52 protein-coding genes and 1 tRNA gene (1 of these 53 running past the window's edge) are annotated in these 57,191 nt (G+C 63.5%); 28 read left to right on the forward strand and 25 right to left on the reverse strand.

Annotated elements, in window-relative coordinates:
- Both B7L68_RS00460 and B7L68_RS00465 read right to left on the reverse strand, forming a co-directional pair.
- A partial coding sequence (locus tag B7L68_RS00460) for an ABC transporter permease (protein ID WP_081245716.1) occupies positions 1-1,144 on the reverse strand: 1,144 nt, incomplete at its 3' end.
- Between the two features lie 33 nt (positions 1,145-1,177).
- Positions 1,178-2,128 (reverse strand): FAD-dependent oxidoreductase, encoded by a 951-nt coding sequence (locus B7L68_RS00465; RefSeq protein WP_081245717.1) that lies wholly within the window; start codon positions 2,126-2,128, stop codon positions 1,178-1,180.
- A gap of 73 nt (positions 2,129-2,201) precedes the next feature.
- Between B7L68_RS00465 and B7L68_RS00470 the strand changes: the two genes are divergently transcribed.
- Together B7L68_RS00470 and B7L68_RS00475 are read left to right on the forward strand one after the other, a co-directional pair.
- A complete protein-coding gene (locus tag B7L68_RS00470; protein WP_081245718.1) occupies positions 2,202-2,783 on the forward strand; it encodes a disulfide bond formation protein DsbA in 582 nt (193 codons plus the stop codon).
- A 106-nt stretch (positions 2,784-2,889) separates the two neighbouring features.
- Positions 2,890-3,270, forward strand: a complete 381-nt coding sequence (locus B7L68_RS00475) for a PaREP1 family protein (protein ID WP_081245785.1) — start codon at positions 2,890-2,892, stop codon at positions 3,268-3,270.
- Positions 3,271-3,736: 466 nt separating this feature from the next.
- Here the strand turns inward: B7L68_RS00475 and B7L68_RS00480 are convergent, their stop codons facing one another.
- From B7L68_RS00480 to B7L68_RS00525, 10 genes are all read right to left on the reverse strand, one after another.
- Entirely contained in the window at positions 3,737-4,657 is a 921-nt protein-coding gene (locus B7L68_RS00480) for a hypothetical protein (RefSeq protein ID WP_143615268.1), read from the reverse strand.
- Positions 4,658-4,989: 332 nt separating this feature from the next.
- Complete coding sequence (locus B7L68_RS09005; RefSeq protein WP_255408286.1) at positions 4,990-5,118, reverse strand: hypothetical protein; 129 nt, start codon at positions 5,116-5,118, stop codon at positions 4,990-4,992.
- 36 nt (positions 5,119-5,154) lie between these two features.
- Positions 5,155-5,973 carry a carbohydrate ABC transporter permease gene (locus B7L68_RS00485; RefSeq protein ID WP_081245786.1) on the reverse strand — a complete coding sequence of 273 codons (819 nt, stop codon included), beginning with the start codon at positions 5,971-5,973 and terminating at the stop codon, positions 5,155-5,157.
- The gene (locus B7L68_RS00490; protein WP_238136250.1) at positions 5,970-6,782 is read right to left on the reverse strand and encodes a carbohydrate ABC transporter permease; all 813 of its coding nucleotides are present in this window, start codon (positions 6,780-6,782) and stop codon (positions 5,970-5,972) included. Before B7L68_RS00490 ends, B7L68_RS00485 begins: the two co-directional genes overlap by 4 nt.
- 22 nt (positions 6,783-6,804) lie before the next feature.
- Entirely contained in the window at positions 6,805-8,289 is a 1,485-nt protein-coding gene (locus tag B7L68_RS00495) for an ABC transporter substrate-binding protein (protein ID WP_081245721.1), read from the reverse strand.
- 395 nt (positions 8,290-8,684) lie between these two features.
- Positions 8,685-9,647, reverse strand: coding sequence for a galactose-1-phosphate uridylyltransferase (gene galT, locus B7L68_RS00505; RefSeq protein WP_081245723.1), 963 nt, complete (start codon positions 9,645-9,647; stop codon positions 8,685-8,687).
- Positions 9,644-10,780 carry a galactokinase family protein gene (locus B7L68_RS00510; protein ID WP_081245724.1) on the reverse strand — a complete coding sequence of 379 codons (1,137 nt, stop codon included), beginning with the start codon at positions 10,778-10,780 and terminating at the stop codon, positions 9,644-9,646. The genes galT and B7L68_RS00510 overlap by 4 nt, the downstream gene beginning before the upstream one ends.
- The gene (glcV, locus tag B7L68_RS00515; protein WP_081245725.1) at positions 10,777-11,886 is read right to left on the reverse strand and encodes a glucose ABC transporter ATP-binding protein GlcV; all 1,110 of its coding nucleotides are present in this window, start codon (positions 11,884-11,886) and stop codon (positions 10,777-10,779) included. Before glcV ends, B7L68_RS00510 begins: the two co-directional genes overlap by 4 nt.
- A gap of 28 nt (positions 11,887-11,914) precedes the next feature.
- Entirely contained in the window at positions 11,915-14,998 is a 3,084-nt protein-coding gene (locus B7L68_RS00520) for a S41 family peptidase (RefSeq protein ID WP_081245726.1), read from the reverse strand.
- A 179-nt stretch (positions 14,999-15,177) separates the two neighbouring features.
- Positions 15,178-15,408 carry a hypothetical protein gene (locus B7L68_RS00525; protein ID WP_081245727.1) on the reverse strand — a complete coding sequence of 77 codons (231 nt, stop codon included), beginning with the start codon at positions 15,406-15,408 and terminating at the stop codon, positions 15,178-15,180.
- Positions 15,409-15,450: 42 nt separating this feature from the next.
- On the opposite strand from B7L68_RS00525, the gene B7L68_RS00530 reads away from it, so the two are divergent.
- Genes B7L68_RS00530 through B7L68_RS00545 form a run of 4 tightly spaced genes read left to right on the forward strand, consistent with a single transcriptional unit; the run spans position 15,451 to position 18,788 of the window.
- A complete protein-coding gene (locus B7L68_RS00530) occupies positions 15,451-16,014 on the forward strand; it encodes a class I SAM-dependent methyltransferase (RefSeq protein ID WP_081245728.1) in 564 nt (187 codons plus the stop codon).
- Between the two features lie 12 nt (positions 16,015-16,026).
- A complete protein-coding gene (locus B7L68_RS00535; protein ID WP_081245729.1) occupies positions 16,027-16,497 on the forward strand; it encodes a DUF2299 domain-containing protein in 471 nt (156 codons plus the stop codon).
- Positions 16,494-17,441, forward strand: coding sequence for an alcohol dehydrogenase catalytic domain-containing protein (locus B7L68_RS00540; RefSeq protein ID WP_081245730.1), 948 nt, complete (start codon positions 16,494-16,496; stop codon positions 17,439-17,441). Before B7L68_RS00535 ends, B7L68_RS00540 begins: the two co-directional genes overlap by 4 nt.
- Before the next feature lie 36 nt (positions 17,442-17,477).
- The gene (locus B7L68_RS00545) at positions 17,478-18,788 is read left to right on the forward strand and encodes a hypothetical protein (RefSeq protein ID WP_081245731.1); all 1,311 of its coding nucleotides are present in this window, start codon (positions 17,478-17,480) and stop codon (positions 18,786-18,788) included.
- On the opposite strand, the gene B7L68_RS00550 is transcribed toward B7L68_RS00545, so the two are convergent.
- Complete coding sequence (locus B7L68_RS00550) at positions 18,738-19,625, reverse strand: NAD(P)/FAD-dependent oxidoreductase (RefSeq protein WP_238136251.1); 888 nt, start codon at positions 19,623-19,625, stop codon at positions 18,738-18,740. The two genes, B7L68_RS00545 and B7L68_RS00550, sit on opposite strands and share 51 nt — an antisense overlap.
- 44 nt (positions 19,626-19,669) lie before the next feature.
- Here B7L68_RS00550 and B7L68_RS00555 point away from each other — a divergent pair, with 44 nt between their 5' ends.
- On the forward strand, positions 19,670-20,278 hold the full coding sequence (locus B7L68_RS00555; protein WP_238136252.1) for an EamA family transporter: 609 nt from the start codon (positions 19,670-19,672) through the stop codon (positions 20,276-20,278).
- Positions 20,279-20,294: 16 nt separating this feature from the next.
- Positions 20,295-21,128 carry a hypothetical protein gene (locus tag B7L68_RS00560; RefSeq protein WP_081245733.1) on the forward strand — a complete coding sequence of 278 codons (834 nt, stop codon included), beginning with the start codon at positions 20,295-20,297 and terminating at the stop codon, positions 21,126-21,128.
- A gap of 112 nt (positions 21,129-21,240) precedes the next feature.
- Here the strand turns inward: B7L68_RS00560 and B7L68_RS00565 are convergent, their stop codons facing one another.
- Entirely contained in the window at positions 21,241-22,386 is a 1,146-nt protein-coding gene (locus B7L68_RS00565; RefSeq protein WP_081245734.1) for an MFS transporter, read from the reverse strand.
- 148 nt (positions 22,387-22,534) lie between these two features.
- Between B7L68_RS00565 and B7L68_RS00570 the strand changes: the two genes are divergently transcribed.
- From B7L68_RS00570 to B7L68_RS00585, 4 genes are read left to right on the forward strand one after another with little or no spacing between them, the layout of a single operon-like run.
- Positions 22,535-23,524 (forward strand): THUMP domain-containing class I SAM-dependent methyltransferase, encoded by a 990-nt coding sequence (locus B7L68_RS00570; RefSeq protein ID WP_081245735.1) that lies wholly within the window; start codon positions 22,535-22,537, stop codon positions 23,522-23,524.
- Positions 23,525-23,542: 18 nt separating this feature from the next.
- On the forward strand, positions 23,543-24,688 hold the full coding sequence (locus B7L68_RS00575; RefSeq protein WP_193432445.1) for a DUF401 family protein: 1,146 nt from the start codon (positions 23,543-23,545) through the stop codon (positions 24,686-24,688).
- 34 nt (positions 24,689-24,722) lie between these two features.
- Positions 24,723-26,279: a PINc/VapC family ATPase gene (locus B7L68_RS00580; RefSeq protein ID WP_081245736.1), complete on the forward strand. Its 1,557-nt coding sequence runs from the start codon at positions 24,723-24,725 to the stop codon at positions 26,277-26,279.
- A gap of 50 nt (positions 26,280-26,329) precedes the next feature.
- Positions 26,330-27,169: an ATPase domain-containing protein gene (locus B7L68_RS00585; RefSeq protein WP_081245737.1), complete on the forward strand. Its 840-nt coding sequence runs from the start codon at positions 26,330-26,332 to the stop codon at positions 27,167-27,169.
- A gap of 138 nt (positions 27,170-27,307) precedes the next feature.
- On the opposite strand, the gene B7L68_RS00590 is transcribed toward B7L68_RS00585, so the two are convergent.
- Positions 27,308-27,424: transfer RNA gene (locus B7L68_RS00590), tRNA-Ser, on the reverse strand.
- Between the two features lie 234 nt (positions 27,425-27,658).
- Between B7L68_RS00590 and B7L68_RS00595 the strand changes: the two genes are divergently transcribed.
- The 4 genes from B7L68_RS00595 to prf1 all read left to right on the forward strand — a co-directional run bounded on the left by B7L68_RS00595 (position 27,659) and on the right by prf1 (position 34,477).
- On the forward strand, positions 27,659-29,491 hold the full coding sequence (locus B7L68_RS00595) for an ATP-binding protein (protein ID WP_081245738.1): 1,833 nt from the start codon (positions 27,659-27,661) through the stop codon (positions 29,489-29,491).
- The gene (locus B7L68_RS00600) at positions 29,488-30,624 is read left to right on the forward strand and encodes a DNA repair exonuclease (RefSeq protein ID WP_081245739.1); all 1,137 of its coding nucleotides are present in this window, start codon (positions 29,488-29,490) and stop codon (positions 30,622-30,624) included. Before B7L68_RS00595 ends, B7L68_RS00600 begins: the two co-directional genes overlap by 4 nt.
- Positions 30,602-32,722: an AAA family ATPase gene (locus tag B7L68_RS00605; protein WP_081245740.1), complete on the forward strand. Its 2,121-nt coding sequence runs from the start codon at positions 30,602-30,604 to the stop codon at positions 32,720-32,722. The genes B7L68_RS00600 and B7L68_RS00605 overlap by 23 nt, the downstream gene beginning before the upstream one ends.
- 600 nt (positions 32,723-33,322) lie before the next feature.
- Positions 33,323-34,477, forward strand: a complete 1,155-nt coding sequence (gene prf1 / locus B7L68_RS00610; RefSeq protein ID WP_081245741.1) for a peptide chain release factor aRF-1 — start codon at positions 33,323-33,325, stop codon at positions 34,475-34,477.
- On the opposite strand, the gene B7L68_RS00615 is transcribed toward prf1, so the two are convergent.
- On the reverse strand, positions 34,394-35,125 hold the full coding sequence (locus B7L68_RS00615) for a hypothetical protein (protein WP_101957990.1): 732 nt from the start codon (positions 35,123-35,125) through the stop codon (positions 34,394-34,396). The genes prf1 and B7L68_RS00615 overlap by 84 nt on opposite strands.
- A 46-nt stretch (positions 35,126-35,171) precedes the next feature.
- On the opposite strand from B7L68_RS00615, the gene B7L68_RS00620 reads away from it, so the two are divergent.
- On the forward strand, positions 35,172-35,624 hold the full coding sequence (locus tag B7L68_RS00620) for a DUF1122 family protein (protein ID WP_101957991.1): 453 nt from the start codon (positions 35,172-35,174) through the stop codon (positions 35,622-35,624).
- Between the two features lie 114 nt (positions 35,625-35,738).
- Here the strand turns inward: B7L68_RS00620 and B7L68_RS00625 are convergent, their stop codons facing one another.
- Positions 35,739-36,548, reverse strand: a complete 810-nt coding sequence (locus B7L68_RS00625) for an aldo/keto reductase (RefSeq protein WP_369907385.1) — start codon at positions 36,546-36,548, stop codon at positions 35,739-35,741.
- A gap of 123 nt (positions 36,549-36,671) precedes the next feature.
- Between B7L68_RS00625 and B7L68_RS00630 the strand changes: the two genes are divergently transcribed.
- Positions 36,672-36,950, forward strand: a complete 279-nt coding sequence (locus B7L68_RS00630; RefSeq protein WP_081245745.1) for an ATP cone domain-containing protein — start codon at positions 36,672-36,674, stop codon at positions 36,948-36,950.
- Positions 36,951-37,020: 70 nt separating this feature from the next.
- On the opposite strand, the gene acnA is transcribed toward B7L68_RS00630, so the two are convergent.
- The 4 genes from acnA to nadA form a co-directional block, all read right to left on the reverse strand.
- Positions 37,021-39,657: an aconitate hydratase AcnA gene (gene acnA / locus B7L68_RS00635; RefSeq protein ID WP_081245746.1), complete on the reverse strand. Its 2,637-nt coding sequence runs from the start codon at positions 39,655-39,657 to the stop codon at positions 37,021-37,023.
- Between the two features lie 203 nt (positions 39,658-39,860).
- The gene (nadC, locus tag B7L68_RS00640; protein WP_081245747.1) at positions 39,861-40,703 is read right to left on the reverse strand and encodes a carboxylating nicotinate-nucleotide diphosphorylase; all 843 of its coding nucleotides are present in this window, start codon (positions 40,701-40,703) and stop codon (positions 39,861-39,863) included.
- Entirely contained in the window at positions 40,700-42,130 is a 1,431-nt protein-coding gene (locus tag B7L68_RS00645) for an L-aspartate oxidase (RefSeq protein WP_255408289.1), read from the reverse strand. Before B7L68_RS00645 ends, nadC begins: the two co-directional genes overlap by 4 nt.
- On the reverse strand, positions 42,130-43,062 hold the full coding sequence (nadA, locus tag B7L68_RS00650) for a quinolinate synthase NadA (protein ID WP_081245749.1): 933 nt from the start codon (positions 43,060-43,062) through the stop codon (positions 42,130-42,132). The genes B7L68_RS00645 and nadA overlap by 1 nt, the downstream gene beginning before the upstream one ends.
- A gap of 359 nt (positions 43,063-43,421) precedes the next feature.
- On the opposite strand from nadA, the gene B7L68_RS00655 reads away from it, so the two are divergent.
- The 4 genes from B7L68_RS00655 to B7L68_RS00670 all read left to right on the forward strand — a co-directional run bounded on the left by B7L68_RS00655 (position 43,422) and on the right by B7L68_RS00670 (position 47,008).
- Positions 43,422-44,303 carry a S1C family serine protease gene (locus tag B7L68_RS00655; protein WP_081245750.1) on the forward strand — a complete coding sequence of 294 codons (882 nt, stop codon included), beginning with the start codon at positions 43,422-43,424 and terminating at the stop codon, positions 44,301-44,303.
- A 93-nt stretch (positions 44,304-44,396) separates the two neighbouring features.
- Positions 44,397-44,708 carry a divalent-cation tolerance protein CutA gene (gene cutA / locus B7L68_RS00660; protein WP_081245751.1) on the forward strand — a complete coding sequence of 104 codons (312 nt, stop codon included), beginning with the start codon at positions 44,397-44,399 and terminating at the stop codon, positions 44,706-44,708.
- A 346-nt stretch (positions 44,709-45,054) separates the two neighbouring features.
- Positions 45,055-45,828, forward strand: a complete 774-nt coding sequence (locus tag B7L68_RS00665) for an XdhC family protein (RefSeq protein WP_238136253.1) — start codon at positions 45,055-45,057, stop codon at positions 45,826-45,828.
- Positions 45,829-46,354: 526 nt separating this feature from the next.
- Positions 46,355-47,008 (forward strand): 7-carboxy-7-deazaguanine synthase QueE, encoded by a 654-nt coding sequence (locus tag B7L68_RS00670; RefSeq protein ID WP_081245752.1) that lies wholly within the window; start codon positions 46,355-46,357, stop codon positions 47,006-47,008.
- 81 nt (positions 47,009-47,089) lie between these two features.
- Here B7L68_RS00670 and pdxT read toward each other — a convergent pair whose 3' ends face one another.
- Positions 47,090-47,698: a pyridoxal 5'-phosphate synthase glutaminase subunit PdxT gene (pdxT, locus tag B7L68_RS00675; protein ID WP_081245753.1), complete on the reverse strand. Its 609-nt coding sequence runs from the start codon at positions 47,696-47,698 to the stop codon at positions 47,090-47,092.
- The gene (gene pdxS / locus B7L68_RS00680) at positions 47,695-48,720 is read right to left on the reverse strand and encodes a pyridoxal 5'-phosphate synthase lyase subunit PdxS (protein ID WP_081245754.1); all 1,026 of its coding nucleotides are present in this window, start codon (positions 48,718-48,720) and stop codon (positions 47,695-47,697) included. Before pdxS ends, pdxT begins: the two co-directional genes overlap by 4 nt.
- An 87-nt stretch (positions 48,721-48,807) precedes the next feature.
- Here pdxS and thiC point away from each other — a divergent pair, with 87 nt between their 5' ends.
- Together thiC and B7L68_RS00690 are read left to right on the forward strand one after the other, a co-directional pair.
- Complete coding sequence (gene thiC, locus B7L68_RS00685; protein WP_081245755.1) at positions 48,808-50,100, forward strand: phosphomethylpyrimidine synthase ThiC; 1,293 nt, start codon at positions 48,808-48,810, stop codon at positions 50,098-50,100.
- A 1-nt stretch (position 50,101) separates the two neighbouring features.
- Entirely contained in the window at positions 50,102-50,623 is a 522-nt protein-coding gene (locus tag B7L68_RS00690; RefSeq protein ID WP_081245756.1) for a 4Fe-4S ferredoxin, read from the forward strand.
- 212 nt (positions 50,624-50,835) lie between these two features.
- Here the strand turns inward: B7L68_RS00690 and glp are convergent, their stop codons facing one another.
- Both glp and B7L68_RS00700 read right to left on the reverse strand, forming a co-directional pair.
- Positions 50,836-52,089 carry a gephyrin-like molybdotransferase Glp gene (gene glp / locus B7L68_RS00695; protein ID WP_081245757.1) on the reverse strand — a complete coding sequence of 418 codons (1,254 nt, stop codon included), beginning with the start codon at positions 52,087-52,089 and terminating at the stop codon, positions 50,836-50,838.
- Between the two features lie 19 nt (positions 52,090-52,108).
- Positions 52,109-52,954: a hypothetical protein gene (locus B7L68_RS00700; RefSeq protein ID WP_081245758.1), complete on the reverse strand. Its 846-nt coding sequence runs from the start codon at positions 52,952-52,954 to the stop codon at positions 52,109-52,111.
- Between the two features lie 389 nt (positions 52,955-53,343).
- On the opposite strand from B7L68_RS00700, the gene B7L68_RS00705 reads away from it, so the two are divergent.
- The 4 genes from B7L68_RS00705 to B7L68_RS00720 all read left to right on the forward strand — a co-directional run.
- Positions 53,344-53,877, forward strand: a complete 534-nt coding sequence (locus B7L68_RS00705; protein WP_081245759.1) for a nicotinamide-nucleotide adenylyltransferase — start codon at positions 53,344-53,346, stop codon at positions 53,875-53,877.
- Entirely contained in the window at positions 53,877-55,427 is a 1,551-nt protein-coding gene (locus B7L68_RS00710) for an alkaline phosphatase family protein (RefSeq protein ID WP_081245760.1), read from the forward strand. Before B7L68_RS00705 ends, B7L68_RS00710 begins: the two co-directional genes overlap by 1 nt.
- A 23-nt stretch (positions 55,428-55,450) precedes the next feature.
- Positions 55,451-56,191 (forward strand): hypothetical protein, encoded by a 741-nt coding sequence (locus tag B7L68_RS00715; RefSeq protein WP_081245761.1) that lies wholly within the window; start codon positions 55,451-55,453, stop codon positions 56,189-56,191.
- Positions 56,192-56,406: 215 nt separating this feature from the next.
- On the forward strand, positions 56,407-57,191 hold the 5' portion of the coding sequence (locus B7L68_RS00720; protein ID WP_081245762.1) for a glucose 1-dehydrogenase. Its footprint extends 256 nt past the window's final position; only the first 785 of its 1,041 coding nucleotides appear in the window; it begins with the start codon at positions 56,407-56,409; the stop codon falls past the right edge of the window.

A 57,191-nucleotide genomic window follows, 5' to 3' on the forward strand; every position in this document is an offset into this window, starting at 1 on the left:
TGAGCCGTCCGGCCCTGATGGCGGGCGCCAGAGCGCCCAGCATGTTGACTGTGACGACGAGCGCGGCGGTCGCCAGCCCTATATTCCAGGGCACGCTCAGAGAGGGGCTCGCTCGAGAGAAGGCGCCGCGGGGGGCGGCCGTCTGCGGGAAGAAGCTTATCGGGATGAAGCTCAGCAGTATCAGCGCCACGACGCCCGCCGCTATGCCTATAGCCGCTATTATTAGGGCCTCGTAGAGCATCATGGCGGTTATCTGCCTTCTCTTGAAGCCAACGGCCCTCAGTATGCCGAACTCCTTGGTTCTCTGCAGCACCGATATCGTCATCGTGTCGTAGAGCCAAAGCGCCGTTATGACGGTAGAGACGCCCGACACTATGCCCAGGAACAGCTCCAGCCCTGTGAAGAACTGGTTGACCGTCTGAACTAGGGACTGGAGGTTGAGTACCTCGGCGTTGGGGTACACCGCCTTGAGCAGATTCTGCACCTCGTCGAGGTATTGGGCGCTCTTCAGCGACACGACGATCACTCGGTATGTCGAATCTCCCGTGATGGCCCGGAACTGGGACTCGTCTAGGATCACGGAGGTGGTCGTGTCGATGGGGCCTGGATGCTGGGCGGACAGTATGCCGGATATCGCCAAGGTGTAGGATCTCCCGCGGTAGTTCAACGGCAACGGGTCTCCCACGTTGAGCAGCTGGGCTCCGGTGTTTTCATCGAAGGCGACGAAATAGCCGACCAGGGCCAGGCCGCCTCCGACGTTGTTGGACCCGTCGTACACGGCCGACTCCGGCACGATGACCCCTATGCCGTCGCTCGGTATGCCGTAGAGCGTGACCCCTTCGACGACGCCGCTGGGGAGCCTGACCGACGCTATAGCTGATGAGATGGGCACCACGGCGGTGGCGTACGGGGCCACGTAGGTCTTCACCAGCGCGACGTCGGCGTCGGTGAAGCTCCCCAGGACGAACACGTTGTTGACGCCCAGCCCCTCGAAGAGGTTCAACGCGGAGGATCTGAAGGCGTTGCCCAGGGCCAGGGCTTCGGTGAGCGCCACGAAGGCTATAAACACGCCGACGATCGCGCCGATGGTTCTGCCCTTCCTCTCCCTCAAGGAGCCCCAGGCCAGCCTCGCCTCGACCAGCACGAGGCCGGTTGCGGCCCACCTTAAATTCTTTGCTCACAACGAGGATACGACGTCGCGGGCCCAGATATGGTAGAGGCCCTTCAGGTGCACGAGCGGCGTGCCGGTGACCATCCTGTAGGTCAGCCACCTCTTGAAGGAGTCGGCGTCGGTCTGGGAGCTCCACTCGTCGGGAGATATGTCGATATACCCCCTGCTGATCTCCGACGCTATGGCCTGCGCCACGATCGAGGCCTGCCAGAGGGATCCCCAGCCGATGGGCGGAAGGCCCAGCTTCAGCAGGGCCGAGTCGCCTATTAGGTACACGCGGTCGTACTGCGTCTCCAAGGTCTCCGGCCTTAAGTCGAGGCCTGCGGCGAGGGGGTGGGGCCTGACCGCCGGCACGGAGATGTGCAGCTCGTCGACGGCCTTATGGGACGGCGGGTCGTCGGTCACCTCGACGCCCGCCTCCTTGGCCTTGGCCTTCCAGGGCTCCAGCAGGAATTGATAGTCGTCGGAGACGTAGACCAGGTGGATCGACACCTCCTTGTCGGGGAATCTGGTCTTTACGGCGTAGGCCATCTCCTGGAACCCTATCACCGGCGTGAACTCGCTCACCACGAACCGCACCGCCTTGGCCTTCTTCATGAGCCCGTACAGCTTCTCGGAGCCCTCGACGCTCCAGTACTCAGCCGTCCCCAGCTTGTAGGAGCCGGGAGCCAGCACCACGTAGTCGCCGCACGCCGACTGCGAGCTGGACAGCCTGACGCACCCCCCGTCCAGAGCCACCGCGTGGTCCCAGACGTGCTTAACCCTCCTCATCTGCGTCAAGGGAAATATCAAGTCCTTGAAGTCCACCAGGCCGCCGTACGCCATAGGTATGCCTATGACGAATTCGTGCACTGGCTTGGGCTCCACGAGCAGCACCTCGGCCTCAGTCGCCTGGAGGAGCCTATACGCGAAGTAGATCCCGGCTATCCCTCCGCCCACCACGACAACCCTCCGCATTCAATGTTAAGACCCTAGAGGATATAAAACTTGTGTAGGGAAAGGCTCAAATAGCGCCTCCATCTCCCGACACATGGAGGCTCTGGTCACCCGCGTGGGCGAGAAGGAGAATCCCTACCTGGTGGAGTTCTACGACGTGAACTGCCCGTTCTGCGCCAGGGCCGCTCTGGATGTCTGGGGCGACCTCATGTCCTCCGGGGCCTACTTCGAGCTGGTGTATCTGCCGGTCCACTACGCCATCTGGAAGGACGCCGGCTCTCCGAGGACCGCCGAGGGGTCCTATCTGGCGAACCTCTCCGCGTTCTGCGTGGACGACCCCGTCCAGCGGGTTAAATACATCCTGGAGCTGTTCAAGATAACAGCCTCGGTCCGAAACGAGCCCAAGGCCATAGAGGAGCAGCTGGAGTACGCCGGAGGCAGATTCGGCGAGTTGAGAAGCTGCGTGAGGGAGAAGGTCGGACGCCTCGCAGACGACCCGGAGCTGGCCTACGAGCTCGCCCACGAGTACGCCCTCTCCATAGACGCAGTGGTGACCGGCGTCCCCACCGCCGCCGTGGTGGACCGCGGCAGGGCCGTGGAGGTGAGGGACGGCTTGGGCGAAGTGGAGGAGCTAATCAAGAAGTATCTCTCCGGCAGGAGGCGAGCGCCTTCCTGAGCCTCTCGGCGGCGTCCTCCGGCGCGGCGTCCAGAGCGTATGCCCCCGCCCGCCTCGCCGTTGCGCGTCCCGCATTTTTATACGCGGATGAAATGTCATGGAGGCCATGGGCTTCGGCCTTGCCAGGGAGATCCTCAAATACGCCGAGGAGGAGCTCGGAAAGGCCTTGAGGCTCAACGACGCCTTTCTGTACAGAAACGCCGCCGATAAGGCCTTCCTAGCCCTCGTGGTGGCGGTCAACGCCTACATAGGCGTCGTCGAGGGCGTCGAGCCGGTCAGCCACGGCGAGAGGAGGAAGATCTTGAGGAAGATCGGCAGGGAGGATCTGAGGGCCCTCTACAGCGACCTCATGAAGACCCTACACGAGGAGGCCTTCTACCAAGGCGTCTACCAGCCGGACGAAGTGGAGTACGCCGTGAGGAAAGTCGAAGAGGTCGTGGCGCAGCTCGAGGAGGAGGCCAAGAGGAAAGCCGCCGGACAGCGCTAGGCTCGCCCGCCGCGTCGTGGATGCGAAGGCCGTCTGACGGACGCCCCCCGCCAGCTGAGCGGTCACGTCGATGGACTCCTGCGCCATCCGCCAACGCGCGCCGCCGTACTCCGGGGCTCGGCGGCATCTTAACGCGGGGGGCAGTAGCCGTAGACCCGCTCTGGCTGGCGTATGCGGCGACTGCTTTTATCCCTCAAGACGCGGGGATCTTCTGCGGTATAGGCGGAGCGACTCGTATCGGCCCCATGTCGAGAGGCCCTCGCCGACTCGGGCTCGGCTGAACGCATAGCCGAGGGGGATATGGCGACATACGTGATTCCTTCGATCGACTATAGCCGTCTGTCCGTACCGAGCCGCTCCATAGGGAGGTCCTTGAAGGGGCCGAGGGATGTCTGCGACGTGTTGGCTGGTCGCCGTCAAAGACGGCGGCCGTCTGCGTCGGTGGCCGGCGCCATCGGCGGCTCGGCTAGAGCGGCGCCTCGGCCACAGCGCCGCGCCTCCAGGGCCTGTCTATGACGAGCCTCGCCTTGTAGTTGCCGAGGCCCAGGCCCCATATCTGGCCCTGCTCTATGCCTATCTTTCTAGCCGCCGAGGGACTGACGGCGCCCCTGAGCACGTAGACGCCGGGTCTGCCGGCCACGGGGACGGCCCCTGTGGACAGCCCGCCTCTGCTCTCGGCCAATCTGGTCTTGAGCTTCTTCGGGCCCAGATCGGCGGCCATCTCCACGCGGGCCGACCTGGCCCTCACGGGCCGGAACTCGAGCGCGGCCTCGACCGCGCCGCCTCTCACCCGCACCTCCGCCTTGGCGTAGTCTCCCTCCTCAGTATGGAGGCTGAGCTCCGCCGGCCCTCTGTCGCGGACCAGGCTGGGCGTTACGGCGGCGATGTGGTAGCCCGGGCAACAGCCGTCCCGTATCTCGTAGGCCGGAAGCCAGAGGAGGAGCCAGTCGTGCCCCGCGGCGGCGAGATACCCCGAGGCGTGGCCCCAGTCGAACGCCTCGAACATCCGCGCGTCGCCGCTAGGCTCGAATCGGTAGTCTTGTCTGCTGTATTCCCCAGCCAAGTCGAAGTAGGAGTACACGTAGCCAGGCGCGGCGAGGAGAGGCCTCCTCAGCACCCCGTCGCATCCAACCGAGTCGAGCAACGCCGTCAACCGCCTCCTGTCTCTGTCGTAGAGCAGGGCGCTGGCCGCCGCGGCTGCCGCGACCGCGGCGAAGCCGGCCGGGATAGACAGCGCGGAGATCATCAGACCGACGATGGCCGAGACCGGCAGTATGGACGCCGGCAGGCTGGCGGGGTGGGTCAGCAGCTTGATGCACGTCGCGCCTCCTGCCTCCGACACGCCGTTGCCATCGGCGCCAGGGGCATCGGCCTGGAGGGCCTCCATAAAGGGCCCGAGCCCGGCCAGGCGCGGCCGACCTGCGGCAGAGGCGGCGCGCCCCTCGGCGTCTAGACGAGGCCGGGATGCATAACGCCGATCCGTCCGCGCCGAAGCGTCGGACGTAGGCTCGCCGGTCCCGACTCTACGATGCGGGCTGGACAGCGCGATGGGGCCCGCGATGTCCAGGCGACCCGGCCTCACGGACGCTCCGATCCGGCTGTTTAAGACATTGACGCCAGCGGCAGAGAACCGCTGGGCCTTGCGATTGCTCCTCTTCATCAGATCTGACTTCCTCAACACGGAGGTCTTCCCAACTCTCCTCACGCCGAGGCGCGGAATTAACGGCGGCATCCCCTCACATAGCGGCCTACCGCCTCCAGCCCGGCGGATCCATCGAACAGCTCGGCCCACCTCTCCCTAAGCCTCGGGTCGAAAAACGCGCGCCCACATGCGTTGCCCACGTCCATATGCGTCGGCGGATAATAAATTCAGCGGTCCGCCTTCTAGGCCTTGCCGCCTGTGCCGAGCGCCAATAGGCCTCTTATGAAGTAGCGGCCCAACGCCACGAAGACGAGGAGGGGCGGTAGCGACGCTATAAGCGCCGCGGCGTACATCTGGTTGTAGACGTTGCCCGTCTGGCCCGTGAAGCTGAAGAGGGTCAACATGACGTGTTTCCCGTAGCCTCTGGTGAGCACCAGAGGTATGAACAGGTTGTTCCAGCCCTGTATCGTCAGGAATATGGCTGTGGAGACGTAGCCGGGGCCCATAAGGGGCAGAACCACGCTTCTGAATAGCGTGAAGTCCGAGGCGCCGTCTATCTCGGCGGCCTCCACCACTTGTCTGGGGAGGGCCGTCATGAAGATAAACATCATCAATGTGGCGAATGGGATGTAGAAGATCGAGAACGCCAGGGCTAGGCCCGGCAACGTGTTGTATAGGCCTAATGTCTTCATGAAGTCGACGAGGGGGACCAAGGCCACTTGGTAGGGCAGATAGGTCGCCACGGCGATCCCGGTGATCAGCCCATCGCGGATGGACCCCGCAAGCCGCATCAACGCGTAGGCCCCCATGGCCCCTACGAACGCCGCCGCCAACGCCACCGGGATCACCACGATCGCGGTGTTCAACAGGGGCACGGCCAGGCGACCCGCCGCCGACGCTAGGTTGCTGGGGTCGATGGCGGTGGGCGGGGACAGGACTGAGGACGTCATCACCTCGGACAAGTTCTTGAGGGAGCCGACCACCATGGCGTAGAGCGGAATCGCCCAGACGGCCCCCATGGCTATTATGATTAGATACGAGACGACTACGCGGGCCTTCATATCCTCAGCCACTTCCTGAAGCCGAACATGGAATACGGTATGACTATGGCCGCCGATAGGGCCAGGATCACGACGGCCGTGGCGCTGGCCGTGGCGAAATACAGCGTCGCGAACTTAAAGAAGGTATATATCACTAGGGTGGACACGAAGGGGTTGAGGAAGAGCATGGTGTAGGGCAGGTCGAACATCTGCAGGGCGAAGAGCGTGTAGAACACGGTGGCTATTATCAGAGCTTGTCTCGACTGGGGCAGCACGACCCGCAGCATCACGGAGAGGGTGCCGGCCCCGTCTATATAGGCGCTCTCTATCTGGGACCTATCCACGTTGTAGAACATGGCGAGGTAGAAGAGGACGCCCAATCCGGCGTACACCCAGACGGAGACCAGCGCCGCGCTCCAAAACGCGTTGTCGCCCTGTAGCCAGAGTATCTTGGCCCCCAGCGCCGCGTCTATACCCCTATCGGGGTCGAAGAGCCAACGCCAGATTATGCCGGACGCCGCGAGCGAGACCGCGAGGGGGTATATGAAGAAGGCCGTGGCCGCGTTTCTGGCCCGCAGGCTCTCGATGTTGTATATGGCCGACGCCACCAATATAGCGATGAGGTTCCCGGCCGCGACCAGCACGACCACCCACAACAGAGTCCTCGCCAACGCCGACACGAAGTCCGGGTCCGAGAACAGGGAGGCGAAGGTCTCCAGGCCCACGAGCTGGGGGCGAGGATGCAGTATGGAGTAGTTGGTTATGGAGATATAGACGTTCCAGAGCATGAAATAGTAAAGGACGCCCGCGAAGAAAAGGGCTGGGATCAAGAAAAAAAGTTGTGTTTTCATGCTAGGAGGTGGCGTTGCCCCAGAACTTGTTGTTGGGGAAGCCCATGTACCAGCCGCTCCACTCCTGCCTCTCGGTGGAGAGCGCTTTCGCCACGGTCGAGTACCACAGATCCGCCCTCCCTGTCTGCGTCAACACGACCACCTGCTGCAGTAGGTTCTGCCATACGTCGGAGAACAAGCCGCCGTGGGTCAACGAGAAGACGTAGAACCTCGCGTCGCGGTACTGCTGGGCCTCCCACTGCTGCACAGTGGTCGGGTAGATAGATGCGCTGATGTTCTTGTAGGTGGCTATGGAGCCCTTTATTGGGTTGAATATGGCCTGTCCTCTAGGCCCGGCGAAGAACGTGGCGAACTCTATGCCGTACTGAGCCTCGGGCCCTACGGGCACGGCCACCGAGTCTATGACGAGGCTGTAGACGCCCTGCGTGCCGGGGAACGGGGCGAACACTATGTCGCAGTTGGGCGTTATGTTGTCGACCGGACACATGGTGACGTTAGGATACACGTTGTGTATCAAGCCGACCGCCCAGTCGCCGTCGACATGGGCGATGGCCTTGCCCTGCACCACGTCGGCGACGGCGCCCGTCCAGTCGACGCCGGCCCAGTCAGGCGAGAGGTACTTGGTCAGGTTGAGGTAGAGCTGGGTGGCTTGGACTATGGAGGGGTCGTTCGGCGGCAACGTGCCGTATAGGAATTGCATGAACTTGTAGGGGCCTGCCACGGCGAGGAATACGTTCTCCCATGTCTGCAACAGAGTGAACTGGTCGGCGCCGCCCAAGACTAGGCAAGGTATGCCGGCGGCGGCCGCCTTCTGACACATCGCTATGAGGTCCTGGACCGTCGTAGGCACGGATGCGCCGATTTTGTCGAGTAGATGTTTGTTGTACATTATCAAGTTGGCCCTATGTACATCCACGGGAAGGGAGTACATGGCCCCGTTGAGGGAGCAGGACCAGGCTACGCCGGGGCCCTGCTGTATCAGCCCTATCTGTTGGGCGTAGGAGGTCATGTTGACGAAGCTATTGGCGCCGTTGGGGGCGGCGTATATGTAGCTTATCATCTCGGGGCCGCAGTGCACTTGGAAAGCGGCCGGCGGCTTGCCCGCCTGTATCAACGTGAGTATCGCTATCTTCGCGTTGACGCCGGCCCCGCCCGGCACAGCAGTCTTCTCGACGTTTATGCCGTAGAGTTTGGTGAAGTTGCCTATGACCGCGTCTATGGCGAACCTCTCCAAGCCAGCCCACCAGGTATAGAAAGTTATCGTAGCAGGGGCGGTAGTCGTAGCGGTGGTGGCAGTCGCCGGCTGGGTAACTGTGACCGTCACCGTCGTGGGTTGGCCGCTTACGGTCACCACCGAGGTCGTGATGAGGGATGTGGTCACCGTGGTCGCCGGCGGGGCGGGGGCTGGTGGCCTCGCCAGGAGGGCGGCGATTATGGCCACAATTATTACTACCACCACAATGCCTACAACTAGACCTGTGCGCATAGGGTTTATAACCAAAATGACTTATTAAGATTGTTGTCGACGCTAGCCTAGTTTAGACCCCATAGGATCGTTCTGTATACAGACGGAAGTTGGGACAACCGGCGAATATAAAAGTGTTTTCAGAGACTAATCGGTTCTTATACATTTTGAAGTGGTGGGAAAAAGACTACTATGTCTGGGTCCTTGTTGGGGGTCTTCATGATGAGGAGTCTATGCCCGCTACGGCCATCAGTATGAGGCTGACGCCCCGGCGCTTTGTACCTCAATATACTTTTCCCATACATGGACTTGAGAAAATTAAATAAAAATTATAAAGATCTACTTCTCTCGGCGTGTGGCCCAGGGCGGCACGAGGCGGTGACGGCGAGGAGGGCTCTCGAGGTTGCTGTCCCCGATCAAGAAGTATCTCTCCGGCAGGAGGCGAGCGCCTTCCTGAGCCTCTCGGCGGTGTCCTCCGGCGTGGTGTCCAGAGTGTATATCCCCGCCCCCGTCTCGGCGCTGGCGGCATATTTCAGCCTCCCGTCCGGTCTATACATGCCGTAGATCTCGAAGTGCAGGTGGTAGTACCGATGGTCGCCCCTCAGGGGGGCCTGGTGCAGGACCATCATGTAGGGCATCGGCCTCCCCACCGCCCTCTTCAAGGCGCAGAGGACCGCCTTGAGGACGCGGGCGAGCTCCGCGAGCTCCTCGTCGTCCAACTGGGTCAAGAGCTGGACGTGGCGTAGGGGATAGACGTGGACTTCATGCGGCCATCTGGCGTAGTACGGCACGAAGGCGGTCCAGCGGGTTCCCCTCAGCAGGGACCTGCCTGAGGGGGACTCCCTGGCCACCACGTCGCAGTGGAGACAACGCCCGCGGCTGCGCCAGTACTCCTCAGCCCTCTCGAGCTCTCTCGCTATGCGCTCCGGCACTACGGGCAGCTCGTATATCTGGCTGTGCGGATGGGTGAGCGACACGCCTATCTCCCTCCCCTTGTTCCTGAAGTAGAGCAGGTACAGGACGCCGGGATCTGACGCGGCCCTGGCGGCCTCGTCCCTCACCATCCGCAGGACCTTCTCTATCTGCTCCACGGGCAGATCGCTGAGGTCGTCCAGGTCGTGGCTCGGCGTCTCGACGACGACCAAGGCCCTGCCGTAGGCCCTCGCCGTCTCGTAGAATCCGTCGGGCCGGGGCGGCAGCGTGTCGGCGGAGACGACGGGATATCTGTTGGGCAGGATCAAGACGTCCCACCCATGGCCTGTCTCGGGCGCGCCTGGGTCGAACGGGCAGAAGGACTCGGGCTGCCAAGGCCGCTCCAGCCTCCTCGGCGCGACCACTATCCAGTCGCCGGTGGTGGGATCCCGCCTTATCTCGCTCATAGATACTCCACGCGGAGGCCGTCGTCGACCTTCAAGACCCAGCTCCGAGCCTCGCCGATTCCCCTCACGGCGTCTGCCGCCGGCTCGGGCGCCAGAGCCATGACGATGCCGCCTAGGCCTGCGCCCGACAGCTTGGCGCCGTACGCGCCTCTGGCCAAGGCGCCCTCGACCAATCTGTCCAGCTGAGGAATGCTGACATCGTACAGATCGCGCAGAAGGCCGTGTTGATACGTCATGACGGCCCCCACCCCCCTCGCCCTCCAGTCCTCGCCGTCCAGCGGCGGCAGATACGGCGCCTCGGCCCTCCTGCCCCTCAATATCTCCAGGGCGACCATGGTCGATCTGTGCATCCTGATCGTGAAGAGGATGCGGTTGGCGTACACGCGCGGGATCCTCCCGAGATATGGCTCTAGCTCATCTTCGTCCAACTCCTCCCATTTGACTTCCCAATGCCGCTCCGACAGCTTCTCCCTTATGCCGGGCGGCGCCACGGCGAGCAGCGCCCTCAGCCCCTCGTCGAGCTCCCTCTGCCTCTGGGGATGCACCTCGGCCGTCGAGTGGCGCACCCCGCTGTCCAGCGCCACGAAGACGCCCTCGCCCAGCTCAAGCCGCTCCACGTCGTAGGGAGGCCTCGTGTTGATCAGGGAGATCCTTCCGAAGGCGGATCCGTACTGGTCCAGCCTGCCGCACGGTATGCCCATCACCTCCCTCTCCGCGCGATAGGCCGCCTCGGCCACGAAGGCGGGATCCGTGGGCCCTCCCCATAGGGCCGATAGGGCGCCGACGGTCGCCACGAGGAGCGCGGCGCTTGAGGCCATGCCGGAGGCTATGGGGATCTCGCTGACAACCTCCAGCTCGCATCCGCCCACATCGACGCCGGAGCTACGCAGCGAGGCGACAGCGGCCTTCACGTAGTCCGCAAAGCCCCTCCCCGCCGGCGGCTCGCCAGGCCTAAACTCCGCGGGCTCGCCCGTGTTGAGGGACCTGGCCCTACACGTCCCGCGCAGGCGCCGGGCCTTGACGCGCGTCCGTAGGTTGACCGCTACGGACACGACCGGCAGTCCCTTGTAGTCTTGGTGCGTGTTCAGAAAGTCGAGACGGCCCGGCGCGGAGGCCAGTACCTCGTAGCTCACAGCACGGCCCTCTCGTCTTCGCCGAATACCTTGATCTTCTGGGGCCTCACGTACACCGCGGTCTCGGCCCCCTCGGGCGGAGGCCTGCCCACCACCTCGACCCTGGCCTCCAGACCGTCCCACTCGATCAAGGCCGTCGTGACGAAACCCGTCACCTCCACTATCTTCACTCTGCCCTTGGGTATCGCGACGTCGTCTTCGCTCTGCGGGGCCTCGGCCACGTACATGTCGGCGGGTCTAATACCCACGTACACCTTCTTCCCCACGTTCTCGGCCAACGCGGGGGAGCTCGGCAGAGGTATCTTCAACGGGCCGGCGTCGGCCAGATAGCCGCCGGCCTCCTTCACGAGCTTGGCCTCGAAGACGTTCATGGGCGGATCGCCGAGGAAGGTCGCCACGAAGAGGTTTGCGGGCCTGTCCAGAAGGTCCTCAACGTTGCCCACCTGCTGTATCACGCCCCGCCTCAAGACCGCGAGCCTATCGGCGACCGAATAGGCGTCTTGCTGGTCGTGGGTCACCAATATGGTGGTTATCTTCAACTCCCTCTGCAGCCTCTTCACGAAGGCCCTGGCGCTTATGCGTATTCTGGCGTCCAGGTTCGAGAAGGGCTCGTCCAGGAGCAGGAGACGCGGGCGTTTGACGAGGGCGCGCGCTATGGCCACCCTCTGCTGCTGGCCGCCCGAGAGCTGGCGGGGGTAGCGGTCCAAGAGCTCCCCTATGCCCAATATCTCGGCGACATCCTTCACCCTGGCCTCTATCTCCTTCTTGGGCATCTTCTTTATCTTTAGGGGAAACGCGATGTTGTCGAAGACCTTCATGTGGGGGTAGAGGGCCCAGTTCTGGAACACCATGCCGACGTTTCTCTTGGGCGGCTCCACGAATATCTTCCTCTCGGTGTCCACTATCACGTCGTCGTCGAAGAGAATCCTGCCCCTCGTCGGCACCTCCAAGCCGGCGAGCACCCTCAGGAAGGTCGTCTTCCCGTGGCCGGAGGGGCCCAATACTACGAAGAACTCGCCGTCGTTTATCTTGAGGTTGACGTCCTTAAGGGCTACGACGTTCGGCGGAAATATCTTGTCCACGCGCTCCAAGGCGACCACTACCATGGTCTTACGTACTATTCGGATTTTAAATTTAGGTGTTGATCGATTCAAGGTGGAGCGAGCCGCCCAGCCGCCTGAGGGCCTCCTCCACCGCCCTCTCCAGCTGCGGGTCAACGCCCTCTCTGTAGTGGTGGGGGGCTATCTCCACATATATGTCGGGCTCCACGCCGTATCCCTCTATCCCCGTCCCTACGCCCTCGGCCCAGAATGCGTATTTGGGCTGCGTAATTATGGTGCCGTCGGCCAGCTTATACCTGGTGTCTATCCCCACGGTGCCGCCCCAGGTCCTAGTCCCGACGACGGGCCCCAGCCCCAGCGACTTGAAGTCGTAGGTGAATATATCGCCGTCGGAGCCGGCGTATTCGTTGGCTATGAGGACGAGGGCTCTGGGCATCACCAGCTCGGGATACGGCATGGGCTTGAAATATCTGGTTAGAAACGCCCCGAAGACCCTGGCGGCTAGGCGTTGTATCAGCATGCCCGACGTATGTCCGCCTCTGTTGAACCTGACGTCCACCACGAACGCCTCTCTGTAGCCCTCCGCTATGAGCGACTTGAAGAACTCCGAATAGCCGTAGGGACCCATGTCGGGTATGTGCACGTAGCCGACCCTCCCGCCCGTCCTCTCGTGGACGTAGCGCCGGTTCCGCTCGACCCAAGCCCTATATATCAAGTGCCTCTCGTCCCTCAGCGTCTTGACCAAGAAGCGCCTGGCCTCCCCGCCTCTACCCGCCTCTATCCACACCAGATCGCCGGCTCTGTTCAGCAAGGCGGCCTCCGGCGGGGTCTCCGGCCCCAGCTCGACGCCCCCTATCGACAGCAGACAGTCGCCCTCCTTGACGTCAACTCCGGGCGCCGCCAGCGGGCTGCGCTCGCCCTCGTTGGCCGGATCTCCGACGAATATCCTCTCGACGCGCCAGCACCTGCCGTCCCAGCGGAACTCCGCGCCGAGGCCGCCCACCGGATACGGCTTGTCTACCTCGAAGTCGGGCACTATCTCGTAGGCGTGGCTGTTGCCGAGCTCGCCCTGCATCTCGTTGATCAAGTCGCTCAGCTCGTAGCGGGTGCCGATCCTGTCCAGAAGCCGCTCGTACCTCCCATAGACGGCGTCCCAGTCGACCCCGCTCATGTCGGCCCTCCAGAAGTTCTCCCGCATCAAGAGCCAAGCCTCTCTGAACATCTGCCTCCACTCCTTGGCCGGCTCCACGTAGATCTTGACGCGGCTTAGGTCCAACACGCCGCTCTTCCTGCCCGGATCTCTCGACTGGAGGTCTGGCTTCCTCTCCACGTCGATCAGCCTCAATCTCCCCTCCTCCTTCACCAAGAGGTACCTCCCGTCCTGCGAGGCCCTAACGGCGGAGACGCCGCCCGCGAGCTGGTCCTTGGTCTTGGTCTCGAGGTCGTATATCTCGACGACGCCCCTCCTCTCCTGGGCGAACCAGAGGTAGTACTTCAAGGCGCCCTCCACCTCGTATCTAAGCCACGCCACCTTGCCGCCCCTCAGCCCCACGACGGCGGCGTGGATCCCCTCCTCGACTGGGAACGGCTCGGCCCTGGTCTGTATCCCCTCTACGTCTATATCCTGGACAGGCCCCTCGCGCCTTCTGTACTCGATGAAGGGGGACACGTCGTCTTTGCTCAGCGGGATCAGATAGGGCCGCGAATGCCTGGCGAAGACGTAGTAGAACTGGACGGGGTCCATGGCCGGGTTGAACGCCCTCCTCGACAGGAAGTAGAGATACCTCCCCTCGGGGTCGAAGGCGGGGCTGTAGTCGAAATTCGTCGGAGGTGTTGCGTCGTAGACTCTGCCGGACCTCGCGTCGAGAAGCCTTATGTTCTGGGTGTAGGGGCCCGACGGCCGGGAGTACGCCAGCCAGAGGCCCGAGGGATGCCAGGCGAGCTCGAGTATGAGCCCGTAGTCGCTTCTATCCACAAGGCTCTTGGCGCCCGTCTCCACGTCCACGAGCCAGAGCTCGCCCCTGTGGTTGGACACGGCCAGCCTCGCGCCGCTCAGCGCCAGGGCCTCTATCAAGCCTATGCCGAGCTCGAGCCGCCTCTGCCTAACGCCGTCCCTTCCGTAGATCTCCACCACGCCGTCGTACGTCGCGACGGCCACCCTGTTGCCGTCGGCGGACGCGCGCCTGTACCTAACCGAGCCGCCCCTCTCGCCCAGCTGGACCACGGCCCCCTCCCACGCCGGCATGTAGAAGGCCTGTCCCCTGGAGATCAGGAGGACGGCTTCGCCGGAGTATGTGGAGAAGTCCTCGAGGTACTTGAACGGCTCCACGAACTTGGGCGCCCTCTGCTTCCGCGAGAGGGGGATGTCTATCTCGAGGAGCGCCGTCGAGCCGCTGGCCGGGTCGAACACATATATGTCGCCCCCCGCCTGGAAGACGACCCTGCGCCCGTCCGAGCTTGCGTTCCTCACGTGGTACTCCCTGAAGTCCGTATGCCTCCTGAGGCCTCCGCCCGAGGGGTCGACGGAGTAGATGTTGCCGACCCCCTCGTGGTCCGACACGAAGAATATGCGGCCCCCCACCACCATGGGGGAGGTCACGTTGCCGGGGAGATCCACGAGCTTCTCGAACGTCCTCCCGCCGTCCCTGCTTATCCAGAGGACTCCCCTCATCCCCCCTCTATACCTCTTCCAGTAGGGCAGGTCGTAGTTGTTTCTGCCCAAGACGATGAACCCTTCGCCGTAGAGCAGAGCCGTCGCGGGGCCTAGGCCCAGCCTCTCGTACCTACCGTCGAGAGAGACGGCGTATAGCTCCCTCCACTGGGTGAAGGGCATCTTGAAGTCGCTGTACACCAACACCCTCCCGTCCGGCGTCCAACCCGCGACGCGCGTGAAGGGAGAGCCGAAGTAGGTCAGCCTCCTGGGCTCTCCGCCCTCCGCCGGGATCACGTAGGCCTCGGCCAAGGTGCCCTGGTCCGTCTGTTGCAGCCTCGTGAACGCTATGTAGCGGCCGTCGGGGGAGTATCTGGGCCTTAAAACCACGCCGAAGTCCGAGGTCAGCCTCGCCGCGGAGCTGCCCGAGTATCTCCAGAGGTCGTCCTCGGTCACGAACACGACCTCGTCGCCGTATATGTCGGGATGCATGTAGTAGCCCCTCACGGAGCCGAGCAAGGGCCGGTTTTTTATGTTATGACGGGCGGCCGCGAGGTCGGGCCGGCCTCTGGGCTCAGCCCGAGGGCCCTCGATAGAGGGGCGGCGTCTGCGCGGCCTCGGGGAGGGCCCAGCTCGGCGGCGCGGCCGCCCCGCGCCGAATCGCGGCGGCCGCGGATGGGAGGGGGCTAGGCCGTATCTGGAGCCGGCTGGGGGCCGGAGTCCAGCAGTTGGGCTACGCCGTAGTCGTCCACGATGACTACTCTGTGCCTGAGGGCCTCGCGCCACCAGGGCTTGCGCAGCGCCTTGGCGGCCTCCTCGGGCGTCCAGCATATCGGCTCGAGCCTCGGCGGCGCGTCGTGCGTGGAGAGCATCGACGTGACGCGCGAGGAATACCGCGGCGAGTTCGACGACTTCAAGATACTGCCGACGCCCAAAAATATTTAGGGCATATACGACACATGGAGGATTTCTACTTCGAACGTTTCGACGAGAGGGGGGCCGCGTTCTACGAACTCCTGGTGAAGCTGCACGTATTCGACTGGGCCTATTCGGCGACGGCGAAGCTGGTGGAGGCCGCCGTAGATAGGGGGTCCCGCCTCCTCGAGGTGGGTCCCGGCGTAGGGAAGCTGGCCGGCTTGTTGGAGCGGAGAGGCTACAGGGTGGTCGGCGTAGACGTCTCGCCGGCTATGTTGCGCAGAGCGCGTAGGAGGACGTCGGCGGATCTAGTGGCCGGCGCCAGCTGGGCGCTGCCGGTGCGGCCCGGCGCGTTTGACGGGGCGGTGGCCCTCTTCACGCTCCACCACTGGGGCCCCCACAGGGAGTCGGCCGAGGGGGTTGCGAGGGCCTTAAGCCCCGGCGGGCGGTTCGTGGCGGTCGAGGTGGACAAGGACCGCCTTCCGCTGGTGGGCGACCACAGCTGCTCGGAGAGATGTCTGAGGGACGTCCTGGGCGCTCTGTTCGACGTAAAGATAATACGTAGGTATCCCCTCATAGCGGCCGTCGCGGAACGGAAAAATAGGTGACGTTGTCGCTTCATGGACCTAGATAGGGATATAGAGCGTTGGGTCAAGAAGCTGGGCCTCAACGTGGTGGTTCCGCCGAACGCCCCGGAGCCCTTCCATATATCCACGGCGCCTCCGACGGGCATGCCGGTCGTCGACGTTGTGAGGCCCAAGGACGCCGAGTTCTACGTAATAGCCATGGGCATAGCAGTCCATCCGGACCACAGATCCGCGTTGGCGTCCATGAAGGAGCAGGACAGGAGGAGATTCCTCCTGGAGCTCAAGAGGGCCGTGGCCTCCATGGGGGTGGACTTCGCCTTCCTTCCGCCTGACGCCGAGATCCCCGACGCCGTCCAGGTCTCGCGGCCCGTCCTCGCGGAGGGGCTCGACGCGCAGAGATTCGTCGACGAGTACTACAGGGTCAGGAACGCCGGCCTCCTCGTCATAATCTCCTTCGCCGAGACGTTCAGAAGAGCCGCCGGCCAGACGTCCCTCTACGCATGAAGGCGCTCCTTCTCAGAGGCCCGCGCGAGGTCGAGGTGGCGGATCTGCCGGAGCCGGAGCCGCCGGCCGGCTGGAGCCTCGTGAGGACCGAGCTGGCCGGCATATGCGGCACGGACAAGGCCTTCTATCGGGGGACCTACCCCCTCTTCAAGAGGCCGTTGGTGCCCGGCCACGAGGTGGTGGGCGTCGTAGAGGAGGGGCCCCTAAAGGGGCTGAGGGTTGTGTCGGAGATAAACTTCGCCGACCTGACCTGCGACTACTGCAGATCCGGCCTCTACACGCACTGCCCCTACAAGAAGACGCTGGGCATAGACTTCGACGGGGGGATGGCCGAGTACTTCGCTGCGCCCAACTACGCGCTCCATCCGTTCGACGGGCCGCCCGAGCTGGGCGTCTTCGTGGAGCCGTTGGCGGCTGTGCTGAACGCGTTCGCCATACGCCCTCTGAGGCCCGGCGAAAGGGTCGCCGTGATAGGCGTCGGCAACATGGCCCTCCTCGCGGTCCAGGTGTTGAGGCTTCTCGGCGCCTCGGAGGTGGCCGTGGTCGCGAGGCGGGAGAGCAGAAGGCTTAAAGCCCTCGAGAGGCTCGCCGACGCGACGTACATAGGCGAGGCGCCCGCATCCCGCTTCGACCTGGTCTTCGAGGCGTCCGGCGACCCCAGGGCCCTCGACGTTGCGGTGTCCGCCGCGAGGCCCCGCGGAGCGGTGCATCTTAAGTCCACGCCTGGCTCGCCTGCCGCCTTCAACTCCACTCTGGCGGTCGTCAAAGAGGTGGCGATAGTGGGCAGCCGCTGCGGCACCTTCAGGGAGTTCAGGGAGGCGATGGCCCCCCTCCTCTCGGGCAAAGTCAAGCCGGCGCTGGACGCCGTATATCCCCTGGAGGAGGGGCGGAGGGCCTTCGAGGAGTCGCAGGGCGACGTCTTCAAGATCGCCGTGAGGCCTTGAGGCGAAACCTAGATAAATCCGGACCCAGATCGCAGAATGCGCCCCTGGCTTCCGCTCCTGTTGCTGTCGGCGTTGGCGCTTGCGGCCTCCGTACAGATCCAGGTGGTTGACGGCTCCACGGGCCGCCTGTTGAACGGCTCCATGGTGATGGTCTGGCAAGGCGGCGAGCTGGTCTACGTCGGCTACGGAAGCCCCACCCTGGATCTAGCCCCCGGCACCTACCTGGTGGAGATATACGCCTTCAACGCCTGGTTTAACCAGACCATATCGGTGCCCGGCGCGAACCCCATACGGATAGTGATCCCCACGGCGCTCCTCTACGCGAGGGCTTGGGACATGGCGGCTGGGAAATACGCCGACAGCTGGACCGTGGAGATCCTGGGCCCCGACAACGCGACGCTGGCCGCAGGCCGCGGTGTCGCCGAGGCCGAGGTCGTGGCGACCGGAGCTCAGTACAGAGCGGCCGCCGTCACGCCCTACGGAGTCCTCTACGGCGATTGGACGACGCCGCAGCCGGGACAGAACTTGACGCTGGTGGTGCAGGTGCCCACGGCCTTCCTGCAGCTGGAGGCCTACGACGTAGCCCTGGGGAAGCCGGCCAACTTCACCGTACGGATCAGCGGAAACGGCGTGGAGGCCTACGGCGTCGGCGCCGTCCGGCGGGAGCTCCTGGCGGGCCGATACGACGTCTCGGTGGTCGCGAATCTGAGCGGAGGCGTCTTCAGCTACGACACGACCGTGTCGCTGGAGCCCGGCGAGAACCGCTCTGAAGTCCTGCGGGTGCCCACGGCGGTCCTCTACCTGTACGCGCAGACGCCGACGGGCTCGCCGATCCCGAACGCCACGATACTTCTCTACGGAGGCGGGCGGTTGCTGGTCAACGCCACCGGCCCCTCGGTCGCGGCCGAGGTGTTGGGCGGGCAGACGTACACCGCCGTCGCCCGCTACCGCAACATGACCGCGACGGTCGACGTGGCCGTCGAGCCCGGCGCCAGATTGCCCGTATATCTCAACCTATCCGCCGCGGTCGGGGCTACGATCAGAGTGACGCCGCAGCCCGCCACGTCGACGTCCGCATCCAGCGCGGCGACAAGCACGGCGAGCGCGACAGCAGGGCCGCGGACGGCGGCCGCAAAGGCTACCACAGCGGCGCCCGCCGCAACGACCACCGCCGCGGCGCCTCGGCCCCCTCCCGCCGCGTCGTCGCTCTGGGCCTTGTTCATGGCGGCCGCGGGGGCCTTGGCGTTGGCTCTGGCGCTGGCCCTGCTCGCCTTGGTCGCGATGGCGGGGAGGAGGTTAAAGGCTTCCGAAGATCTTGGTCCTCCAGAGGTCGTAGAGGCCGCGTAGATGCACTAGAGGCACGCCTTTGGTCATCCTGTAGGTTAGATACTGCTTGAACTTATCGGGGTCCTTCATGTAGGTCCATTCGTCTATCTCCACCTCGGCCGCGCCCTCCTTTATGTCGCTCACTATGGCCTGGGCCAGCACCGACGCCTGCCATATGGCGCCCCAGCCCAGGGGCGGGAGCCCCAGCTTCATGAGGGAGGTGTCGCCTATGAGGTAGGTGCGGTCGTACTGTGTCTCGAACAGCGGGCCGACCTTGAGGCCTTTCGTCAGCGGATGGGGGTTGAGCTCGGGCACCACCACGTGTATCTCCGCCTTGTCTTCGGTGGGCGGCGGCTCCTCGCTCAATGATATGCCCAGTTTAGCCATCTGGGCGCTGAAGGTCTCGAACAGCCACTTGTAGTCGGGGTGGACGTAGACCAGATGTATCGACACCTCCTTCTGGGGCCAGAGGGATTTCACGGCCATCGCGACCTCGCCGAACCCCATGACCGGGTAGAGCTCGTCGATTACGAACCTCACGGCGGGCGCCGTCTCGGCGGCTCTGTAGAGGGCCTCGGCGCCCTCCACCGAGTAGAAATCGTCGCCTATCTTGAACGCGCCGACAGCCAGCACGTTGTAGTCGCCTCTGATCACCTCGCCGCTGGCCAGCTTCAGCCCGCTTTCCCTGACGTCGGCGACCTCGTCCCTTACGTGCTCCACGCGCTTTAAGGAGTCCAGCGACATGCGTAGATCGTCGAACTTGACCAAGCCCGCGAAGGCCATGGGTATGCCCATCACGAACTCGTGATAGGGCTTGGGGTCGACGAGATAGACCTTGACGTCGTCTAGAGCCGTCACTATCTTGTGTATATGCCGCGCTCAGCGGCGTCCTCTCGCTCGCGTTGGGCGACTCGCTCTACCTCAAGGCGCTCAGGACGGCGGGCGTCTCGCTGGCGGTTCCCGCCGCCTACAGCTACGTGATCTTGGAGCAGTTTGTCGCCGTGTTGCTGGGCGAGCCCCTGAAGGCCGCATACCTGGCGGCGGCCGGCCTGACGGTCGCCGGCGTCTACCTCCTCGTGGCTGGGCACGACAGGGGGAGCCTCGGCGGCGTCCTCTACGCTCTGGGCGCCGCGGCGGCCTGGTCGGCGGGATACGCGGCGGTGAAGGTGGCGGGGGTGGGGGGCCTGAGCCCCATATCCATAGCCTTCGTCCGCGTGGCGGCCGCGCTCCCCGTCCTGGCGTCCCTCGCCGGATCTGGGGTCGTCAGGGGGATGAGGTCCACCTGGAGGACCGCCCTGCCCGCGATAGCGGTGCTGGACCTCGGGGGCGGCTCCGCCCTATTCGCCTACTCGGCCGTCGAGGCGGGCCTCGACCTTACGGTCATAGTGCTGGGCGTGACGCCCACAGCGTCTCAGCTCATGTCGAGGGCTCTGGGCAGAGAGAGGCCGGCGGCGAGGGAGTACTCGGCCGCCGCGTTGATCCTTCTGGCCATAGCCATATCGTTTATATAGCCTGGACGGCCCGCCCGTGTTGATCGAGAGGCTTTATAGGGACCTGCCCCGCAACCTCCGCCTGTTCGAGCGGGCTCTCTCCCTGGAGAAGGAGATCTACGGAGATACGTACGTATCATCTAGGGCGGTGGCCGAGGCCCTCCTGTGCCCCAGAGCCGCCGCATTTCGAGCCGCCGAGGAGGAGGTGGAGGTCTTCGCAAGGGCCCTGAGGGACAGGGTCAAATACGCCGCCATGCTGGGCGTGGCCGACGCGGGCTACGTCGACGCTCTGGCCAGGAGGGCGATGCGCGGCGACCGGAACGCCGTTAAGGCTCTGCTGCGCGTGGGCAGGGATCTCGGGCCCGGCGACATATCGGCTGTCCTGCCTAAGCTCAAGGAGGAGTTCGAGGCGGCGAGGAGAGCCGCCGGGAAGGTGATAGTCTCTGCCGCCAGAGGGCCCGTGAGGAGGGCGGCGGCCTACGTGAAATATGCCGAGGTCTACCCGTACGCCGGGATGGGCCATAGATATGGAGACCACGTGTTCTACGCGGTGGCCGGCGTGGGTCCGGACCACGTCTACCTCTTCAGGCTTGCGAGAAGCCGAGATAGAGGCAGGAGGCTCGCGTTGGCAGAAGGCGACGTGGCCGCAGCGGCCTTTAGGAAAAACAACATAAAGCTTCATATATATGTGCCGGAGGAGGCTATATACTCCTTCTCCGAGAGGCCGTCGGACCCCACGCCTAGGTATAGGGCCTTGATCGAAGGCGTATGTAGACCCGGCGCAACCTGCGCGTTCTGCAGATATAGGGAGGTGTGCGAATGCGTCGGAGATATCCCGCGGCGTCGTCACGCCGGCTCACAGAAGCCGTGACGGCCCCTCCCGGCGCGTCGCTGTAAGTCCGGCGGCGGGGCTATTTATCTATTTCCGGCGGCAGGCCGCCGTCCGTGTTGCGGACGAAAAACCTAGCCCCTCAGGGCGGGCGTCAGTCTACCTCCCTTAGGTACTTGAGGAATATATAGCCTGCGGCGGCGACGAATGCGCCGGCTATCGGCATCAGTAGAGCAGGCCCCGCCTCTATCAAGTAGCCGGCCGCGGCGGCGCTGGGCGTGGCGGCCATGCGCATAGATATGCTTGCGAGCGCGGGCGTCGTCGCCTCGCCCCCCTCGGCAGCGGCCCCCGATATGTAGGAGGATCGGGCCGTGCCCCCTATGCCGACCATGGCGTTATAAAGGGCGTAGATCGCGGCGAACGCGGCAGGGTGGGGGATGAGGGGCAGGACGGCCAGGAGGGCGCCTGAGGCGAATCTGCTGGCCGCGGAGGCCTTGACCAAGCCGAGCAGTCTAACGAAGACGTGGGCGAATAGGGCTGATAGAGAGAACGCGGCGTTGCCTATCGCGTATATCACAGCTATTAGCGCCGGCCCCATCCCGAGGTATGTATTCATCCAGAGGGAGAGGAGGGAGTTTGACAGACCGATCCCCACCCCCGCCACCAGCTGGCTTAGGGAATAGGCCAGGACCGTGGCGCCCCTCTTCTTCACTGCCCTGAACGGATTCGCCCGCCGGACGGTCTCGCCGCGGCCTAGGGACAGCAGGACCAGCGCGGCGGCCGTGGAGACGGAGAGGACGAAGAAGAGGGAGGCCTCCCGCAGGGCCGTGAAGGCGACGAGCAGAGACCCGGCGATTCCGCCGGCGGTGGACAGGAGGTTTACAATCCCCAGATCGCGCGTCCTCTCCACCGCGTTTGACGTATGGCGGCGTACCAAGGCCATTATCAGGGGGACGAAGCTGCCCCGCGTAGAGCCGGGGCCCAGCATGCCGACCCCGCCGATCCCCAGGGCGATGCCGACGGCCCAGGGGTTTCTGTACGCCGCTATGGCCACAAGCGCGGACGCGAAGGCGACCTCGCTGACGGCGAGGCCTCTCGCATGCCCTATCACGTCGCCGAGGGCCGCGTAGAGGATGGACGTGCCCAGGGATATGAGGCCGGCCGCGGTGACCACCAGCCCGGCCGCAAGCGCGCTGCCGGTGAGCTCCTTGAGGTACAACGGCACGACGACGGCCAGATAGCCCGTGGCCAAATTCCTCAGGAACCTCTCCAGGCCTATGGCCAAAAGGTACCTCTTCACGTCCCGATATGTCGGTACGTTTTAAAAATGTTGAGCCGCGCCGGCCAACGTATTTATCCTCCGGATACCGGCGGCTTGTGGACAGTGGGGACGCGGCCGCCGATATCTTCGCCTGCGCGTTGGGCATAGCTCGTAGGTCCTCGACCGCATGAGGTACCTGCTGACGACGGTACAGGGGCTGGAGGACGTCGTCGTGGAGGAGGTGGTCGAGAGGCTCGGGGCGTCGTCGGCGCGTTCGGCCTACATGAGCGGCCGGGTGGTGGTGGAGGCCGACGTGGCTCCCTCCGCTCTGCTCGCGCTCCGCTCCGTGGAGAGATTCGGCGTTTTCCTAACCTCCGGCGCGTTCTCGGCGCTGGGGGATATAGCGGATGGGGTGAGGGCAGTCCTGCCCGAGGTGCTCTCCTACGTATCGCCCCACGTGACGGCCGGCGTCGCCTGCGAGAGGGCTGGGTCGCATCCGTTCACCTCCAGGGATGTGGAGTCGGCGGTGGGGTCCCTGCTGAAGGAGGCCGGGGTCGCCATAAGCCTGGTGGACCCCGACATCGAGCTCAACGTCGACGTGATAGGAGACGCCTACTACGTCTGGCTGACCTCGGCGAGGAGGTCCCTCAAGGATAGGCCCTACCGTAGGTATCAGCACTACGCGTCCCTCAACCCGGTGGTGGCCTACGCCATGGCCAGGCTGGCGCGGCTGAAGGACGGCGAGACGTTGTGCGACTTGACCTGCGGAGGGGGGACCATATGCCTGGAGGCCTCGTCGGTAGCCCGCGTCAGATGCATCTGCGTCGACGTGGCGCTAAGGCACGTCAAAGGCGCCCTCGAGAACCTCTCGGCGGCTGGCGCCGACGCGGACGTCCTGTGGTTCGACTCCACCAAGCTCCACAGGGCGCTCCGCCCAGTCTGCGACGCCTTCATCTTCAATCCCCCCTACGGCGTCCGCATCCCCGCCGATATCCACAAGCTTTATAGAGGGCTGGTGAGGACGATGGAGCTCCTGGCGAGGCCGGGGGCCCGGCTGGCGGTCGTGACCCCCAGGTGGCGGGCCTTCCTCAAGTATTTCCGCGGCGAGATCCTGGAGAGGCGGGTTATATACCAAGGAGGCATCTACAGCTCCATAATACTGGGAAGAGTTAAATAGGGGCCCGGCCGCCGTGGCGTGCTGGCGCTGGCGGCCTTCCTGGCGGCTGTAGCGCTGGTCATCTGGGGCACCTTGACGAGGAGGCTGGACGTGTCGATAACTCTGCCGCTGGGCGCTGTCCTCTACGGGGCGCTGGCCCTCGGCCCCTCGGCCGGCCGGGCCGCGCTGGCTGCGTTCAACTACTCCATGTTCGAGGTCCTCGCGTCGCTGGTGTTGGCCATGGCGCTCGGCTATCTGATGAGGTCCAGGAGGGAGGCGATAGCCAGCGGGTTGACTGCCGTTGGGCCTAGATTTGCGGCATTCGCGATTCCGGCCGCAATAGGCCTCCTCCCCATGCCCGGCGGCGCCTACGTATCGGCCGTCGTCGCGGATCCCCTCTACAGATATATGGGTCTGGAGAGCGACGAAAGGACGTTCCTGAACTACTGGATGCGCCATATATGGGTGCCCGTGTGGCCCCTATTCCAGGGCGTGTTGATAACGTCGGCAGTCCTCTCCGAGCCCGTGACGAGGGTCGTATCGTGGTCTTGGCCAGCCAGCGTCGCGGCAGTCGCCGCCGGCGTTGCCATCGGCGCCTCCCGCGTGAGGCGGACGCAGATGGGCGGAAGGCTGAGAGATGCGGCGGCGCTCTGGCCTCTCGCGGCAGTCGCCGCGTTGTCGCTCCTCTTGCCCATATATGCCGCCGTCGCCGTCACCCTCGCCGCGTTCACGCTGGCGTACAGAACGCCCGCGCGGGATGTGGCCGCCGCCTTCAGATATGCGCTGACGCCGCGGATAATCGCCATAATAATATCCTCCCTCGTCTTCTCCGAGTACATCAGGGAGAGCGGCTTTGGGCAAGCCCTCGCGGGTTATCTAGGCGGGGCCGCTCTGTTGGCGGTCTTCGCGGTGCCTCTGCTCATTGGGATAGCCACCGGCCTGGAGTTCACCTTCGCCGGGCTTGCGTTCCCCCCGCTGAGCCCGTTGCTTCACGGCTATAACCTATCCCTTGCGTTTATGGGGGGCTTCCTGGGGGTCATGTTGAGCCCGGCCCACAGCTGCTTGGTGCTGACGCTCGACTACTACAAATCGGACGCGCGCAAGGTCTACGGACTTCTGGCGAGGGCCGCTGCCGTCGCGGCCGCGGTCGCCGCATCGCTGTACGCGGCGTTGGCCCCATTCTGAGAAAAGATTATATACACATGCCCGGATGCGTGCGGTGGGGAAATATGTAGCCGATATCTCCGTCATCCTGGACGGCTCGCTTAAGGAGGCCGTCATCTCCGGCAACATCAGGGGGACCCTCTTCCTCCTGGAGGAGGCCGTCGACTACCTGGAGCGGCTCGCCAGGCAAGGCGACGGCGTCGGGCTGGTGGGGGTCGAGGAGCTCAAGGACCTCAGGACCTCCCTGGAGAAGCTGGGGCTGTCGGAGCTGGTCCGCGTCGAGTACGTCCAGGCCGGGCGCCGCCAGGCCGAGCCGGAGGAGATGCCCTCCCTGGTCAGGAAGTTCGCGAGGGAGAACGGCGCCGTGGTGGTGACCAGCGACCCCTTCCTCAGGGACTCGGCCGCGGTTATGGGCTTGGACGTGATGTATCTGGGGCGGGAGCGGGGGCCGCTTCAGATCGAGCGCTTCTTCGAGAGGGACATAATGTCGGTGCACCTCAAGGAGGGGGCGCCGCCTCAAGCCAAGGCGGGGAGGCCCGGCAGCTGGCGTCTCGTCAAGCTCTCGGACGAGCCCATGTCGCGGGGGCAGCTGGAGTCCATCGTGCGCGAGCTCATCTCGGAGGCCGCCAAGGGCGGCGGAGGCACCAAGCTGGAGATAAGGAGGCCCCACTCACTCATAGTGCAGCACAAGGATCTGCGCATAGTGGTCGCCTTTCCGCCCGTCTCGGACGGCCTGGAGATCACCGCCGTCAAGCCTCTGGTTAGGAGGTCCCTGGAGGACTACAACCTCGACCCCAAGGTGGTGGAGCGTCTGGAGAAGAGCGCAGAGGGTATACTCATATCGGGCCCGCCGGGCGCCGGCAAGACCACCTTCGCGCAAGCCCTCGCCGAGTTCTATCTGTCCAAGGGCAAGATCGTGAAGACCGTGGAGTCGCCTAGGGAGATGATCCTAAGCAGATCCATCACCCAGCTCTCCAAGAACTACGCCACCTCGGAGGAGATCCACGACCTCCTCCTCTTGTCGAGGCCCGACTACACCATATTCGATGAGATGAGGGACACGGCCGACTTCCAGCTGTACGTGGACCTCCGCCTGGCCGGCGTGGGGATGGTCGGCGTGGTCCACTCGACGTCGCCCATAGACGCCGTGCAGAGGTTCGTGAGGAGGGTAGAGCTCGGCATGATACCGTCTATAATAGACACCGTGATCTACATGAAGGACGGAGAGGTCAAGAAGGTCTACTCCCTCTCCATGACCGTCAAGGTGCCGGCGGGCATGAGGGAGGAGGACCTCTCCAGGCCGGTGGTCGTGGTCAAGGACTTCCTGACGGGCGAGCCTGAATATGAAATCTACGTATTCGGCGAGGAGACGTTCGTGGTGCCGTTGAGGCGCGGCGAGGGGAGGGCTCCCAGCAAGAAGTTGCTGTCGGCGGTGGTGTCGGCGCTCAAGCGCTACGTGCCGCCGCAGGAGATAAGGGTTGAGGAGGTCGACGGCGTGGTGGTGGTCAAGGTGCCCGAGGAGTACCTGGCTGTGGTGGCGTCCCGCGGCGCCGGCAAGCTCGACCGTCTGAGGAGAAGGTTTTCGGTGGACTTCAGAGTCGAGCCTCTGTGAGGCGGGCTTGTATGATCGAAACCAATATATAATACCCCGCACTCCCCCATGTGGCCGCCGACCAGTATTATCAATACTACGAGGAGAGGACCCCCACGGGCGTCTGGTACATCGATCAGCTCCTCGGGGGCGGCTTCAAGAGGGGCGAGATCTACCTGATAGCCGGCGAGGCGGGTCAGGGCAAGACCATCTTCAGCCTTCAATTCCTCAAGACAGGCGCCGAGCTTTACGACGAGCCCGGCCTCTATATCACTGTGGATGAACCCTCCGAGGATGTCAAGAGGGGGGTCAAGTCCTCCTTGGGCTGGGACCTCGACGCGTTCGAGGAGCAGCAGAAGCTCATCTTCGTGGATCTCAGGACCCACTTCAAGGCCTATTCCCAAAGCGAGAAGGTCGTGGCGGACCCGCGGGAGATAGCGAAGGTCATCATGGACAACGTGAAGAAGTTCGGCATCAGGAGGCTCGTGGTGGATCCCATAGCGCCTCTTTTGATAACTTCCCACACGGACGTCCTCTGGGTCAGGGAATACATGAGGGAGCTGGTGTTCCAGCTCAGGAGGCTCAGGGACGTCACGACGGTCATGACCTCCGAGATCCCCACCGGCGAGAACAAGATAAGCAGATTCGGCGTGGAGGAGTATCTGGCCGGCGGAGTCATCAAGCTGGAGCTACAGGAGTATAGGGGCTTCGTCTTCAGGGTTATGTTCATAAGGAAGATGCGGTGGACGGCCGTAAGGCCCCAGAAGCTCGTCTTCGAGATATATCCCCAGTACGGCATCTACGTCATAGACCGCCTGGAGAACTTCATGAAGTCCATAGACAGGTTCTACTTGGACGTAACGCAGCAATACGGACAACAGGAATACCAGCAGTACGCCCTCGCCAAATAGCCGGGACGCGGACCGCCCGCCGACGGGGCCTATAAATCCACGCCAGTCCGGAGGACGCTGGACGCCGGAGGATCCGACGTATATCGTCGCGGCGCGATCGAACACGGCGCTGTCTGCAGACTGAAACAGTATAGCCCATGGCGCCGGGGGTGGGATTTCTGGGCGGCTCGGCCTGAACCCACGCCCCCTTGCGGGGACGGACTCTCCGCCGCGCGATAGCAGGCCCGCGCCTTGGACCAGCTCGGCCACCCCGGCTGGGCCACGCCAGCGCCGAGGTATTTAACGTTTTCTCTGCCGGCTTGCGTCGAAGCCGGACGTCGCCTCTCAGCGACGGCGTCCAGGCGCGCGGATCGGCCTTGTCGCCACAGGATAAAAACTTTCGCCAACCCCCACTGAGCCTCCCGTGAGCTGACTCTATTTAAATTCTGGAGATAATCTTCCCGTGTTCGGTCTCGCTTTTTCCCCTAATGGCCTGGCCTCTGCCGAGGTATGAAGATAGGGTACGTGATAGCTGGTTCGACCCCCACGGAGTTTCTTGCGACCCTAGACCCCGAGCGGCCCATAAGGCTGTACGAATACGTGGCTGTGGACAGCGTGGAGATCCCGCCCGACGTGGAGGAGGCGGTCCAGGTTAGGCTTGTGGGCCAGATAGTTAAGATGATCCGGGACCCCTACCAGCTCAAGAGGGACATCCCTCTCTACAACGTGGTGGAGGGGGTTTCCCACGACCTGCTGGAGGTCCAGATCGCCAAGGTCAAGATCTTGGGCTATTTCTGGAACGGCGAGATACATATGCCGAAACTGCCGCCGCGGATCGGCGCCCCGGTCTATCTGGCCCGGGACGACGAGGTGGCCGAGCTCTACGGCTCCGGCGAGCTCTGCGTCGGGCGCCTCTCGGCGAGGCCCCTCGACATCTGCCTAGACGTCGAGGGGCTGAAGCGGCACGTGGCGGTCATAGCCGCCACGGGTAGCGGCAAGACGTGGTTCTCCGTGGTGCTGATAGAGGAGCTCCTCAAGAGGGGCGCCTCAGTGGTCGTCCTGGATCCCCACGGCGAGTACGTGGCCGCTAGAGACACGGCGCAACGGCTCGGCGGCGTCGGCGCCTTGACCGTCAAGGTGTCCGGCCACCACGCCGGCGACGTCATGTACAGAATAGGCGTGCTCGACATGGACCCCGACGACCTGGCCGACGCGGCCGGGGTTCCGCCTAAGGCCACCAAGATAAGGTACTCCATATACCTCGCCCACGCGCTCGCCAAGGCCGCCTACGAGGCCGGCGCGAGGAGGATGGGGCCTAGGGGTCTCACCGCCATACTCTCGGCGGCTCTGCGCGGCGACCAGAACCTGAGGAGGTCGTTGAAGCAGTGGGGAGTCGACGGCGAGAAGATCGACGAGAAGGTAAACGAGCTGGCGGAGCTGGCCAAGAAGGACCAGCACTCTATCTTCAGCGCGGCGGCCTACCTGAGGAGGCTCGCGAGGCTCGGCGTATTCGCCGCCAAGACCACGCCGCTGGGCAAAATAATGGCCGACCTCACGGTGGTGAACCTCGCGGGCGTTGGCGACGAGATCCAGGACTACGTCGCGTGGCACATGTTGACGCGGATCTTCAGGGCCAGGGTGAGGCACGTGAGGGGTCTGCCGGGCGTGAAGCTCGAGAAGCCCGTGGTCGTCGTGGTCGAGGAGGCCCATAGGTTCGCCCCGCCCAAATCGGCCAGGAGGACTAGGTCCTACGAGGCGGTCTCGCGGATAGCCGCCGAGGGCAGAAAATTCGGCGTCTACCTCGTGGTGGTGACCCAGAGGCCCTCCAGGGTCGACCCCGACGTGATGAGCCAGATGCAGTCCCAAGTGATCATGAGGATCGTCAACCCGAAGGACCAAGAGGCGGTGAGGGACAGCAGCGAGCAACTGGCGCAGGACTATCTGGACAACCTCCCGGGCCTCGACAGAGGAGAGGCGGTCGTGCTGGGGCCCATCGTCAAGCTGCCCGCCGTGATTAGGCTTAGGGACAGGCTGCTGGACTACGGCGGCGCCGACATATCTCTGGTCGAGGCCTGGCGCAGACAGGATGTCGACGTAGCTACAATCTGGACGCGGATATTCAGATCTCCGCCGCCCCCTTCGGCGGCGCTTGCGGCGTCCAGAATATCGGTGAAGTCCGCGGAGCAAGACGGCGGCGTGTGGAAGGCTGTTACCTCAGACGGCGCGCACGTGGAGCTCTCCATAGAGTCAGGCTACGCCAAGTGCAGTCTCTGCGGCTCCTCCGGCTGCGCCCACGTCTATAGGGTCCTCTCCGAGGTGGTCAAGGTGAGGAGGGCGGCATGAGGATAGCCCACATAAGCGACGCGCACCTGGGCCGACAGCAGTACCACCTGCCCGAGAGGGAGGAGGACTACTTCCAGGCCTTCGCCGAGGCCCTCAGACTGGCCAAGGGCGCAGACGCCGTGGTGATCACGGGCGACCTCATGGACACGAGGAGGCCCTCCACGAGAACCCTCCTGAGGCTCCTCGACATACTCGGCGAGTCCGGCCTCGCGGTATACGCCGTCGGGGGCAACCACGACTACAGCCACCTGAGGCCCGAGGAGACGCCGCTCCGCATATTGGACAAAGTAGGCGCCGTGAGGCTGCTCTGCTTCCAGGAGGCCGATCTGGGGGGCGTCTGGCTCTACGGGGCCTGCGCTACCCCGAGGTCCAGGGCTGAGGAATACAGGGAGAGGGTGCTCTCGGCGAGGCCCGGCTCGGTCCTGGCCATACATCAAGCCATCGAGGGCGTCAAGGCGAGGTACCCCTCGGCCGTGGACGAATACACCATGCCGTCAGCCGTCTTCTCAGGCGTCAAGGCGTTGCACATAGCCGCCGGCCACGTGCACGACCACGGGGTCAGACATCCGATAGGCGCGCTCTGGGCCGGCTCGCTCGAGATATGGGACTCCGCAGAGTTCGAGACCTGGGACTGGAGGAGGGGCAGATGGGACCTCTACCAGGAGGCGGCCCCGAAGGGCTTCTACGTCATAGACGTCGCGGGCCGGTCGGCCTCTGCCAGGGAGGTGTTGCTGAGGCCTAGGCGCAGGATGGTCAAGCTGAGGATATTCCTGGAGGAGGAGAAAGACGTCGAGGCGGCTCTGGAGGAGGCCTCGGCGAGGTTCGACGCGCCCGGCGCCGTGGTGAAGGTGGAGCTCTACGGCGAGCTGCGGGACGACTTGAGGCCGTCGCGCCACGCGGCGGCGTTCTCCCGGGCCCTGTACGTGGACGTGGTGGATAGGACCAGGAAGCCCGGCCGCGCCGTGGTTAGGGTCGGCTCGGCCTACGAGACCATAGAGCGGCTTCTGCGGGAGAGGCTAGGGGCCGGGGCAGACGCCGTGGTGAAGGCTCTGGCGTACGCGAGGGATGGGGACCGAGCCGCCGCGAGGAAGGTGCTGGAGGAGTGGCTCTATGCTGAGGTCGATCGAGCTTAGGAACTTCAAGGCGCACGAGGAGCTGGCGGCGGACTTCGTGGAGGGCGTCAACTTCATATACGGCCCCAACGGCGCGGGCAAGAGCAGCCTCCTCGAGGCTATCGCCGTGGCCCTCTACGGCTCCAAGTGGATCCAGAAGGTCAAGGCGCGATGGGCCGATCTGGTCAGGCGGGGGGCCGCCGAGGCCTCGATCCAGCTGGCCTTCGTGGGGATCGACGGCGTGGAGTACGTCGTGGCGCGGAGGTTCGGGCAGTCCGGCTCCATATCCTCCGGCACCTATCTGCTCGCCGACGGGAAGCCGGCCGCCAGAGGGGACCAGGACGTCACGGCGGCTGTCGCCAAGGCCCTAGGGCTGGGCGTCGAGGAGTTCGCCAACCTGGCCTACATAAGGCAGGGGGAGCTTAGGAGGATACTGGCGGAGCCCGACTACATAGACAGGCTGTTTCGCCTCGACGAGTTCGACTGGCTGGACGAGGTATTGAGGGACGTCCTGTCCGACGTGTCCAGAAGGAGGGAGAGGGCCTCCGGCAGGCTGGAGGAGCTGGGGAGGAGGGCCGAGGATCTGTCCAAGAGGGCGGTTGAGCTCGAGGCGCAGTCGGCGGAGGCGAGGAGGGAGGCGGAGGGCCTGGCCCAGTACTTCCAGCTCTACAAGAAGGCCGAGGAGGAGCTCGGCGGCTTGAGGGAGCGCGCGGCCGCCCTGGAGCAGGAGGCCAAATCCCTCAACTCCCTCGTGGAGCGGCTCGAGGAGGAGCTCGTGGAGCTCGACGTGGAGCTGGACAGGAAGTCTGAGGAGTTGAAGGAGCTGGAGAGGCTCGAGGGGGAGCTGGCCTCGTTGCCCCGGCCGGACCCCGCCGTGGAGGCCAAATACTACGAGGCCAAGAGGGTGGTCGACCTGCTGGCCGCCGCCGATCTGAAGAGGGCCAGGTCGTTCAGGCCGGAGGAGCTGGAGGCGGCCCGCAGAGAGGTGGAGGAGCTGAAGGCCAGGAGGGCCGACGTTCTGGCTAAGCTCGGGCTCGCCAGGGAGGTCCTGAAGGTGGCCGGCAGAGCATCCGGCGGGAGGTGCCCCGTCTGCGGAGGCTCGCTCACCGAGGAGACCGTCAGGAGGCATGAGGAGGAGGCCAAGGCGCTCGAGGAGGAGCTCAGGAGGGTCGAGGCGAGGATCTACGAGGCCGAGTCGGCGGTGAGGAGGCTCGAGAGGGATAGAGAGGAGTATCTCAAGGTCAAGGACTACCTGTCGGTGGACTTGGCCGAGGCCAGGCGGAGGCTGGAGGAGCTCAAGAGGCTCTACGAGGCGCAGAGAGACCTCGAGAGGAGGAGGGCCGAGATCTCGGCGAGGCTGGCCGCCAGGGATAGGATCGAGCGCGAGCTGAGGGGGCTCGAGGCCAGGAGGGCCGAGGTCGAGAGGAGGCTCGGCGAGGCCAGGCGGAGGCTGGAGGAGGTAGAGGGCCAGCTCTCCGCCTTGAGGCCCAGGCTGGCTGAGCTGGGCAAGTCGTACGAGGAGCTGAGGGCCAAGGCGGAGGCGTACCTAAAGGCGGCGTCGAGGGCTGAGGAGCTCGCGAGGCAGCTGGGCTCCGTCAAGGCGGAGCTCGAGCGGGTCTCCAAGGAGCTCGAGGCCGCCAGGGCCGAGGCCGAGAGGCACGGGAGGGCCGAGGAGAGGGGGAAGGCCGCAAGATCCGCGTTGAGGGACGTCAAGCCTGTGGCGAGACGCATATTGATAGAGTCGGTCAACGCCGAGCTCAACGGGGTTTTCCTCAAGCTTAGACACAATGAGTCCCTCCGCTCCGCGGAGCTTGCCCAGATAGACGACAGGTACTACGTCGTCGTGTCGAGATCCGACGGGCAGAGGTTCCGCCACACCGAGCTCTCGCTCGGCGAGGCCAACCTGGCCGCCCTCGCGCTTAGGGTCGCGCTTGCGAGGGCCCTGCTGGGAAGGCCGCCGTTCTTAATACTCGACGAGCCCACGGAACATCTAGACGAAACCCACAGGAGGAGGATAGTGGAGCTCGTCAGGGATCTCGCCATAGACGTCAAGACGGTCCTCGTGACCTCGCACCTAGGCGAGTTCGAGGAGGTCGCCGACAGGCGCATAGACCTCTGACCGTGCAAGGCCTCCCACCTCCTCTCGCCCCAGGGGCTCCTTTAGGGTAGCTCATCGGCGCCCTCCCGCGGCCGAGCTCATGGAGCCGCCTAGGCCGGCACCACAGCCGTACGAGCACATGGGGGCTGAAGATGCGCCGAAATACAGGCCTAAGGGCCCCCTATCCACCAGGGGCGAGGCCTTTGAAGGCCCTGTAGCTAAGGGCGCCCCACCGTTGCGGAGGAGGCGAGGCGGGCTCCGCTGGAGCATCCGAAGACACTTGTCGAGGTGCTGACCGCCGGACCCCAGATAATGCGGTTGTTGAACACCATAGCTACGCCAGACCGCCCATTGCGGCCGTCCTAGGCCGGCCGGTGGTCGCGGAGGCTTAGGGGCATGCTAAGGCGTTGTCTAAGCCTTCGTGTATTACATAGCGTCTGCACCTCCGCAAATGGAGCTGTGTCCCATCTGAGGCCCTTACCACGTGATTCTGATTAGACCTCCTCCCAGCTTCAGGGGCGTGGACTCGGCGGAGAAGCCGCGTCGGTTATGGCCCTGCCGCGGACTGTCGAGACATTCCTTTGCTATTAACTATTTAAAGGGATTCCGCACCTCTTCGTCATGAGCTTCGGCAGGCCGCCCAACGGCGTCTACTTCCTCAAGACAGGAGTGGAGCTGAGGGCCTTCATCAACTTGCTTAGGAAGTTCAGGGGATACGCCACGACGCTCATAACGCTCTACATCAACGGCGAGAGGCCGATGCCTGACGTCCTGACTCTGCTGAGGAGCGAGTGGTCGACCGCCTCCAACATAAAGGACAAGACCACGCGGACGCACGTGCAGGACACCCTCGAGAGGATCGTCAACAACTTGAAGGGGGAGGCCAAGGCGCCTGAGAACGGCATGGCCGTGTTCGCCGGGTTCCACATGATCAACCCCGGCAACTACGAGTGGGTGTACTACGTCGTCGTGCCGCCGCAGCCCGTCTACACCTTCAAGTACATATGCGACACGGCGTTCCACACGGAGCTCCTCGAGGACATGATAAAATCGAGCGTGGCCTACGGCATAATAGTCGTCGAGAGGGGGGAGGCGGTGCTGGCGGTGCTGAGGGGCGGCCAGTACGAGGTGCTCAAGACCGTCCAGTTCTTCGTCCCCGGGAAGCACAGCGCCGGCGGCCAGTCGGCCAACCGCTACAAGCGACAGACGGAGCATCTGGCCGAGGTGTTCTACAAGCTGGTGGCGGAGGAGGCCAACAGGGCCTTTCTCTCCATGCCAGGCCTCAAGGGCCTGATCGTGGCGGGGCCCGGCCCGACCAAGGAGGACTTCCTGGAGGAGGGGGGGCTCGACTACCGGCTACGCGACAAGGTGCTGGCCGTGGTCTCGGCCTGTTGCGCCAACGAGTACGGCGTCAAGGAGGCCATTATGAACTCGCAGGAGCAGCTGAAGGAGACAGAGTACGTCAAGGCCAAGGAGCTCATGGACAGGGTGATGTACTATGCGGTGAAGAAGAGCGAGTACATGGTCTACGGCAAGGAGAACGTCGTCAGGGCTATGGACATGGGCATAGCTGAGGTCGTCGTCGTGGCCGAGGAGCTCGGGGAGGACGAGGTGCTCGACATAGTCATGAGGGGCGACTCGAAGGGGGTGAAGGTCGAGATCGTGCCGAGGGGCGTGGAGGAGGGGAAAACCCTAGTGCAAGCCTTCGGCGGGTACGTGGCCCTCCTCAACACGCCGGCCTGGGTCCTCGAACAGCAGACCGTCGCCGCCCGCTGAGCCCGCCGGAGGGGGCTGAGAGGGGGCGCCTGCCCGCGAGGCGGCCCTATACGCAGACATCTCGGCCACGTATTCGGCCGACAGCACGGCTAGGCCTACGTACTCGACCGGCGGAAGGAGGGACAGCACGTAGCCTACGGCGAACAGGGCGAGCGCCACTCTGAACAGGCCGAGGGATGTGCGCCTGTGGAGATCTCTCAAGGTGAGGGCCTTGGCCGCGGCCAGGATGAGCTCGAGCGCGAGGACCACCGCGACGATGCCCAGCAGGGCGGGCTCGCGGCCTATGGCGACGTACAGCGCGGCCGGGCTCGCCAGGGCGCGGACGGCAAGGGCCGGACGGCCGGCGAGGTAGGCCGCCACCGACGCGGCGAATATCAGAGCCACGGCGACCAGCGCCACGGGCCCCCACGCCAGCCACCAAGCCCACTTGAAGCCGAGCCTGTGGAGCGCCCTATACCCCCTGAAGACGTAGAGGAAGAACACGGCGATGAGCCCAACGGCCAGGACGGCGAGGGCGGCGGAGGCGGCGAGCAGCGCGGATCTCGGCCCCAGGAGCCCTACGGCGAGCACGACGAGGCCTACTAGAATCAACGCCAGTTGGTACAGGAACCCTCTGTAGAGAACCTCCATGGCCTCTCTGAAGTCCACGAGGCCGGAAACGCCGACATTAATAAATATTCAGCGGAGACGGCCCATGGGCTCCGCCAGGCCCGACGCGGCCGAGGTCCCCGTCGAAGCGCCCGAGGGCCTCCACGCCCTCTTCCTGAGGGGCCGCTTCCCCGAGGAGCTCAACGTGGAGCTCTTCGGCGGCTGGGGCAGGCTCGCCGTCGTCAAGATCTTCAGGGGGCGGCCGCCCCACTACGCCCCCTGGGCGGAGCTGTTCGGCGCGTCGCCGCATCTCTACGGATCGCCGGCCGAGCTCGCCATATTTAGATGGATACACCGCGCGCTGCCCTCAGGCTCCAACCTCTACGCCGAATACGTCGGAGACGCCGAGACGGAGAGGCAGCTGAGATCCGGCGTCCCGCCCCCAGCGACTAGGCTGGGCGCAGTGCTTCTGAGGTCCGGCTTCCTGGCCACGGCGGATATGTACTTCCCTGAGGGCGGCAGAGAGGGCGGGCAGAAGATCAGAGCGGTCAGGCTCTAGGGCCAGTCGGCGTGCCTACCCCGAGGAGTCCTCTGGCCCGATGGCGCGAGGCGCCGTCCCGGCCCATCCTCCGTAGGGCTCGGGCGGCCGGTCGGAATCGGCCTACCCCACGTCTCAGCCGGCGTCCAGCTCCCTCACGTGCTCGTCGGGGAGCTTCCAGCCGTAGGCGCCGGCGAACTCGAGGACGCCCTCGGGCCTGGTGGTCCTCGGTATGGGCACCACAGCCGGCTTGTCCATGAGCCAGCGCAGAGCCACCTGGACGGGCGTCTTTCCGAGCCTCTCGGCTATGCGCCGTATCCTGTAGTTCTCGACGACCGCGCCTCTGGCCAGAGGGCTGGCGGCCAGGTAGAGCAAGCCCTCGCGTTGGGCGTAGGGCAGGACCCCATGCTCGTCGAGCCTGTTGATGTAGCTATAGACATTCTCCAACGCCGCCAGGTCGTATTTCTTGGCGCATTTCCTCGCCCGCTCGGCCGTATCCACATCGACGTTGCTGAGACCCCAGAACCTTATGACGCCCCTATCGATCAGCTCCTCGAAGGCCCTCACGGCCCTACATATGTCGGGGAGCGGGCCGTGCGGCATATATACATCGATGTAGGTGCCGAGCCTCCTCGCGCTCGCCTTAGCCGCCAGCGTTATCTTCTCCACGTCGTCCGGCCAGAACTTGGCGATGACCATTACCTTATCCCTATCCTCCCTCGCGAAGGTCGAGAGGGCCCTCCCCACCAGCTCCTCGGCGTGGCCCCCGCCGTATATCTCCGACGTGTCTATAACAAAAATGCCGTTGGCCAAGGCGTTGGCGAGGACCGCGAGATGCCGCTCGTCCCTCGACGTGTCGGCCCGCCAGAGGTCGCCGCCGAGGCCAGAGGTCCCTAGGCCCAACGCCGAGACGCACCCCACCGCCTTGAAACACTTCTTCTCCATGTACCCCATCTGCCGTTGATTTAATAAGATTCCCAGCCCAGATCCAGGGCCGGCCTCCGCCGAGGGAAAGGCGCGGTGGAGGTCGGGAGGCCGAAACATAAATAAATAGATGCCGTGTCTGGCATGGTCAAGGTGGTCAAGAGGGACGGGAGAGAGGAGGAGTTCATCCCCGAGAAGATAGTGGTCAGCGTGTTGAAGGCCGGCGCGCCTCTGGACGTGGCGAGGAGGATAGCCAGGAAGGTGGAATGCGCCGTCTCCGACAGCGAGACCGTCACGGCCAGGGACATAGCCAAGGTGATCCTCGCCGAGCTCAAGAAGGCCAACGAGGAGTGGTACAGAAACTGGGTGATCTTCGACAAGGCGGTGAAGCGGAGACATACCGACAAGGAGCTCCAAATCTAGCCTTTTCTGGCCTTATACGGCTCCGGCCGGGCGCCCGTTGGGTAGGCGCCGAAGACGCCGGGAAAAACGGCTATTTCTGTAGGAGCCTCTTCAGCACGTAGGGCAGTATCCCGCCGTGCTTTATGTACTCGACCTCAGCCCAGGTATAGACCGCGGCCTTCGCCTTGACCTCGTCCACACGCCCGTCCCTTCTGTGTATCCTCAGGGTGACCTCCTTGCCGGGCGCCAGATCCTCGAGGCCCAGCACGTCCACGGTCTCAGACCCGTCCATACCCAGGCTGTCGGCCGTCACGCCGGGCGGAAGCTGTATGGGCACTATCCCGACCATGGTGAGGTTGGAGCGGTGTATCCTCTCGAAGCTCTCGGCTATCACGGCCTTTATGCCCAGGAGCTTCGGCCCCTTGGCCGCCCAGTCCCTGCTCGAGCCGGCGCCGTAGGTCTTCCCGGCGAGCACCACTAGCGGCGTGCCCTCCTGTCTGTACCTCTCGGCCGCCTCGAAGACTGTGGTCCTGATCCCCTCGGGGTATTTGATGGTGTACCCGCCCTCGAGGCCCCCGCCCATCTTGTTGGTGTAGCCCTTGCTCCAGAACGTGCCTCTGACCATCACCATCCAGTTGCCCCTCCTGGCGCCGAATGTGTTGAAGTCCTTGGGCTGCACGCCCATGGACTCCAGGAACTTGCCGGCGGGGCTGTCCCTGGGTATCGAGCCGGCGGGCGATATGTGGTCCGTGGTTATGCTGTCGCCCAGTATCAAGAGGGGCCTTGCGTTAACTATATCTCCGGAGATCGGCCTCCCCTCGAAGAGAGGCGACGGCTGTATGTACGTGTCGTCGGGTCTCCACTGGTAGAGGTCGCCCGAAGGCGCCTTGAGCTCGCCCCACTCTGGGACCAGCTCACCCGCCTTGGAGTACTTCTCGACGTATACCTTCGGGTCCATGGCTCTGGACACGGCGTCGTTGACCTCCTCGGGCGAGGGCCATATGTCCCTCAGATAGACGGGCCTCCCGTCCCTGCCGTGCCCGAGGGGCTCCCTGGAGAGGTCCTTCAGCACCGTGCCGGCCAGCGCGTAGGCCACCACCAGCGGGGGCGAGGCCAGATAGGCCGCCTTGACGTCCGGATGTACCCTCCCCTCGAAGTTGCGGTTGCCCGACAGAACGGCGGCGGGCATCACGTCGCCCTCCCTAATCGCCTTGGCCACGGGCTCGGGCAACGGGCCCGAGTTGCCTATACAGGTGGTGCAGCCGTACGCCACAACGTGGAAGCCCAGCCTCTCGAGATGCTGCAGAAGGCCGGCGCGCCTCAAGATCTCCTCGACGGCGCGGGAGCCCGGCGCGAAGCTGGTCTTGACGTAGGGCGGCACCTCCAGCCCGGCCTCCACGGCCTTCTTGGCCAAGAGGCCCGCCGCCGCGAGCAGATAGGGATTTGAGGTGTTGGTGCAGCTGGTGATGGCCGCTATGGCGACGTCGCCGTCGCCGAACTCCACCCTCCTCCCGCCTATCTCCACCTCCACGGCCTTCCTCTTCTCCCGCCTCTTCCTCTGGACCAGGAACTCCAGAAAGCTCTTGGGCACGTCGGCCAGGCCGCGCCTCTGCCACGGGAGGGTCGGGCCGGCCGCCGACGGCTCGACCGCGGAGAGGTCGAAGTCCACGACCTGGCTGTACTCGGCCCCCTCGACGCCGCCGAAGACCCCCTGCTCCTCGTAGTACCTCTTCACGAGGGCCGCGAGGTCCTCGGGCCTGCCTGTCGCCGCGAGGTAGTCTAGGGTGTTGCCGTCGACGGGGAACAGGCCGGTCGTGGAGCCGTATTCGGGCGCCATGTTGGCTACGGTGGCCCTATCGGGGACGGACAGCTTGCGTACCCCCTCGCCGAAGAACTCGACGAAGGCGTCCACGACGTTGACCTTCCTCAAGGCCTCGGTGACCGCGAGGACTATGTCGGTGGCGGTGACGCCGGGCTTGGGCTCGCCGTAGAGCCTCACGCCCACGACCCTCGGCACCTTTATGGTTATGGGCTCGCCCAACATGGCGGCCTCGGCCTCCACTCCCCCGACTCCCCAGCCGACGACCCCCAGCCCGTTTATCATGGTCGTGTGGCTGTCCATGCCCACCAACGTCTCGAAGAAGGCGGAGTCGCCCTCGGTCCAGACGACCCTGGCCAAGTACTCCAGATTCACCTGGTGGATTATGCCGGTGCCCGGCGGGAAGACGCGGAAGTTCCTGAAGGCGTTTTGGGCCCACTTGAGGAAGACGTACCGGTCCCTATTCCTCTCTATCTCCAGGCGGATATTCATGGACAGGGCCTGCGGAGAGGCCCAGTGGTCCACCTGCACCGAGTGGTCTATGATCAGGTCGACGGGGACCCGCGGGTTTATCAGCTTGGGGTCCGCCCCCGACTTGACCGCTATATCCCTCATGGTGGCGAGATCCACGACGGCCGGCACGCCGGTGTAGTCCTGCATCACGACTCTGGTCACCTTGAGCGCCACCTCGCCCGCGGGGTTCTTGGGGTTCCAGCGGGCCAGAGCCTCGAGATGCTCCATGTTTATATCCCTCCCGTCGAAATTGCGGAGGACGTTCTCCAGGAGGACCCTTATGCTGTAGGGAAGTCTCTCCACGTCGTAGCCCTCCGCCTCGAGGGCCCTCACCCTATAGATCTTATACGACCTGCCGCCGACGGACAGCTTGGCCTCGGCCCTTGTATACGGCATAGGATAGACTCTAGACGTAATATATTTAACTCATCCCTTCTCCATCTGCCCTCTTGACGGCTCGACAAAGAGAGAACGACGAGCCTCGCCGTAGGGCAGTGGATCGGTGTCGGCGATCGACCCGACCGCGTGTTCCTAGCAATCGCTTCGGCTATCGCGAGCGCCTACAGAAGTTCGGCCAGTAATTGATAATATCTTGGAATCTATTTAATTAAGTCCATATTCATATCGATTGATTTATAACTATGGGTCAACGACCCTATCGATATTACGTCTACATACTTGGCGTAATCTGCTATATTTTTCTCATCGATATTGCCCGACGCCTCTAGGACGACCCTCTTCCTCAAGCCTCTCCTCATCAACTCCCCATGTACTTTGGCCACATCGCTTGGGCCCATGTTGTCCAGCATCACTATGTCGGCGCCGAGCTCGGCGGCCTTTACGGCATCCTCCACGTTCTCAACCTCAACCTCTATCTTAGCGATAAACGGCGCTCTCTCCCTAGCTAGCACCAACGCCCTCTCGAGCCCTCCAACGGCCCTTATGTGGTTGTCCTTGATCAAGATCGCATCGCCTAGGCCGAACCTATGCGGGTCGCCGCCGCCTATCGCAACGGCCTTCTTCTCCAGATATCTGAGGAACGGTGTCGTCTTCCTGGTAGCCGCAACCCTTACTTTTGGGTTAATTTCCCTAGCCTTGTCGAGGATTCTTTTCGTCATTGTGGCTATGCCCGAGGCCCTCATTAGGACGTTTAACACGACTCTCTCGACCTTTAACAGCTCGGGCTTTTGTCCCCTGATGATTAATATACAATCGCCTGCCTTCGCCGTCTCGCCGTCTCCTCTAAGCACCATAAAGTCGAGCCCGAGCAACTTCAGGAGCTCGGTCACCTCCTCCATGCCGGCAACTATGCAGTCCTCTTTGACTCTAATGCAAGCCTCGCCATACTCCCTCGGCACTATCGTGCTGGTTAAGTCCCAGAATGGGTTGTCTTCCCTCAAGGCGTCGAGTAGTTTATATGCAAATAGTCTAGCCTCGATCATGGCGAATGGCATCTGAATAATATATGAAATTTAGTCCCAGACCAATTTGGGCTATCAGCTCTATAATGAACGCCGACGCTCTCCCTCCTGATAATCGCAGCCCTAGCGACGAGGCTCGGCAACAGCGAACCTTCAAGTTCATCAATAGCCCTCCTGAGCCCCTCCTCGCTCCTAACTATCCCGACGTATCTCCACATCAAATCTCTAGCCATGTTTAAATCCACGCCATCCGCCTCCCGGCACTCCGCGTCCACGACTAAGTCGTATCTGCCGATCGCCGGCGTGTTCCAGACGCCGCCGTTGACGTAGGCCTTAAATGCCCTAACGACTAGGTAGCTCTGGACTAAGGCCTCCAGCAAGCTATTACTGGCCAGCCTATTGGCGCCGTGAAAGAGACTCGACGACGTCTCGCCTATTGCGAAAAGACCCTTAACGTTCGATCGGCCTAGTGCATCCACCGCAATGCCGCCGATAGTGTAATGGGCTGCCGGCGTTATTGGCACCAAGTCCCTATCCGGCCTAACGCCGCGAGCCCGAAGGAAGTCGTTTATAGTGGGGAACTTGTCCTCGAGGTCTATCGACGAGATATCTAGGTAAACGCCGCCGGTCCTTATAAGCTCTGCATATACAGCCCTGCTGACAATGTCGCGGGTCGCCAACTCGGCCCTTTCATCGTATTTACTCATGAAGTACTCACCATCCTTATTCACAAGCCTAGCGCCCTCGCCCCTAACGGCCTCAGACACTAGGAACAAGTCCCCATTAATCATAGCCACGGTTGGGTGGAATTGCACGAACTCCAAGTCCCTAACCAACGCGCCAGCCCTTAGAGCCGCCTCGATGCCGGACCCATCACCATCATTGGTGCTGTATAGGTATAAACCCGAATAGCCGCCGGTGGCGAGGATAACGGCATCAGCTCGCACGACATCCCCATCCTCAAGAACCACACCCATAACCCTATCACCATTAACTTCAACACCACCCAACCTACCCTCGACTACCTGGACGCCTAACTCCTCGACAGCCTTAGTTAAGATACTCATAACCGCCTCACCAATTTTATCACCACCAATCCTGGCCCTAACAACCCTAGCCCTACTGTGACCGCCCTCCAAGGATCTCCTCGCACAAGGCTCGAAACCATGCTTAACTAACCAATTAAGGGATTCGCGGGCAAACCCAATATAGCCCCACACAACCCATCCATCGTTTAGATGCCTACCGGCCGCCAACGTGTCGTTGACGTGGGATTCAACGTCTGAGCTATCAATGGGTACAGCGATCCCGCCTTGAGCCTTCCAGGAACTACCGCCACGTAAGTCCCTCGTCACCACAACAACGTCGTTCAACCCCTCTTCCCTGGCCCTTATCGCGGCGCTCAAACCGGCTATCCCAGAGCCAATTATTACTAACTTCGCATGCATCACCTAAACTCGAGCATCCTCGTTATCGAAACCCTAGCCCTCCTTGCAATATCCTCAGGAACCCTCACGGGATAGACGAGATCTCTCAACGACCTATAGACCTTGTCCAAGGTTATCAATTTCATGAAACCGCAGACAGCACTCCTAAGGGCTGGTGCAACCTTGGCATCAGGGATCTCCCTCAGCACCCTATCTATCAGACCGGTCTCAGTGGCTATCACGAAACTATCGCCCCTCGACTCCTCGACAGCCCTAACCATGCCCTGCGTTGACGAGACCTTAACCCTAACCCCCAGTTTTCCCGCATCCTTGAGTATGTCAACAGTACCTGAACACTCGGGGTGTACGAGCAATACTGAATTCCCATTCTCCATAGCAACCCTGGCGAGGACATCATACGTGATCCTATCATGCACGTAACAGGCGCCGTTCCAGATGTACAAGTCGTCCCTACCGGTGACATACCTTATGTAATTACCTAGGTTCCTATCAGGCACGAAAAGCACAGGCCTATCTCTCGGTATTGACTCGACTATCTTGTGGCAGTTGGCTGAGGTGCAGACGTAGTCGGAGACCGCCTTCACCTCGATCGATGAATTTATGTAGGCTACAACGACGCCGTTTGGGTGTTCCCTCTTCCACTTGACGACGTCCTCAGCTCTAATCGAATCAACTAACGTACAACCCGCCTTGACGTCGGGTATCAAAACGAGCTTATCTGGATTGAGCACCGCCGCAGTCTCCGCCATGAAGTACACGCCGGCGAATACTACGACCCTAGCGTCGGTATTAGCCGCTTCAAGCGATAGGTCCAGCGAGTCGCCCAAGAAATCGGCCACGGCTTGGACCTCACGTCTTTGGTAATTATGGGCGAGAATCACCGCGCCCCTCTCGCGTTTAAGTCTCAAGACCTCCTCGACCAAATCCGGCATTAAGCGGCCTTGGGCTCGTTTAGGAAATATGCGTATGGCGTAAAAGTTCGGATCCATCCGCGATCTGAGCCTCAGCATCAATAGGTCCATCGGGCAAACCTTGCTCCGCCTAACGACAGAGGGCCGACCCCCTCGGCCCCTTGGCGGTATATAGATACGTCGTCCCGTACGTGACCCTCGCCGAGGGGCGGGCGAAGTTAAGTCCGTTTTCCCTAGGCGCCCCGCGGGCGCGATGAGCCGCGGCCCAGTAGCTCCCCTCCCGAGACCTCGAGGGCCGCGCAGAGGCGCCCATGCCCCGAGAGGAACCTCCAAGGATCGGCGTTGTCGACAGCTATATTTATGGGGATTTTATCTGGGCCATGGACCTCTCGAGCCTCGTGGAGAAGGCGTCGCGGTCTGTCGTGGGGGTGGTCACCAAGCTGTCGGACGTCTGGGGCCTCGAGGAGGGCCGCTCCTTCGGGACTGCGTTCTCGGCCGGCGGCGGCCTCTTCCTGACCGCCTTCCACGTGGTGGCGGGGGCAGACGCCGTCCTTCTGGTGACGCCCGAGGGCGAGACCGCCGAGGCGCGGCCGATCGCTGGCGACCCCAACGACGACTTGGCCCTCCTCGCCTCCGACCTCTCGGCCCCGCCGATACCCCTCGGCTCCGCCTTGAGGCTGAAGGTCGGCGAGCCCGTCCTCGCCCTGGGCTACCCCCTGGCCATGCTCGACAAGCCAACCGCTACTTTCGGCATAGTGAGCGCCGTGGGGCGGAGCCTGAGCGTGGGGGATAGGGTCTTCGAGTTCCTTATCCAGACGGACGCGGCGATAAATCCGGGCAACTCCGGCGGCCCCCTGATAAACTCGGCGGGGGAGGCCGTGGGGATCAACTCGTCCATAATAGCGGGGGCGCAGGGAATAGGCTTCGCCGTCCCCATAGACCTGGCCAAGGTCATGATCGACATGGTGAAGAGGTACGGGCGTTACGTGAGGCCGGCGCTCGGCGTATACGTGGCCGCGGTGAACAGGGCCATGGCGGCTGTGTACAGACTCCCGGCGGATCGGGGACTCCTGGTAGTGGCAGTCCAGCCGGGCTCCTACGCCGAGGAGGCGGGGCTGAGGCGCGGCGATATAATAGTCTCGGTCGACGGCAAGCCCGTGGAGAACGTGTTCCAGCTACGGCTCGCGGTCTCGGAGGCGTTCGCCGAGGGGAGGACCCCGAGGCTGGGGGTCCTAAGAGGCGGGAGGCGCGTAAACTTGTAGCGGCCCCGCCGCCAGCCGTCCCTAGGCCCCTAGAGGCCTACGGGCGGCTGTGCTCCACGCGTTAGGGTTTTATAGAGCTGGATGCGCCAAGCCATGTACGCGGCGGTGTTGATCACGGCCCCGGACCGCGAGAGCGGGAGGAAGATCGCGAGGCATCTCCTCGAGAGGAGGCTGGCGGCCTGTGTGAACATAACGCCCGTATCTTCGATGTACTGGTGGGAGGGGAAAATCGAGGAGGCGGAGGAGGTGATGCTCGTGGTGAAGACCACCAGCGACAAGATCAACGACGTCGTGAGGGAGGTGAGGTCCATCCATCCCTACCAGTTGCCGGAAATCGCGGCGTTGCCCATCGTGGCCGGCCACGCCGAATATCTGGAATGGGTCAAGCGGGAGACCCACGCTTGATCGGCTCGACTCGGCGCGAGGGACGCCGACCCGCAAGCCCCCTTGAGTCTTTACAGCGCTGTCCCGCCCGGCGGACGTGCCGAGACCCAGTCAATAGACCCACGGCGCATATTGATGAGGGACGCCCATACGCTGGGCCTCAACGAGCACGTTAGGCCCATCTGCCGGCCCCTCCTTGAAGGGGGTGGGAACCCGCGGCAGTCCGCATCGTCGTAGGCGCAACGCCGATGCCTGCCCTTCAGCTGGGTCGAGGCTTCAGTAGCGGCAACCGCGTGGAGGCGCGGCGCCGCGTCTGGAGGCGACCTGCCGACCTGTTAAGCTTTTAACTTTAGGCCTCCTTTGCCGTGTGTCCGTCTGCGACATGTTCAAGGTGCTCGACCTAGCGGCTAGGCGGGGCGAGGCGGCGGTCGTCGTGAGGGTTCTCGACGGCGGGCGGGCCTACGTCGACGCCGTGGTGGGCGGCAGGCCCCTTCTGGGCTTGGTGCCGGACGCGGTTGTCAGGGCTGTGGCCGGGCTGAGGCCCGGCGAGAGGGCTCAGCTGGAGGTCGGCGGCATGTCGATCTCGGCCGAGGCCGTGTTGGTGAGGCCGACCGTGATAGTGGTGGGTTTCGGCGAGGTGGCGCGCCGCGTGTCGGAGGTGGCGGCCGCGGCGGGGTACTACGTGGCGGCCATAGGCCACGAGGCGGAGGGCGCCTTCTATAGGGGCGATCTGCCCGATCTGGAGCGGCTCGTCTCCGAGGGCTCTATCGTCGTGGTCGCCAACGAGGGGGGCCACCCCAGCGACGTGGACGTCGTGGAGCTTGCCGTCAGGCGGGGCGCCGGCTACGTTGCGCTTCTGGCAAGCCAGAGGAGGGCCGCGCTGGTCGTCAGGGAGCTGGAGAGGAGGGGGTTGCCGAGGGAGGCCGTGGCGTCGAGGCTCAGATCCCCCGCGGGGCTCGACATAGGCGCCAGGACCGCGGGCGAGATCGCCGTCAGCGTAGTGGCGGAGGTGGTGATGTATCTGCGCGGAGGCAGCGGGAGGCCCATGAGGGAGATCAAGGACCCCTACAAGGTCGTGGAGGAGGTGGAGGGCGATCTCTCTAGCTATAGGTGCGAGTGGAGGCCCCAGCCCAGCGCCTAGGCGCAGTGGAGGGCCCAAGGCGGGCGGCGCAGTCGGGGAGGAGACCGGCCGGTCCGGGCGACCTCAGCGGAGCCGGACGGCTCGGCCACCGTCGACGGCCGTCGATGCAGCGGCCTGCGCGGCCGTCGCCTCAGGCGTTGACGCCACCTCTGCCGGCCGTCTGTGTCCGTTGCCTATATATGCCATAGGGCTCGGCCAGACATGGACCCGAGGCACAACGTCTGGGTTAAGATAATCAGGGACAGGGCCCCGCGGCCCTAACAGAGGGCCGGACATCGGGATTTAGCCGCGGCCATTACGGCCATCCAGGCGCCTGTTGCCGCAGTATTTCCATCCCAGGAGTCCTCCGTATCGTCGTCTTCGTAGACGTCCTCGTCGTTGCCGAATTTGAGGCCATGGGGACGTCGGCACGTACCTATCGCCAGCGGCAACCGAGCTCGTCTAAGGTTGGCGTCCCTCCTCATCGTTTGGAGAGATGCGATACCGCCGGATCTGATTTATGAGGACTATCTGAGCGAATAACTCCATGAAGGTCGTTGAAATATTCAGGTCGAGACAGGGCGAGGGACCCAATGCGGGTAAAGAGGCGGTATTTCTCCGTCTAGCTCTCTGCAATCTACGATGCATCTGGTGCGACACCAAGTATTCTTGGCACGGAGGTACCGAGATGAGCCTTGATAGCGTCTATTCGAGGTTGATAGAGGCGGGAGGCGGCATTAAGCACATGGTTATTACTGGCGGCGAACCACTACTTTGGACCTATGAATTGTTGCCGCTGGTAAGAATTATAAAGAGTCTCGATTGGTATATCGAAGTTGAAACAAACGGCACAATACCGCCCAATGGGCTCATCGAGCATGTGGATGCGTTTAACGTGTCGCCTAAGCTTTCCAACTCTAGGTTGCCGATCAGCGCTAGGATCAATGAGATAGCAGTAAAGGAATTCGTAAAGAGTAATAAAGCTATATTTAAGCTTGTAGTAGAAAACTGGAGAGATGAAGAGGAGGTGCTCTGGTTTATTGACAAGTTCGGTATATCTAGAGAGAGGATTTACCTGATGTCCCAATGCGTCTCGCGAGACGAGTGTCTGCGTAAAGACGAGGAAATCACTAAACCCATGGCAGTAAGGCTCGGCGTTAAGTTCACGCCAAGACTCCATATAATTCAGGAGTTTAAGTAAAGAAGTATTTAAATGAGGCCAACGGCGCTCTCGGCAACTTTCGAGCCGATCGTTCCGTGGCTTAAAAATAAGGGGTTGCGGCTATGCCCTACCTCTAGCTAGCTCCAGCAAGTATTTATGCATGGCGGCGGTGGTTAGCTCCGGATGGAATGCCGTGGCCAGCATCGAGTCCTCCTGGGCCGCCGCCACGACCTCGCCGGCCCTTGGGTGCTTAAGCCTCGCGATAGGCCTGGCCCCTCCCCAGACCCTGACGATCGCAGGCGCCCTTATGAACACAGCCCTCAAGGTGCCGAACCTCTCGACCTCGACGTCGAGCTCGAACGAGTCCCTCTGTCTGCCGAAGGCGTTTCTCACCACGGCTATGTCCATCACGCCGAGGATGGGCTGGCCCGTCTCGCCGACGGCCGAATCCCTTACCTCTTTGGCCATAAGTATAGCGCCGGCGCAAGTGCCCAGCGTGGGGAGACCTCCGGCGACTGCATCCCTCAGCTTCTCCAGATAGCGCCTTGCCAGCAGACCGATGGCGGTGGACTCTCCTCCCGGTATAGCTAGCGCCTTCAGGTCGCCGAGCTGGCGCCCCTCCTTAACCTTCACCACGTCGACTCCGACCCCCAGCTCCTCGCCGGCCTTCCTGAAGGCCTGCTCGTGCTCCTCGACGTCGCCTTGCAGTGCGAGGACGCCCACCTTCATACCCCCCTCGTCTGGAGGAGCTCCTCCGGCTTGAGCGTTTTCACGTCTATTCCCGCCATGGCGGTCCTCTCGCTTACCATCCTCTGCGCCTCCACCACAGCCTCGGGGTCGTCCCAACGGGCTGTGGCGAGGACTATTGCCTCGGCTCTCTCCTTGGGGTCCTGCGACTTGAATATGCCGCTCCCCACGAAGATTCCGTCAGCCCCAAGCCACATCATGAGCGCCGCGTCGGCAGGCGTGGCGATGCCGCCCGCAGCGAAGGTGATCACGGGCAGTCTCCCCATCTCGGCCGTCAACGCGACGAGCTCCAGAGGGACTTGGCACTGCCTCGCGTAGTCTCTAAGCCTCTCCTCCTCCCCGGCCCTTCTTGCGGCGTTTAGCTCGTTTATAGCTGTATATAATGTCTTGAAGTGCTTGACGGCCTCCGCCACGTTGCCGGTCCCGGCCTCGCCCTTCGATCTGATCATCGAGGCCCCCTCCGATATCCTCCTCAGGGCCTCGCATAGCTCCCTACAGCCGTTGACGAAGGGCACCGAGAATACCCACTTGTTTATGTGATGTTGTTCGTCGACCGGCGTCAACACCTCGGACTCGTCTATTAGGTCGACCCCCGCCTCCTCCAGCAAGAAGGCCTCGTAGTAGTGGCCTATCCTCACCTTGGCCGATACGGGGATCGTGATGTGCGACATGACCTCCTCTATGACCTTTAGGTCGGCCATCCTGGCGACTCCGCCCGCCTTCCTCACGTCGTAGGGCAATTTGTCGAGGACCATGACCCCGACCGCGCCCGCGTCCTCCGCTATCTGAGCCTGCTCCACGTTGGTGACGTCCATTATCACGCCGTTTCTCAACATCGCGGGGAACCCCACCTTCACCTTGACCGTGCCCGTCCTCACGCCGTCCGCTGAATAGGGCCTGGGCCATTTGAACCCCCTCTCCTTGAGCCTATCCCTCAACTCGGCTAGGCTGTAGAAGAAATCCCTAAGCCTCTCCAGGTATTCGAAGCCGTTCGCCACCGACATGCGGCTGTCGATACGGCTGACTTTATGGTTTATTGAACGTTCAACATATCGGCGATAATGCTTTAATATAATTTGAATAAGTTAATTATGGCCAAAACGATCGTCGAGGAGGCGCGGGAGGGGAGGATCCCCGAGGAGGTGAAGCTGGCGGCCGTGCGCGAGGGGGTCGACGGCGGCAAGCTAGCCAGGAGAATCGCCGGAGGCAGGGCCGTGTTGATCCGAAATATCAAGATGCCCGACAAAATGGCCGCGGTGGGCGTCGGCCTGACCACGAAGGTCAACGTGAATCTGGGGACCTCCAGCGAGGTCGTGGACCTCAAGGCCGAGCTCGAGAAGGTGAGGATAGCGAATAGGTGGGGCGATACGCTCATGGATCTATCCGTGGGGGGAGACCTGGACGAGATACGGAGGGCCGTGATCGGCGAGAGCAAACTGCCCGTGGGGACCGTGCCGATCTACCAAGCGTTTATATACTCGTTCGGGAGGAGGGGAGGAGGCGCCTATTTCGACGAGGACGAGCTGTTTGGGACGGTCGAGAGGCATCTCAAGGACGGCGTGGGGTTCGCGACGATACATGCCGCGGTGACGAGGGACCTCGCCATCAAGGCCTTGAGGGGCGGGAGGACCATACCGGTTGTCTCCAGGGGAGGAGATATGATCATAGGCTGGATGTTGCACAACAACAAGGAGAACCCCTTCCATTCGAGATGGGACTACGTCTTGGAGCTCTTCAAGGAATACGACGCAGTGATATCCATAGGCGATGCGTTGAGGCCTGGCGCCACTGCCGACAGCCACGACGAATTCCACGTGGCCGAGCTACTGGAGACGGCTAGGCTGGTCAAACGGGCTAGGAAGGCCGGGGTCCAGGTCATGGTGGAGGGGCCGGGCCACGTCCCCCTCGACGAGATAGTGTGGGACGTCAAGCTCATGAAGAGGCTCACGGACGGCGCCCCCTACTATGTGTTGGGCCCGTTGCCGACGGATGTGGCGGCTCCCTACGACCATATCGCCGGCGCTATCGGCGCGGCTCTGGCGGGGGCGGCGGGCGCCGACCTTCTATGCTACTTAACGCCGGCCGAGCACCTGGGCCTTCCCACGCCTGGGCAGGTCGAGGAGGGCGCCGTGGCCTTCAGAATAGCTGCCCATGTGGCCGACGTGGTCAAGTTGGGGAGGAGGGCTAGGTCTTGGGACGACGAGGTGAGCAGATACAGAGGCGGGCTCATGTGGAGGGAGATGATATCGAAGTTGATATACCCCGAGAGGGCTTGGTCCATCTATGCCCAATACGGCGAGCCGAAGGTGAGGGGCTGCACCATGTGCGGAGGATACTGCCCCATGCTCATGGCGTTACAGCAAGCGAGGAGGGCCTCAGATTGATATGGCCGAGGCCTGGCTCTGGAGCACCTGGGTCAAGGCCGATAGGCTCAAGGACGCCGACGTCGCCGTGGTGGCGGCGTGTCTGCCCTTCGTCAATCCGAAGCTGTACGAGGAGATCTCCAGGGGGAGGACGGTGCTCTTCGCGTGTCCGGAGAGGGAGCATCCGGCCCTATACGGCAAAATAGTGAGTATGGTGCGGTCCTCGCGTCCCAGGTCCATCACGGCGGTCTCCATAGACGGAAGTCCCCACTGCTCTCTGCTACACGCCTCGGTCAATGAGGCCGAGTACATAATGGACGAGGAGATACCTAGGAGGCATTTCGTCGTGGTTGACGGGAGAGAGCTCGTGGAGATATCGCCGGCGGCTGTCAGAGTCGCCAGATATCTCTCCATAGTCGAGAGGGCTGTCAGAGAGAGGCCGGAGATCCTCAGGGAGCTGGAGGCACATAGCCTAGAGCATAGAACGGCCCTCGCGCGCCGCTTGAGGCGATCTGCCCGAGACGAATCGAGGCGAGGGCCTTGAGGCGTATCTCTGTCCGTTGAGGCGGGCCGGGGCGCGGGCCTCTTCGCCAGACCGCGAGGGTTTGTCTGCCCAATCGATGCGTCTGTCTTTAGTCGGACAGCCGACTATTCGAATGGACGTGGGCCCTCGCCTAAACGAGAGGCCGAGACCTCCATCTAGGAGATCGCCTTAGCCCTGTCGATGCGCTTACAGCGGTTCGCACGCCTCTCGTCCTAGGCCTCCTCCAGCCCTCTTATCAACTGCACCTCGACCTCGTCCCCCTCGTCGTAGCCCTCCCGGTTCTCCGGCACCACCAGGATGGCGTTTCCCCTCGTGAGCGTCGAGAGGACGCCGCTGCCGGTCACCGCGAGAGGCTCCACGTATATCCTCCCGTCCCTGACGTAGGCCCTCGCCCTTGCGTAGGTCCTCACGTTTATCGGCGTAGTTATCCTTCTGGTCAAGACGCCTCTGGCCGTGGGCGCGGGCTCCGGCCTCCCGCCGACCATCTTCAAGACGGCAGGCCTCGCGAATATCTCGAAGCCGACGATCGCCGCCACGGGGAAGCCCGACAGGACGACTACGGGCTTTCCGCCCACCACGGCCGCCCCGTTGGGGCGCCCCGGCCTAGCGGCAACCCCCCTCACGTAGAAGTCGGCCATGGAGGAAACGGCCCTATGGGTCGCGTCGGGCCCCCCGACGGACGCGCCGCCGGTGGTGGCGACCACGTCGAAGTCGGCGAGCGCCCTCTCCAGCGCCCTCCTTATGGCCTCCTCGTCGTCGGGGACGAGGCCTAGATAGTGGGCGTCCGCGCCTGCCTCTCGGAAGAGGCCGATCAGGGCGAACCTGGTCGAGTTCACCACTTTGCCGGGCGGCGGAGGGCCGCCGCGCACGTCGTCCACCTCGACCAGCTCGTCCCCTGTGGATATCACGGCGGCTCTGACGGAGTATATCGGCACGCGCGACATGCCGAGCGACGCGAGGACCCCCAGGTCCCAGGGCCTCAGCCGCGTCCCGGCCCTAAGGACGAGCTCGCCCCTGGAGAGGTCCTCCCCCCTCCTCGAGACGTAGTAATACTGGGGCACCGGCCGATATATCTCCACGGACCCTCCCCTCTCGGCCGCCTCCTCGTAGGGCACCACGGCGTCGGCCCCCTCGGGCAGAGGGGCCCCCGTCGCCACCTCCACCGCCTCCCCCGCTCCCACCACGCCCTGGTAGGGCCTCCCCGGCCCGGCGCGCCCTACCACCTTCAGCACGACGGGGTTGGTCCTGGCGGCCCCTAGCGTGTCTACGGACCTGACCGCATACCCGTCGAAGGCCGCGCGGTCGAAGGGAGGGACGTCCACCTCGGCGACCACGTCCCTGGCCAGATACCTCCCCAGCGCCTCGCCCAGCGGCACGTCGACGACGGGAGGCCTGTGCGATACCTTGGAGAGGAACTCGGCAACAGCCTTGTCGACCGGAGTTAGGCTCTTGAAGCCTCTGGACACGTGGCGGGATGCGAAGGCACTATTTAGCCTTTCTGCCCAACACGAGGAGGTAGCCGGCCTCCCCGGCCTTGGCCTGCAGGTAGCGCGCCACCTCTTCAGGCGCGGTCTCGACGGCAAGAACCGCGGCGTATATCCGCGTCCTGGCAAACTTCTCGGCGGCCTCCGCGGCCCTCCTCAGTTGCTCCAAGGCCCTGTCGGCCTCGTCTACGGTGGGCACCGCCGACTTGACCTCGGCCACCACCAGCGGATCCGGACAGAAGACGTCGACCTCCTTAATGCCGTCGATCAACAGAGCCGCATGCACGATCGGGTTGCAGGTAAACCCCTCAGCCGCGAGCCACTCCCTAATCCACTGGGCCGTGTAGAACTCCAGAGACACCCCGAGAGCCTCCTGTATCTGCGTCAACGCAGACCTTATCCAGCGGAACTCCTCAAAGGCCCTCTCCCACCTCTTGTCGTTCTCCTGCCAACGCCTCTCGTTCTCTTCCCACCGCCTTGTATTCTCTTCCCAGCGCTTCCAATTTTCCTCCCAGCGGCGTTGGTTTTCCTCCCAACGTTTCGCGTTCTCTTCCCACCGCCGCCAATTCTCCTGCCACCTCTTCTCGTTCTCCTCCCATCTTCTCCAGTTCTCCTGCCACTGCCTTGCGTTTTCCTCCCAGCGTTTCCAGTTTTCCTCCCACCTCTTCTCGTTTTCCTTCCAGCGTTCCTCCTCCATCTGGACGAATTTGTGGAAGTCCTCCCTAAGCCTCCTCAGCTCGTCCAGAACCTCCCTAAGGCCTAGAAGGCCGGCTACGGCCAGCCGGAACTCCTCATCCTCCTCCAAGGCCTTAAGAAACCTAAGCCTCTCCTCACGGGAAAGAGCCACGTGGTGTGACGGGCTAGTTGAAATATTAATCTTTCGGGCGGCCGCCCGAACGGCCTCATACTTACGGCGGCTTCGGGTATGTGCGGTTCTTTAAAGCGTCGATCCTCAGACGGCCTTCTTGTTCGCTCCCGCATCTCGACGCCGGTCTGCTCCGGCGGTCGGCACGCCCTCAGTCGAAGTTCGACGCTCGGCATCCCCAGGGATGGCGGCTGGAGGGATCCGTCGGCCGGCGACTTCGGCATCCTGCGTCGGCGGGTCTGCGGGGAGGCTCTCGTAGAGGGCTGAACGGGCGTTCCCTGGAGGGCCTCCGCGCCGCGTCGACGCTTCGCCGCCTCGTCGAGCCGTTCGACGAGGGCGCGAGCTATATAAAGTGGCCTTTACTTATCTATATGCGCGCGTTGTTCCCCGGGAGGTTCCAGCCGCCGCACTGGGGCCACGTCAAGGCCGTCAGGGCGATATTGGACGAGGTCGACGAGCTCGTGATATCGGTGGGGTCGGCCCAGTTCAACTACATACCGAAGGACCCCTTCACGGCCGGCGAGAGGATCTGGATGCTGAGGGAGGGGCTCAGGGAGGGGGGCGTCGACCTCTCGAGGGTGGTGATAATACCTATACCCAACGTGGAGAACAACGCGGAGTGGCTGGGGCGCGTGAGGTCCTACGCGCCTCCCTTCGATGCGGTCTACACCGGCAATCCCTTCGTGGCCATGTTGTTCAGAGACGCGGGCTACGAGGTGCGGCGGCAGCCCATGTTCGACAGGGAGAGGTACACCTCGACGAGGGTCCGCGAGCTCATGCTGGCCGGCGACCCTGGCTGGGAGGAGCTGGTGCCGAGGTCTGTGGCCGAGATAGTCAAGAGGGTCGGCGGCGTTGAGCGGCTGAGGATAGCCGCGAGGGGGGAGGCGGAGCCGCACATGTGGTGATGAAGGCCGCGGCGGTCCTCCTGCCCCTCCTGGCGGCGCTTGCGCTCGCTACGGCCACGCCCATAGGCCACGTGGTCATCGTAGTCGAGGAGAATAGAGCGTTCGACAACCTCTTCGGCATCTACCCCTTCGGATGCCCGCCGATAGTCAACAACGTCACCCTGTCCGTCATGTGGCCCTACGGCCTATACGACAACTACTCCCAGCTGGAGCGCAGCTGCGCCGAGATCCCGTGGATATCCGTCCCCAACGTCCCGTGGGCGCCCTGGCTGGGCTCGAGCCACCCCTACTACGTCGGGTCGGCCGTCGAGGAGAACCCGTCGGAGGGCTGGACGCAGTACCACGGCGACTATTGGTTCGGGAAGCCCGTGGGATTCGCGTTCTACTCGGGGCGGCAGTCCCTGGCGTATCTCTCCTACCAGCAGGCCTGGCCCCTCTGGGACCTCGCGGAGGAGTACGTCCTCGCCGACGACTTCTTCGCGCCCGTGCTGGGCCTGACCGAGCCCAACAGGGTGGCCGACCTGATGGGGAGGCCGCCCGGCTTCTACACCGACAGCGCCGTGGCCGCGGTGCCCTTCAACGAGTCCGTCATGTACCAGCTGGAGGAGGCCGGCGTGTCCTGGGGCTACTACGTGTACGGCTACGGAGGAGGCGTGCCCTACCCTCTGACCGCCTTCTCGGGCGCAGAGAAGTACGAGAGCCACTACGGCGACTACCGCGACTTCATTGCGAAGCTCGGCAACTGCTCCATACCGGCGGTATCCTGGGTCATGTTCTTCGGCGGCTCCGACGACTCCTACGACATGCATCCGCCTCACAACGCCACCGCGGGCGCCCTCGCCGTCTTGAAGCTCGTGGATGCCGTCGAGCGCAGTCCCTGCTGGAACTCCACAGCTGTATTCATAACCTTCGACGAAGGCGGAGGCTTCTACGACCAGGTCGCGCCGCCCGCCGTCGACGTGTTCGGCCTGGGCCAAAGGGTGCCGTTGATAGTGGTCTCGCCGTACGCCAAGGAGGGCTACGTGGACAACGACACTATCAGCGACTACACGATACTGGCGTTCGTGGACTACAACTGGGGCCTGCCCTACCTCACGCAGGAGGTGGCCAACAGCGACCTGCCCGGCCTGCTGGCCGCCTTCAACTTCTCGGCGCCGCCGAGACCCCCGCTGGACGTCGACAACTGGACGTACCCGTTGCCCCTCCAGTACCCCGTACATTACGGCTACATGGCGACGGTCCCCAGATACGCCAGCTACGCCGACGTCTACAGGGCGCCTGGGCTGGGCGTCCTGCCCTGGCTGGCGGCGCTCTCCATAGCGGCTCTGGCGGTGGCGGCGGCGCTCCGCAGAAAGGCCGCGCTGTATGCGTCCGCCGGCATATCGGCCGCGTCGACAGCCCTCTCGGCCTACGTGCACTACGCGTGGCCCATGTACCAATTCGTCACGCAGTACTACCTAGCGGCATCGGCCCTGGCGCTAGGCGCCGCGGCCCTCTGGGTCGCGGTAGCCCGGCGGAGGCGGCCGGCTACGTTTAAGCATAAACCTTAAAAAGATATAGTTCCAAAATATATATGAACTTCCAAGAGGCCAATAGAGCCCTCTATAAGGGCTATCTATATTCATTGATTTTGACTATAGCCCTGGTCGTGGCGGTGACCGTCGCCGCGCTTCTAATCCTCGCGCCGGCGCATTTCGTAGCGGAGCCTCCGCCGTATCACGTAACGGGGTCTCAGCCGCCGCCCGCCGGACAGGAGGAGGTCGCGATCGGTGCGTTTTTCGCGCTTCTGGCGGTCGTCATCGCTATAGCGATAGTGCTCATCGCCGTGTTCTTCCTCTACATATTCAGGGGATATAGGGCGCTCCACAGGCTCGGCTTCAAGTGGGCTTGGTGGCTGGCGTGGGGGCCCATCGTGGAGATCGTGCTGGCCCTAGTCGCCGTACCCATCGCCGTAATATCCATCCCTTCCGCTGTATATTACGATATGGGCTATCCAGCGGAATACCCCGCCTGGCTGGGCATGATCACGGCGGCCGCGCCGTTGCTTGTGTTGTTCGCAATAGCTGTAATAATTGGGCTTATCATTGATATTGCTCGTATAATATTTCTCTACGATATGCATAAATATACAAAGATTGGATACTTTCATATCTCATTTATACTATATATTATAGGCCTCGTCCTCTCGCTCATCATCTTTTCGGTCGCGGCAGGCGTGCTGGCGGCCCTCGTGCTGTTCGCAGAATATATCACGGAGATGCTGGCCTACCGGGAAGCCTCTCGGTGGACGCCGCCGGCGGCGCCGAGCCAGTAGCGGCTCCCGCGGCCAGCCGTTTCTCCTGGGCCTCCACCGGCCCAGAACTCCCTCCTCACGGCGGCCAGACCTCCTCGGATTCCCTCACGGCCGACCTGCCGTCCTCGACCGGCCGCGGGAGGCCTGTTACGGCTACGGGCCGTATGCGGACGGCGCGTGTCCGTCCGGGAGGGCGGCGCGGCGGAGCATAATTTATATTGGGGGTGTGTTGGGGCATGAAGGCGGTCACCGTGATCCCCGGGGTCCCCGAGTCCCTGAGGCTTAGGGAGGTCCCTAAGCCCTCTCCGGGGCCCGGGCAGGTCCTCCTCAAGCCGCTTAAGGTCGGCGTGTGCGGGACCGACAAGGAGATTATAGAGGGGAAGTACGGCAAGGCGCCCGAGGGCAGCGACTACTTGATTCTGGGGCACGAGGCGCTGGCCGAGGTGGCCGAGCTGGGGCCGGGCGTGGACAACGTGTCGGTTGGCGATTTGGTCGTCCCCACGGTCAGGAGGCCTCTGAACTGCGGCTTGCCGGTGGACTACTGCCCCGTGGGTCGGTATCTGGAGCACGGCATATGGGGCCTCCACGGCCACGCGGCCGAGTTCTCCGTGACTGACGCCGCCTATCTCGTCAAGGTGCCCAAGGAGGCGGCGGACGTGGCGGTGCTGACTGAGCCGCTCTCCGTGGTCGAGAAGGGCGTCGAGCTGGGGCTGGGCCTATACCAGTCGAGGCTCGGCAGAAGGCCCGAGACGGCGCTGGTGCTGGGCGCAGGCCCGGTGGGACTTCTGGCGTCCATGGTCTTGAGGCTCGCCGGGCTGTCCGTGACCGCGGTCGCGACGAGACCTCCCGACAGCTTGAAGGCGAGGCTCGTCAAGGAGCTAGGCGGGACCTACGTGGACGCGGCCCACGAGAAGATCTCGGGGACGTACGATCTGGTCATCGAGGCGACGGGGGCCCCGGCGATGGCGCTGGAGGGCGTGGAGGTGCTCGGCCCCGGCGGGGTCGAGGTGCTCCTGGGGGT

The sequence above is a fragment of the Thermoproteus sp. CP80 genome, from assembly GCF_002077075.2.
In the GTDB taxonomy this organism is placed as follows: Archaea; Thermoproteota; Thermoprotei; order Thermoproteales; family Thermoproteaceae; genus Thermoproteus.

Coding starts and splice junctions, on each gene's coding strand:
- B7L68_RS00485 (WP_081245786.1), bottom strand. CDS start 5,973: ATGAAGGCCCGCGTAGTCGTCTCGTATCTAATCATAATAGCCATGGGG.
- B7L68_RS00570 (WP_081245735.1), top strand. CDS start 22,535: ATGAGGTACCTGCTGACGACGGTACAGGGGCTGGAGGACGTCGTCGTG.
- B7L68_RS00530 (WP_081245728.1), top strand. CDS start 15,451: ATGGAGGATTTCTACTTCGAACGTTTCGACGAGAGGGGGGCCGCGTTC.
- pdxT (WP_081245753.1), bottom strand. CDS start 47,698: ATGAAGGTGGGCGTCCTCGCACTGCAAGGCGACGTCGAGGAGCACGAG.
- B7L68_RS00705 (WP_081245759.1), top strand. CDS start 53,344: ATGCGCGCGTTGTTCCCCGGGAGGTTCCAGCCGCCGCACTGGGGCCAC.
- B7L68_RS00670 (WP_081245752.1), top strand. CDS start 46,355: ATGAAGGTCGTTGAAATATTCAGGTCGAGACAGGGCGAGGGACCCAAT.
- B7L68_RS00655 (WP_081245750.1), top strand. CDS start 43,422: ATGGACCTCTCGAGCCTCGTGGAGAAGGCGTCGCGGTCTGTCGTGGGG.
- B7L68_RS00475 (WP_081245785.1), top strand. CDS start 2,890: ATGGGCTTCGGCCTTGCCAGGGAGATCCTCAAATACGCCGAGGAGGAG.
- B7L68_RS00645 (WP_255408289.1), bottom strand. CDS start 42,130: ATGCATGCGAAGTTAGTAATAATTGGCTCTGGGATAGCCGGTTTGAGC.
- B7L68_RS00715 (WP_081245761.1), top strand. CDS start 55,451: ATGAACTTCCAAGAGGCCAATAGAGCCCTCTATAAGGGCTATCTATAT.
- B7L68_RS00690 (WP_081245756.1), top strand. CDS start 50,102: ATGGCCGAGGCCTGGCTCTGGAGCACCTGGGTCAAGGCCGATAGGCTC.
- B7L68_RS00605 (WP_081245740.1), top strand. CDS start 30,602: ATGCTGAGGTCGATCGAGCTTAGGAACTTCAAGGCGCACGAGGAGCTG.
- B7L68_RS00620 (WP_101957991.1), top strand. CDS start 35,172: ATGGGCTCCGCCAGGCCCGACGCGGCCGAGGTCCCCGTCGAAGCGCCC.
- B7L68_RS00630 (WP_081245745.1), top strand. CDS start 36,672: ATGGTCAAGGTGGTCAAGAGGGACGGGAGAGAGGAGGAGTTCATCCCC.
- B7L68_RS00540 (WP_081245730.1), top strand. CDS start 16,494: ATGAAGGCGCTCCTTCTCAGAGGCCCGCGCGAGGTCGAGGTGGCGGAT.
- B7L68_RS00465 (WP_081245717.1), bottom strand. CDS start 2,128: ATGCGGAGGGTTGTCGTGGTGGGCGGAGGGATAGCCGGGATCTACTTC.
- B7L68_RS00480 (WP_143615268.1), bottom strand. CDS start 4,657: ATGGAGGCCCTCCAGGCCGATGCCCCTGGCGCCGATGGCAACGGCGTG.
- glcV (WP_081245725.1), bottom strand. CDS start 11,886: ATGGTAGTGGTCGCCTTGGAGCGCGTGGACAAGATATTTCCGCCGAAC.
- B7L68_RS00710 (WP_081245760.1), top strand. CDS start 53,877: ATGAAGGCCGCGGCGGTCCTCCTGCCCCTCCTGGCGGCGCTTGCGCTC.
- galT (WP_081245723.1), bottom strand. CDS start 9,647: ATGAGCGAGATAAGGCGGGATCCCACCACCGGCGACTGGATAGTGGTC.
- B7L68_RS00545 (WP_081245731.1), top strand. CDS start 17,478: ATGCGCCCCTGGCTTCCGCTCCTGTTGCTGTCGGCGTTGGCGCTTGCG.
- prf1 (WP_081245741.1), top strand. CDS start 33,323: ATGAGCTTCGGCAGGCCGCCCAACGGCGTCTACTTCCTCAAGACAGGA.
- acnA (WP_081245746.1), bottom strand. CDS start 39,657: ATGCCGTATACAAGGGCCGAGGCCAAGCTGTCCGTCGGCGGCAGGTCG.
- B7L68_RS00535 (WP_081245729.1), top strand. CDS start 16,027: ATGGACCTAGATAGGGATATAGAGCGTTGGGTCAAGAAGCTGGGCCTC.
- B7L68_RS00625 (WP_369907385.1), bottom strand. CDS start 36,548: ATGGAGAAGAAGTGTTTCAAGGCGGTGGGGTGCGTCTCGGCGTTGGGC.
- nadC (WP_081245747.1), bottom strand. CDS start 40,703: ATGATCGAGGCTAGACTATTTGCATATAAACTACTCGACGCCTTGAGG.
- B7L68_RS00495 (WP_081245721.1), bottom strand. CDS start 8,289: ATGCGCACAGGTCTAGTTGTAGGCATTGTGGTGGTAGTAATAATTGTG.
- B7L68_RS00595 (WP_081245738.1), top strand. CDS start 27,659: ATGAAGATAGGGTACGTGATAGCTGGTTCGACCCCCACGGAGTTTCTT.
- B7L68_RS00600 (WP_081245739.1), top strand. CDS start 29,488: ATGAGGATAGCCCACATAAGCGACGCGCACCTGGGCCGACAGCAGTAC.
- pdxS (WP_081245754.1), bottom strand. CDS start 48,720: ATGTCGGTGGCGAACGGCTTCGAATACCTGGAGAGGCTTAGGGATTTC.
- nadA (WP_081245749.1), bottom strand. CDS start 43,062: ATGCCGGATTTGGTCGAGGAGGTCTTGAGACTTAAACGCGAGAGGGGC.
- thiC (WP_081245755.1), top strand. CDS start 48,808: ATGGCCAAAACGATCGTCGAGGAGGCGCGGGAGGGGAGGATCCCCGAG.
- B7L68_RS00470 (WP_081245718.1), top strand. CDS start 2,202: ATGGAGGCTCTGGTCACCCGCGTGGGCGAGAAGGAGAATCCCTACCTG.
- B7L68_RS09005 (WP_255408286.1), bottom strand. CDS start 5,118: ATGGACGTGGGCAACGCATGTGGGCGCGCGTTTTTCGACCCGAGGCTT.
- cutA (WP_081245751.1), top strand. CDS start 44,397: ATGTACGCGGCGGTGTTGATCACGGCCCCGGACCGCGAGAGCGGGAGG.